This window comes from Blautia sp. 1001283B150304_161114_C9, from assembly GCF_015668165.1.
GTDB lineage: Bacteria > Bacillota > Clostridia > Lachnospirales > Lachnospiraceae > Blautia_A > Blautia_A wexlerae.
This window is the reverse complement of sequence record NZ_JADPGO010000010.1, coordinates 57,672-113,112: the sequence shown is the minus strand read 5'-3', so window position 1 is coordinate 113,112 and position 55,441 is coordinate 57,672. Positions and strand designations below refer to the sequence as shown.

Sequence of the window (55,441 nt, the reverse complement as noted above, 5' to 3'; positions counted from 1 at the left end):
CGTTTTACTGTTTTTGGTTTTTTAAACCGTTCTTAAAAATGTAAAGAATTTTCGAGAATCGTATGTGTTTCACTGTTTAGTTATCAAGGTTGTCCGTCTTCGCCTCTCGGCTGACAGCTCATTTATTATATCACTTGCTTTTTGCTTTGTCAAGAACTTTTTTATTTTATTTTTTAAGTTCTTTTTTTCATCTGCATCAGCAACTCTGATATAATATCATGTCTTCAGTTTCCTGTCAACACTTTTTTTATATTTTTTTCAACTTTATTCAACCAAATCTCTGTTGTCTGTCAAAAAAAATCCGCCTCACTCAGAGGCGGATTTATCATATCATTATTTTCTTTTTGCGTCAAGTATTATTTTACATTTTTTTACATATTTTTTACACTATCTCCGATATCGCTATAATATCCTCATTTTTAACGCCCCAATATCAGAGTAAAGATTCAAAAATCGTTCGCATTTGCGCAGGAAGACATTTGGATCCGATACCTACGGTCCACAGATACCAAACCTTTTTAATAGAAGATACTCATAAATATCCTGATTAGGATATCTCTGTCATATATGAAACTCAGGATGCAATCTTTCTTAATGATCTGAAGGGCCGCCTCACCAACCTTTGTATTGCACACAATGGTGAGAGCCAGAAAGATAATCCATATTACTATAAGGAATTTAACTGCCCCCAGCAACGCTCCTGCTACCTTGTTCATGCCATGCAGCACAGGTAATCTCGTCACAAGATTCAGCATCCATGTGATACTCCTCACCATAATCGTCGACATCAGCAGAGAAATCAGGAAAGAAATTCCATTCACTGCCATTCTCGCCAGATATTGAGCAATATAATCCGAAAATGTAGTTACAGCCAAATACTGGTAACTGTCAGAATTATTATTCTGAACCAGTCCATTCCTCAGCAGTTCCGGGAGATTCATTTCATTTATAAATTCAGTCTGGCTTTCTCCACTGCCTGTCCATGTGCTGTATTCCTCTCCTACAAACTCCCGGCAGCTTTCCTGTACTTTTTCATAAATTGATGTATTTTCCCGAATAAACTCATTTACATAAGGATTTATAAACCACACGATCGCCATCGACAGAAAAACACATACAAGCGAAACCAGTTCTTTTATCAGTCCCCGCCTATAACCTCTGACACATGCAGCCGCCAGAAAAAGTATCGTAATGACTCCGGCCCACGTTAAAGCCATTTTCATCCTCCTAACTAAGTTTTATTATCTCTACACCGCTGTCCAATACCAGAAGATATCTGTTCATTCCGATTTTGAAGAAATCTTTGATCGTTCCATCCACACTGCCAAGATATTTCTGTACTCCCCTGCTGTTCATTACACACATCTGGGAACTGTTGTACATCAGAATATTTCCACCGCTTAATTTAATCGTCGTATATGGAATATTGAAGTTTTCTTTGAATTTCAATTTGCCATCTGTAGTATAAACTTCCATTGTATACTGTTTGTCTTTACTGTCATTCTTAAACACAAGACCAATCATATCATTATCATAAAAAGTACTGACAATTTCTTTATCTACTTTTACTGTTTTTACTTCCTTCGGAATCTGGCTTCCATGATAAATTGTAAATCCATTATCTTTAAGTGCTACAGACCGGTTATTATCAAGATACTGGATCTGCGGAACTACCACGCCTTCATACTTATATCCACTGACAATTCTGTCATCCTCGTTCTGTCCTACATCTCCAAAATTGTAAAATGCCACATAACTGGTCGTATCACTTCCATCTACGAACTGATAGGTTACCATCATGATCACTCCGTCTTCAGATACAGCAATATCAAGGGGATATCCCGGATCATCTATCTTCGTCTGATTTTCAGCAATCAGACTTCCATCTGTACCATAAAAATCAATCCATGTATCATCTCCACCATCCAGGATTGCCGCAACAAGACCGCTTTTGGATACTTTTGCTTTGACAATACTGTAGGAAGTAGTTACACTGCCTGTTTTTCCTGATTTATCATAAATCTCCAAAGTTGTTCCATCTTTATCCGCAATCACCGCATGAGTTCCGTTAACATCTGCCACAGGATTCTGCATCTGATAGGTTTCGCTCCAGAGTGTACTCATCTTATCAGAAACAAGGGAAACCCCGTCCGGACTGTATCGAAGGATATTTCCATCCATTTCAACATAATTTGTAGAAACAATATCCTCCTGCTCACTTGTCTGGACTACTTTATAAGTATGATAGCTTCTCTTCTCTATGTAAAATCCCACAGCCGTTACAGCAGCAGCTATCGCCACCACTGTAATAACTGTCTTTTTCACTACACTTCTTTTGTGGCGGGACAATCTGCGCTCATAATCATCTGCATATTCCTCTTCAGCTCTCTCCCGGGCTTTCGCTTTTCTGTTTCTCTCTGCCTGAAGCTTTTTCTTTTTATGTTTTTTTATTATTTTCTTAAATGTATTTGCCATTTTAGCCTTTACCTTATTTCTCACTTTCATTTTGTTGATTATCAGGTTTCAGTTTTTGCCATTTATTATAGCACAGTTTTCTAAGGTAATACAATTACTTGTCCCGGATAAATGATTTCGTCCGCTGACATCCCATTCAATTTGCAGATCTGACTTATGGCTTCGATACTTCCGTATCTGTCCATACTTATCTGAAAAAGAGTATCGCCGGGCTGAATCACATATGACTCATGGGCTTTTCCCGCTGCTTCGCTGTTTTCCTTCTGCACAGCTTCCCTGACACGTTTCTGTGCTTTACGTTCATCTGCTTCCTGCTGGTAGATTTGTTCGGTTTTATCTGCTTTTTCTGTCTTTACATCCGGAAGCTGTTCTGTTTTGTCCGATTTTTGTTCTGTATCTGTCTGCTCTGCTGATATTTTTTTCTCTGAAGTATTGTTTTTCTTTTCAGAATTTTCTTTTTCACTGGTGCTTTGATTATTCTCTTCATCATTCTCTTCATTATTCTTTTTATTCTTCCCTGCATCATTTTGTATAGTATCTGTCCGGTATTGTTTATGCTGCCTGACAGCTTCATTGTTCGAAGTCCCGACAACAGGAGACGGCGTTATCTCCTCAACGATCACCGAAGAAACCGTCGCGCTCTCCTTTTCGTTCTGTTTTACATTCTGGTAACTTCTGTAAAAATTAACACCCACTGTCAGTACTGCAATTGCCAGACATGCAGTTAATCCATATGAAAAAACAGAAGGAGCTGCCGGCTCCTTCCTGGTTTCCTTTTTATCTGCAATTATTTTGCGAAAATCTTTCACAGCCTGATCTTCATATTTTTCCTGAGGTTCCGGCTGAAGTTCTTCATTTTTGTCGATCATATACGTCTGCATACCGGGATTTTTTTCATAATAAAGATAATACCCTCCCAGACGCACCATTTCATTGTTTTCATAACGGAAAAAAGCATCTTCCCTTTCCTGAGGTTCCATAAGCATCAGGACTTTTTCTCCTCCAAAATGTTTCATGTGTACTTTTGACATCACTTCCGATACTTTCAGGAGAAGCTGAGGCTGTGAAAAGAACCATCCCACAATCTCCTGATCTTCGAAGTACTCCTTCTGGGCTTCCTGTATCTGCTTCCATTGATTTTCCGAAAAATCGATATGATCAGGTGCTGCCTCCATCTCCTCCGCTATAATAGCACCTTTGATAAACAGATAAGCTGTCTGAGAACGCCATTTAAGATTTCCTGTAAGAACTGCCACTCTGGTTTTTGCTTCTCCCAGAGAGTCTTCCGTTCTGGCAAGTCTTACCAGAAATGTGTACACATAGTCCTCCATATAAATCCTGTAATCTTCGGCTGCCAGGCCGATCTGGCGTATATTTCTGGGTAATCCAAACGGTTCCTCACCATTTTGTCCTTCCTGAGATTCGTCCTTATAGATTACTTCTATCATCTCTCATCACCCCTTCGGGTATCAGGATAACACAGATAAATTGCAGATTTTATCACATTGTAAGAGGAATTTACCAGAATTTGGCGACAGATTTTGCACAGTGCATATTTTTATCCCGGTAAGGATATGATGTTATCAGAAGCCTCTTCGAAGCTTGTTGTTATGAAGCAAAGGGACTATAGCAATTAAAAGATATAATCAATAATGTGCTCTCGAAATCTTTTTGTGCAGGTACAATAGAGACTCTGCGAGTACATAAATACGATCAGGGAGGTTTTATGGTATTTTATGTGGACTCACGGAAAAGCAGTTCTGCTGAGGAAATCGCTTTTCTTTTAAATAAATGTATTCTTCAATATCCCGGCAGATGGTCGGAACTGGTTTTTCTGTGTATCGGAAGTGACCGCGTGACAGGAGACTGTCTCGGTCCCTATATCGGACACCAGTTACTTGAACATCTGAATACGGACACTCATGGCGTTTATGTTTACGGTACCCTGAAAAGCCCCGTACATGCTTTAAATCTTTCCAGAATTTCCCGCCAGATCAAAATTCTGCATCCCGAAGGTCTGGTTATTGCAGTGGATGCCTCTCTTGGACAAAAAAAGCACCTGGGGTATGTGACCATCGCAGATGGTGCACTTTACCCAGGTGCTGCAGTTCAGAAAGAACTTCCTCCTGTTGGTGATATCCATATCACAGGGATTGTAAACATTGCAGGTGTACTGGAACAGCTAACCCTTCAGACTACCCGCCTGTCTACGGTAATCTCTCTGGCAGATACCATCACACAGGGAATCGTAAATTATACAAATTCTTTGATCTGTTTGTAGATGCCTTCTGCATCAAGACCATATTTCTCAAGAAGAGCTGTGGCAGGACCGGATTCTCCGAATACATCATTTACACCGATACGTTTTACAGGTACAGGTGCTTTCTCAGACAGGCATTCGCATACTGCTCCGCCAAGTCCGTCGATTACTGAATGCTCTTCTACAGTTACAACCTTGCCTGTTTCTTTGGCTGCTGCAACTACAAGTTCTTCATCCAGAGGCTTAATCGTATGGATATTGATTACTTTTGCATCTACGCCGTCTGCCGCAAGCTTCTCTGCAGCTTCAAGAGCAGGAGCTACGCAGAGACCGTTTGCAATGATCGTAAGGTCTTTTCCTTCACGAAGGACAATACCTTTGCCTAATTCAAATTTATAGTCCGGTCTGTCATTGATAACCGGAACTGCCAGACGTCCAAATCTCATATATACAGGACCAACATGCTCATAAGCTGCTTCTACCATAGCTTTTGCTTCAATATCATCAGAAGGGCAGGCAACAACCATTCCCGGAATTACTCTCATAAGAGCAAAATCCTCACAACACTGATGGGTAGCACCATCTTCACCTACAGAAATTCCGCCATGAGTAGCGCCAATTTTTACATTGATCTTCGGATATGCAATAGAGTTACGAACCTGCTCAAAAGCACGTCCTGCTGCAAACATTGCAAATGTGCTGGCAAATGGAACTTTTCCTGTAGTAGCCAGACCTGCGGCAATGCCCATCATATTACACTCAGCAATACCACAGTCAATATGACGCTCCGGAAATTCTTTTTTGAATACGCCAGTCTGAGTAGCTGCAGCAAGGTCAGCGTCCAGAACGACCAGGTTCTCATGTTTCTTACCTAATTCAACCAGCGCAGCACCGTAGCTTGCTCTTGTTGCGATCTTCTTTACTTCTGACATAATGCTTCACCTGCCTTTTCTAACTCTTCCATTGCCTGTGCATACTGCTCGTCATTCGGAGCTTTTCCATGCCATCCAACCTGATTTTCCATAAAGGAAACGCCTTTTCCTTTTACAGTTTTCATAATGATAGCTGTAGGCATTCCCTTAGTAGCTTTTGCTTCATCAAAAGCAGCTCTTAACTGATCCATATCATTTCCGTCTGCAACGTTAATCACATGGAAGTTAAATGCCTCAAATTTCTTATCAATCGGGTATGGAGAACATACTTCATCAACCTTACCGTCGATCTGAAGTCCATTATTATCCACGATCACTACAAGATTGTCCAGTTTTCTGAAGCCTGCAAACATAGCAGCTTCCCAAACCTGGCCTTCCTGAATTTCGCCGTCACCTAATAAGGTGTATACACGATAGCTTTCATTGCTTAATTTGGCAGAAAGCGCCATACCAACTGCTGCAGAGATTCCCTGTCCCAGAGAACCGCTGGACATATCAACACCCGGGATATGTTTCATATCCGGATGTCCCTGTAAATAGGAACCCAGATGACGAAGAGTCTTCAGATCTTCTTTTGGGAAAAAGCCTCTTTCTGCAAGTGCAGAGTAGTATCCCGGTGCTGTGTGGCCTTTGGAAAGTACGAAACGGTCACGATCAGCCTTCTTAGGATTCTTTGGATCAATATTCATTTCTTCAAAATATAAATAAGTGAATACATCTGCTGCAGACAGAGATCCGCCCGGATGTCCTGCTTTTGCAGAATGTAATGCAGTAACGATGTCTTTACGGACTTCGTTTGCAATTTTCTGAAGTTCTAATTTTTCCATTGTGGTAAATTCTCCTTATTCGCCGAATACTGCTTTATAATCTTTCTGGAATTTCTCAATACCTGCATCTGTCAGAGGATGTTTTGTCATCTGTACGATTACATTGTACGGAACAGTTGCAATGTCAGCACCTGCAAGTGCACAGTCTGTTACATGGATCGGATTTCTTACGCTTGCTGCGATGATTTCTGTCTCGATTCCTGCCACTTCAAAAATCTCAGCGATCTCGCGGATCAGATCAACACCTCTTGTAGAAATGTCATCCAGTCTTCCAAGAAACGGAGATACATAAGTAGCACCTGCTCTTGCAGCCAGAAGTGCCTGGTTAGCAGTGAAGATCAGAGTAACGTTTGTCTTGATTCCTTCTGCATGAAGAACCTTAACTGCTTTCAGACCTTCTACTGTCATAGGAATCTTAACAACCATATTCGGATGAATGGCTGCAATCTCACGTCCCTCTTTGATCATTCCTTCTGCATCTGTTGTAGTAGCTTTTACTTCACCGCTGATCGGTCCGTCTACGATAGATGTGATCTCTTTGATTACTTCCTTGAAATCTCTTCCTTCTTTTGCGATAAGAGACGGATTTGTGGTAACACCACAGATTACACCCATATCATTAGCTGCCTTAATATCTTCTACTTTTGCTGTGTCAATAAAAAATTTCATGTTCTTAACCCTCCTGATTTTTGCTTGTCATAATCGTTCATTGATCTGATGGTTTCATTATAACAGACTTTACATTCAGGTCAAGCGTGGCAAAAGATTATTAATAATTTCTTTATTAATAATCGCATGTCTTATTAATTCTTTATTTTTCAGTCAAAGCATATATTCGTTGTTATCAACATGCAATATACAATATGTTTTATAACCATTTCTTTTCGTAACTGTTCGCTGTCTTTGCTGTTGCAGGAAACCTCCGTCAGAAATCATTTCTGATATCGGATTTCAGCCGCACATCCTGAAATTTTGGTACGTTTCCAGAAAATGCCTGCCGGGTAGATATTCGCAATCTGCCTCACCACACAGCTCTATACCAAATAACTGTTCTGCAGTTTCGATAAATTATTATTAATAGTTTTCATTCGACGTATTTAATTATTTTTTTTGGTTCTGACATACCCCGTAGTGCGTCTCGCTATCAGCTTGGGGGTATATTCAATATTATAGAGACTGGCAGGAGCAGAATCTGTGAGAAAACGGTCCTGCTCATCGATTTTGCGCAGTATAATATCACAGGCATCTCTGCCTTTAAGGGCTACGAAATGATCGATCGTAGTAAGAGAGATCTTCCGTATTCCCGAATAAAAGATATTATCGCACCCAATCACCGATACATCCTTGGGTACATGAATCCTTGCTTCATGGAGAGCATCCAGCGCACCAATAGCCATCATATCATTCTGGCCTGCAATAGCTGTAAATTCCCTGCCTTCATCCAGAAGCTCCATAGTAAGCTCATAACCCATCGAATATTCCGAATCCATCCGTGGGATCTGCATATCGATAGCTTCATCCGCAGCCTTAATGATCACATGATCCTTCAGGCCTTCTTTCTCAAACTCTTTCACAAAACCATTTACACGTTTCGTTCTCTGCCATTGTCTCCTTGTCAGGGGCGGAGTGATAAACGCTACATCTCTGTGCCCCAGATCAAGCAGATGTCTTGCCATCATCCTTCCCACAACTGTATTATCCTGATTAATGGCATCTATAGTTGTAGTTTTCTCTTTATTACTGATGATAACCAGTGGGATTGTCTGCGCCAGTTCCTCTACCTGCTGCTGAAAATCCGGATTTGGATTACAGCAGTAGATAATGCCAAGCGGCTCTATTGTACCCATCATACGCAGATACTTCTCCTCCAGACGGGGATCTCTCTGTGTATTACAGATAAAGACACCATATCCCTGTTTGTTCGCCACTGCCTCAATTCCCTGCAGAAGCAATACATAATACGGGCTTGTAAGCGTAGGGCAAAAAACAACGATCAGCTTCTCTTTCCGGCTTTCTTTTCTGTTCTTTCGTCCGGGAAGATGATAGCCTAATTCTCTGGCTGCCTGCTCTACCTTCTCCACTGTTTCTCTGGAAAAAGAAACATTATATTTCTTATTCAGGACCATGGAAACAGTTGCCTGGGAGACTCCTGCCCTCTTTGCCACGTCAGAAGAAGTTGCTTTCTTTTTAGACAAAGTGATGCCTCCTTTTCCGATGATCTTTTGTCAGAACAGTAACCTTAAAGCTCCACACGCCCCTCAAGAGCACGTAAAAGAGTCACTTCGTCAATATATTCCAGATCTCCTCCTACTGGAACTCCGCTTGCGATCCTGCTGACTTTGATCCCGGTAGGTTTGATCAGCTTACTGATATACATTGCCGTTGTTTCCCCCTCCAGACTGGAGTTGGTAGCAATGATCACTTCCTTTACCTCATCCTTTGCCAGACGCTGCATGAGTTCTTTCAGTTTGATATCATCCGGCCCGATTCCAAGCATTGGAGAGATTGCACCATGAAGAACATGATAAACGCCATCAAACTTGCCTGTTTTTTCATAAGCTGCAAGATCTCTTGTATTCTCTACCACCATGATCACTGAATGATCACGCTTATCATTGCTGCAGATGGGACAGATTTCTCTGTCTGTCAGAGTACAGCAGCACTTGCAATACTGTACATTCTCTCTGGCACCGGTAATGGAAGAGGTAAGCTGCTCTACCTGATCCTTTGGCATATTCATGATGTGAAATGCCAGTCTCTGTGCTGATTTCGCACCGATTCCCGGAAGATGGGAAAGCTGCTCGATCAGCTTATTGATATGACTGCTGTAGTATTCCATCAGAATGGAAGACCTCCGCCAAGTCCGCCCAGACCACCTGTCAGTTTAGACATAACAGCTGTAGATTCTTCTTCCACTTTGCGAAGTGCTTCGTTTGTAGCTGCAACGATGAGATCTTCCAGCATTTCGATGTCATCCGGATCTACAACTTCCTCCTGAAGCTTTACTTTTGTCACCTCTCTCTTACCGGAGATAGTTACCTCTACAGCTCCGCCTCCTGCAGTAGCCGTAAATTCTTTCTCTTCCAGAGCTTTCTGGTTCTCTTCCATCTGGCGCTGCATTTTCTGCGCCTGTTTCATAAGATTATTCATATTTCCCGGCATACCCATTCCCGGGAATCCTCCACGTTTTGCCATTTGTGGTATCCTCCTTGCTATTTATTGCCTTATTGTTTACTGCCTTTTCCTGTCCGGAGAATATTTAGTTATTGTTCACTCCGTTCACAGTAACGTAGCCAAAATTCATTCCAGATTGCCTGCGGCAATGGAATTTTGGCTTGTATGTCTCGGGATTTTGGCATATTCATGCCAAAACACCTCGCGGGATAGTGGTGTGTGAACAGTAACAATATTTATTCTCCTTTTTCCTCATCAGGATCTTCCTCTATCACAACATCCATGTGGATATTATTCTTTATCGCCTGGTCCACTGTGATATTTGCCAGATTTGTATGCTGACGCTTATCTGCCACCAGCATCTGGATCTCTACTGTTTTTCCTGTCTGGGCAGTGATGATGTCCTGAAGCTCTTTCTTCGCTTCCGGATTGTCCACATAGGACTGCCCCAGAAAATCCTGAAATTCCACATAAAGAACAGGTTCTCCTGTCTCACTGTTATACTTCGGAACAGATTTCTGAAGCATCTGTTTAAACATCCCTGTTGTCTGTCCTGTGATCACTCTCCAGCCTGCCACGATCTTCTGCAAATCTTCCGGTGCCGCCTTCGCTGGTGCTTTGTTTCCCGCCGGCTCCTGAACTGCCCCGGTTTCTGCCGGCATTTTCCCTGAACCCTGCTGCACGATCACCTGCTGTACCGGACGTTCATCCATCCGCTGTTCCAGCACACGCAGTCTGTCCAGAACAGAGTCCAGATTAGTCTCCATTGCAGGACGGCACAACTTGATCAGTGCAATCTCCACAAGGACCCTTTTCTGGGTTGCATATCGAATCTGGTTGGACAAATCCGAAAAAATACGGATATACCGCATCAGCGTCTCCACATCCAGCATGGTGCTCTCTTCTTTCAGAAGCTTCATGTTGTCGGATGAGACATCGATCGCTTCCTCCGGATTCTCAGAAGTCTTAACAAGAAGAAGATTTCTCATATACCAGGTAAAATCTCCCACAAACTGGCTCAATTCCCTGCCTCCTACGATCAGTTCCTCCAGGATATGAATGGAACCTGTCACATCTCCCCGGATCACTTTTCGCAAAAGCTTGCTAAACACTTCGGTGTCAACGGCTCCCAGAACCTCCAGAACTTTATCATAGGTAAGTTCCTGTCCAAGATAAAAAGCAATACACTGGTCGAGAAGGCTGAGCGCATCTCGCATGGAACCATCTCCCGCTTTCGCTACATATCGGACTGCCTTTTCCTCAGCTTCTACACCTTCAACTTTGAGCAGTTCATCCAGTCTGGCCGCGATAGTGTCTATGGTGATCCTGTGGAAATCATATCTCTGGCATCTGGATAAAATCGTAATCGGAATCTTGTGCGCCTCTGTAGTTGCCAGGATAAACATAACATAAGACGGTGGTTCCTCCAGTGTTTTCAGCAGGGCATTGAAGGCACCTGTGGAAAGCATATGAACCTCATCAATAATATATACTTTATATTTACCTTCTGTAGGGCGGTAAGAAACCTCTTCTCTGATCTCACGTATATTATCCACACCATTGTTGGATGCAGCATCGATCTCGATCACATTCATTGCAGTTCCTGCCTGGATCGCCTTGCACATGGCACATTCATTACAGGGGCTGCCATTTACGGGATGCTCACAGTTGACTGCCTTCGCCAGAATTTTGGCTACTGTTGTTTTACCGGTTCCTCTGGTGCCGCAGAACAGATACGCATGGCCGATACGATTATGCTTAATCTGATTTGTCAGAGTAGTCACTATGTGATCCTGACCTTTGACATCCGCGAAATTATCCGGTCTGAACTTTCTGTAAAGAGCAGTGTAACTCATGAGTAAACTCCTATCGTAACTATTCAGCACCCCCACTGTCAGCAGCGCACCAAATAGTTATCTCTATCTTATTATCACAGCCGCCGCGGAAAAAATTCCCGCGGCGGTCTTTTTTACATCCATATCTTATATGAAAAAGTATCTGTCAGTCAAGTACTGTTTCACTTAATCAGTCACCAAAGCTGATACCAATCTGTTTGGCAGCAACTACAAGCTGATCTTTCGGTGATACCATCTTAAGCTTACCTGCACACTCTTCAAGAGGTACACGTTTAATTTTGCCGTTTACCACGCCGATCATGATGCCATATTCACCATCCATGATCGCCTGCGCTGCACCTGCACCGATTCTTGTGGAAAGAACGCGGTCATACGGACATGGTTCTCCGCCTCTCTGTGTATGTCCCGGAACTGTAACGCGGACTTCGCTTCCGATCTCTTTGTAGATCTGGTCAGCAATCTCATAGGAAACGGACGGATATTTCTTTGCTCGGGCTTCCAGTTTCTCTTTGTATTTCTTTTTAGGAAGTTCTGCGTCTTCTTTGGAAATCGCACCTTCTGCAACTGCAAGGATTGTGAAACGCTTGCCTGCTTTGGCACGTTTCTGGACCGCTGCGGTAACTTTTTTGATATCATATGGGATCTCAGGAATCAGGATGATATCCGCACCGCCTGCAACACCTGCATGAAGTGTCAGACTTCCTACCTTGTGTCCCATGATCTCTACGATAAATACACGTCCATGTGAGGATGCTGTCGTATGGATACAGTCAATGGCATTTGTGGCAATGTTTACCGCACTCTGGAAACCAAAGGTCATGTCTGTGCCATAGATGTCATTATCAATAGTCTTTGGAAGATGGATAATGTTCAGTCCTTCTTCTCTCAGAAGGTTTGCTGTCTTCTGTGTACCATTTCCGCCAAGGATCACAAGGCAGTCCAGGCAGAGTTTATAATAAGTCTGCTTCATTGCTTCAACCTTGTCCAGGCCATTCTCATCCGGGACACGCATCAGTTTGAATGGCTGTCTGGATGTTCCGAGGATTGTGCCGCCCTGTGTAAGGATTCCGGAAAAATCTTTGGATGTGAGCATACGGTATTTACCATAGATCAGTCCTTTATATCCATCATCAAATCCATAAACTTCCAGTTCATCCAAATTGTTGCTCAGTCCCTTTACTACTCCTCGCATGGTAGCGTTAAGTGCCTGACAATCACCGCCACTGGTAAGCATACCTATTCTTTTAATCATGATAGTATCCTCCATTTCTGTGTTTTAAGAATTATCCATATCCATACATACAAGACATGTTGTGTACTCTGGCATATCCATTTCCAGAATAAAGATAGTTTATTTCTGTTTATTATATAATATTTATCGTTTTCATACAATAGTGTTAGAAAAGTTTTAGTTACTATTCACGCACTACGTTCGTTACTGTTCACTCCGTTCCCAGTAATAAGTTTTACTATAATGATTCACTATTGACAAAACAGCCTCCTGCCTATATAATCAGAAATGCGCAGCCGGGGAGATAGCGGTGCCCTGTACCTGCAATCCGCTACAGCAGGGGTGATGCCAATCCGAGGCTTGTATCCTGTGGAGCTGCCCTCTATAAGTGGCGTTGACGTTTGGGTCTTACGCAACAGGAATCTGTGAACCGTGTCAGGACAGGAATGTAGCAGCACTAAGCAGAAGCTCTTGTGTGCCGTAAGGGTGCCTGGGCTGAGTTAACTGTAGAGGTAACGTCTGTGGGACCATTCCGAAGTGCGGCGCGCAAAAAAGAATATTCATGATGCAGGTCATCATATAAAAAAGCATTCAGAATTTTATCTGTTGATAATTTTCTGAATGCTTTTCTTATTTTTGTGGTTTACAAAAGTCCACATATTAACAGAAGCAGGAAAGAGCCTTATACAATTTCCATCAGATAAAGAATAATTAATCCTCTACTGCCTGTACCTGACTTTTGTTCTTATATTTCTTCATCACATGAAAATAATAAGGAATCAGTGGGATCAGTGCGGCGATCCATGCGGTCGGGTCAGCCATACAGACACCGGCAAAGGAAGTATGTCCCGCAACCAATACGACAATTCCTGTTCTCGCCACCAGTTCAAATACCCCGCCAAGCATTGGTACAAGTCCATATCCCATTCCCTGCAGAGTATTTCGATAGAGGAAAATACTTCCGAGAAACGGATATGCCCAGAATACTGTCCGGAAATAAGTAACAGACACATTTACTACGTCCTGTTCCGATGGATCTACGAAAAGATATGTCAGATATTTTCCGAAGAAAAACATCAGGAACATAACAAAAACGCTCCATCCCAGAACCATCATCTGCGTGTAACGGACTCCCTGTTTCACACGATCCATTTTTCCTGCGCCCCTGTTCTGACCTACATAGGTTGCTATGGTTGCACCGAAGGCTGTAAATACTGTGGCAAAAATATTCTGGATCTTACCGGCAGCAGAGAATCCGGCCATATGTACAGGTCCGTAAATATTGACCGCGCTCTGTACAATAATGGTTCCGATTGCTGTAATCGAAAACTGCAGTCCCATAGGAATTCCAAGCTTCAGAAGTCTGCCGAAACTGTCCCAGCATATCTCAAAATCCTTCCGTTCCAGATGAAGGATCGGAAATCTTTTTACAATATAAATCAGGCAGCACACTGCCGAAATTCCCTGTGCGATCACTGTGGCATATCCGCATCCTTCTACACCCATTCCAAAGACTACAATAAAAACTACATCCAGAATAACATTGATCACAGCCGAAATGATCAGGAAATACAATGGCGACTTGGAGTCACCCAGCGCACGCAGGAAAGCCGCAAGTGCATTATATGCACCTGTGATAATAAGACCTGCATAAATAATTCCCATATATGCAGTTACATCACCAAATACCTCTTCCGGCGAATTCATCAGATGCAGGATTGGTTTGTTCGCAAGACTGAAACCTATTGTCATGACAATGGAAAATGCAGCCATAAGGTAAATGGACATGGCAACATAATGGCGCATCCTGTCAAACTTTTTCGCTCCGAACATCTGGGCTACGATAATCGCAAATCCACTGCTGAGTCCATTCAGCCAGCCAGTCACAAAAAACATCAGTGAACCGGTGCTTCCGATAGCTGCAAGGGCATTTACTCCGATAAATTTTCCGGCAACAATGGAATCTGCAATATTATAAAACTGCTGAAAAAGATTTCCCAGGCACATTGGGATCATAAATTTTATTATCAGGCTCACCGGGCTGCCGACGGTCATGTCGTTTGTTGTATCTTTTTTCATTCTTTTTATTCGCCTCTTTTTATTTCTACCTGTAACATTACTTCTGTTATTTTTATTACTCTTATTGCCTTTAAGATTCTTCCTGTTTTTGTCTGTCTTTTACTTTTATTATTCCGGTTCTCCCTCCGGATTTTCCTGTGCAGCTTTAAGGGCTGCCTTTTCCTGCTTCTTTTTCTCACGAAGTTTTCTGAAAAACTCAGATAACATAGAAGAACATTCCTCTTCCAGAACTCCCTGTGTAATCTTTACCTGATGATTAAATCCATCCACCTGTAAAAGATTCATCACAGAACCTGCGCAGCCCGCTTTGGCATTCATACAACCAATCACTACTTCATCTATTCTGGACTGGACAAGTGCCCCGGAACACATCTGACATGGTTCCAGCGTCACATACATAGTGCATCCCTCCAGTCTCCAGTCACCAAGTTTTTTACTGGCTTTGCGGATTGCATTCAGTTCTGCATGGGAGAGTGTATTTTTATCTGTGTTTCTTCTGTTATATCCACGTGCGATGATCTTACCCTCATGCACGATCACACAGCCGATTGGCACTTCTTCCAGAGCTTCTGCCTTCTTCGCCTGGCGGATAGCTTCTTTCATAAAACGTTCCTGATCTGTCAACTTTTCTTTTCCTTTCTGCTGTTGCATCACTACCAGAATAGCAAAAAGAAAGCCTGAAAACCAATTGGTTTCAGACTTCCTATGCGTAGTCGAAGCGACGGGATTCGAACCCACGACCTCTGCGTCCCGAACGCAGCGCTCTACCAAACTGAGCCACGCTTCGTCAATGCAAGTGCTATTATATTAATAAAATTGCAGTTTGTCAATAGATTTTTTCAAATTTTTTTAATTTTTTCGAATATTTTCTTCTGATGGTCATATACATTATTGAATCTGGTTTTACGGAGGAAGGATTTTGGCTGGATATCGGCGTTTTATCGCATATGTATATGACTATGAAAGCGGAAAGAAAGGCAGCAATTGCGGATTTATTAAAGTTGAAGTAAAAGATCAGCAATGTTCTGTTGAGATTCATCTGCATTGTCCGGGGCTGCCTGAAAATGTAAAATGCAATATTTATGGATTTACACGAAAGGATGGCCTGATCAACGGAATTCTTCTGGATACCTGCGAGACAGAAAAAGAAACTGTAGAATGCCTGATCATAACAGATGCAACAGATATGAATGACTCCGGCGTTGCAATGGGTAAGTTGGGCGGAATGATCATTACTTCAGATACTGGCGGATTCTTTGGTACTGAATGGGACGATCAGCCTATACGTCCGGAGAATTTCCATGAAATAAAAACTATGCCTGACGCAGATATTCCTGAATCTGCGAAAATCACTTCACAGAAACCCGAAGTTCCGGCAGATATGGTATTACAGGAAATGCCCGAAGAACTTGAAGATATTTCAGAAAAACCCGAAGATACCTCGCTTACAAAAGTTCCTGACGATTCTTTATCAATTGAACCGTCTGCCAACATTCCGGCTCAGGGAACATCTGATAACAAGCCAGGAACAGAGTCATCCTATATCTCAGATAATACTGTTGAAGATTCCAATAGTTCTGAAAATGCCGGCAATCCTGTCCCGGAAAGAAATGCAGAAAACAGAAAAACCTCTGCCGAATTTTCCCCCTTCTCCGATGGCGAACTGATTTCTGCATGGAAGATACACCTTGATGACCTGAAGCATTTTCCGCGGCATTACTGTGCACTGCGCAATAACCGTTTTCTCCAGTATGGGCATTATAATTTCGGATATTTGCTTTTAGGACAAAGAAATAACGGACAGTATATCCTCGGCGTTCCCGGCGTTTATAATCAGCAGGAACGCTTTATGGCAAATATGTTTGGCTTTCCTTACTTCAAAGAAAGCAGCTATATAGAGATTCCAAAAATGCGCGGCGGTTACTGGTATCGTTTAATCGATGCCCCGGATTCCCACAGATAAAATCGTCTTTTGAAGAATCTTCTGAAAATTCTGAAGTTCTTCAAAAGTATAGCTTCCATATCCAGGCCTGAGGACTCCATCTGAGTCCTTATAAGCCTGCAGATAATATTCTTTCGCTCCTGCCAGCCACACGGCGATTTCTTCAAAATCCTTCTGCGTATGCAGTTCCCGTACTACTGTTGTTCTGAATTCATAGTCCAGATTCCCATGCAGCAGAAAATCTGCTGTCTCAAAAATACTGTCCATATCAGGCTTTTCTATTCCGGTCAGATTTCCATAGTTATCCGGACAGGCTTTGATATCCATAGCTACTTTATCGATCAGTCCGGCTTCTGCCAGATGTTTTACAATCTTCGGACGTGAGCCATTGGTGTCCAGTTTAACAGCATAGCCCAGCTCTTTGATTTTTCCCAGAAATTCCTCCAGACCATCTGACAGTGTAGGTTCCCCTCCTGAAATGCAGACCCCGTCCAGAATTCCCTTTCTTTTTTTCAAAAAAGTCAAAAGTTCCTCCTGACTGTAATCCGGCTGTTCTCCGGGAGCCACAACCAATATACCATTCTGACAGAACGGACAGCGGAAATTGCATCCACCCAGAAATATAGTACTGGCTACCTTTCCCGGATAGTCCAGCAATGTCGTTTTATTAAAGCCACAGATTCTCATTGTTTATCTCCATTCCAATTATATTTTACCGTATATAAATCTGATATATCATTTTATCATCAGGCATCTGAATCCTCAAGTTAAACCACCTATGTTATAGCAATCCGGGCAAAAATCCGAAAAAAAGAACCCTGTTTTACCAGAGTTCTTAATCACATTATTGTTTTGTTATCAGTTCAACTGATAAACCTCAGCAGACTGAAGTCCGAAGCTTAATGCTTCTGAATGGCTGTCACAATAAATATCAACATGTCCATAAGGTGTTCCCAGATCCTCTACTGTGTATACATTTCCGTTGATCAGAAGCTGTGTTCCAAAGGGTACTCCCGCCATAGCTACAGTACGTCCTGCTGTCGGAACTGTTCCGCTGGCTGTCAGGTTACCTGCTGTACCGCAGCACTGTGCACAGTTGCAATATGCAGTCAGTGTAAAGTTGCCAAGGTATTTTCCCTGACCGGAAGAACTGTCTGAGGATGCCTGGCTGTCAGATGTATCTTCTGATTCATTGCTGTCAGAGTCTCCCTCATAGAAATCTGCATCGTTCTCTTCGTATGTATCTTCATCATCAGAATCCCCTGAATCTTCAGAAGTATCCTCAGATCCTTCAGTCTCCGAAGAATCCTGACTGTCCGAAGAGTCTTCCTCATAGGAATCTGTATCTTCTTCATAATCATCAGAACTCTCTTCTGCATCCTGTTCCTGTGCCGCTGCTGCCTCTGCTTCGGCCTGTGCCTGCGCTGCCTCTCTGGCTGCATTTTCCTCTTCTGCCTGCTGCACAAGCTGAGCAATGCTGTTATCTGCATTGTTGATTTCTGCAGTCAGTGCTGCTGCTTCTTCCTGGCTTGCGCTGATCTGGCTTACATAGGAAGAGATGTTATCACTTGTGCTTGCTGCAAGATTCTGAACCTCCTGCTGTTTGGCCGCTCTCTCTTCAAGAAGCTGATCAATAGCAGCTTTCTCTTCCTCAGCAGTTGTTTCCTGATCTTTGATAGTGTTCTGAAGGTTCTCGCATTTCTCCAGCATAGTCCTGTCATACTGGGAAATCTTCGCAACACTCTCTGCATTGTTGAGGAACTCAGAAAGATCCTTAGATGACAGCAAAGTCTCTAATGCAGATGTACCGCCATTCTCATACATATACTGGATGCGGAGTTTCATATCATCATATTGTTTATTTAATGCCTTCTTGGCTTTCTTTAATTCTGTGTGAAGCTGTTTCAGCTCATTCTCTTTCTCTCCGGCCTGTATGCTGAGTTCAGAAATTGCATTAGTCAGGTCTTCATACTGTGTATTCAAATCAGACAGATAGTTCTCCAGCTCCTGCTTCTTGCTCTGAAGGCTGTCAATATTCGCCTGTGTCTGGGCAAGTCCGGCTTCTGCCTGCTGTTTCTGAGCCTGCATATCAGCGATCGCATCTTCTGTTGCATATGCAGTTGTTCCCATGGAAAAAGTAAGCATTCCGGCCAGCAGTAATGAAAAAACTTTTTTCTTCATAAATTAATCACCTTTCTCGTTAATCTGAAACCCAGTATATCATATTTCGTAAAAAAATCAACACTTTTTATTAATTTATGTAATAATTATGTAACATTTTATCTTCACTAATGCTCAGCAAAAACAGGCACTGCCCCTTTTTCAGAGACAGTGCCTGTGCTTCTTCTTATTTGTTTACAGTTCTTTATTCACCGGTTATTCCGCTTCTGCAGCTTCTTCCGGTTCCGCATCCATAACTTCCTGGAACTTGTCCAGAATGATCGTCTGGATCCTGTCACGTGTTGCAGAATTGATCGGATGTGCAATATCACGATATTCTCCGTCTGTTGCCTTACGGCTTGGCATAGCGATAAATAACCCTTTTTCTCCTTCAATCACCTTGATATCATGTACTACAAATTCATCATCGATTGTTATAGAAACAACCGCTTTCATCTTTCCTTCTTTTGCTACCTTCCTCACACGCACGTCAGTAATATTCATGATACAAATTTACTCCTTTCGATTTACCGAATCTATCCGGCTGTTTTATTTACAGTATATATCTGTCATTTTTCTCCACGACGATCTTCACTTCACCGTCGCCGCAGTAATACGAATTTGCACGAATAGTATCCCGGCTTTCAACAATGCAGTTCTCAATATGAGTATTATCTCCCAGATATACATTGTTTAAAATCACAGAGTTCTTGATTACGCAGTTATTTCCTACAAATACGTCTTTAAAAAGAACGGAATTCTCCACCGTACCATTGATAATACATCCGCTGGCAACCAGGCTGTTCTTCACCTGCGCTCCCAGATTGTATTTTGCAGGAGGCAGATCATCAATCTTTGTCTTAATTGTCGGTTCCTGTTTGAAGAAATAGTTTCTGATCTCCGGTTTCAGGAAATCCATATTTGTCTTATAATATGCTTCCGCTGTGGAGATATTGCTCCAGTATGTGTCAATCTTATATCCATAGATTCTCTTAAGATTCTTGTAGCGGATCAGAATATCCTTTACAAAATCATGTCTGCCTTCCAGTGCAGCTCTCTCGATCAGTTCGATCAGCTGTCTTCTTCGGATAACATAGATACCTGTTGAAATTGTATTATAAGAAGAAACCATTGGCTTCTCTTCAAATTCCTCAATCCTGCAGTCCTCATTCATACGGAGAACGCCAAATCTCTCAATCTCACTGGGATCATCGCAGGTAGTGCATACTACCGTAACATCTGCACGTTTCGCAATATGATATTCAAGAACCTTGTTGTAATCCATCTTGTAAACACAGTCGCCGGATGCGATCACTACATATGGTTCATGACTGCTTTTAAGGAATTCCAGATTCTGATAAATAGCATCTGCTGTTCCCTGATACCACAGACTGTTCTCTTTTGTGATCGTAGGTGTAAATACAAAGAGACCACCCTGTTTTCTTCCGAAATCCCACCATTTGGAAGAGCTTAAATGTTCATTCAGAGAACGGGCATTGTACTGTGTCAGAACAGCAACTCTCTGAATATGAGAACTCGCCATGTTGCTCAGTGCGAAGTCGATACTTCTGTAGCTTCCGGCGATCGGCATTGCTGCGATTGCCCTCTTATTTGATAATTCTCTCATGCGGTTATTATTACCGCCAGCCAAAATAATACCTATCGCTCTCATTATTCGTCACCGTCCTTTGCTGTAATTACCTGTCCGCCGGCCAGCTCACCATCAGGATAATCCTCAGGAACAGTTATACCTGAGATTGCTGTATTCTTTCCGATTCTTACATTATCCGGGATCACGCTGCGTTCACCAACCGTAGCAATTCCAAATGCATAAACTGCAGGTTTCAGCACATTCGGTGCTTCCTCACCACATCCCAGTACAACATTGTTTCCAATAGTAACATCCTCGGCAATAATAGCTTTATCCATCTGTACGCCCTCACCAATGGTAGAATTGCGCATGATAATGGAATCACGGATCACGCTGCCTTTTCCGATCACAACATTTGGTCCGATCACAGAATTATGTATTTCCCCGTAAATTTCTGCACCCTCACCGATCAGACATCTGTCTGTAACCGCATCTGCCGAAATATACTGAGGCGGGATAATATCTCCCTTTGTGTAAATCTTCCAGAATTCTTCATAGAGATTAAATTCCGGAATAATATCGATCAGTTCCATATTGGCCTCCCAATAAGAACCCAGTGTTCCTACATCCTTCCAGTATCCATTGTATTCGTAGGCGAAAAGTCTTTCACCTTTCTCCTTGCAGTATGGAAGAACATGTTTGCCAAAATCACAGCTGTTCTGATCCTTCAGAGACATCAGTGCTTCCTTTAAAGCAGGCCAGCTGAAAATATAAATTCCCATGGACGCCAGATTGCTGCTTGGATGCTCCGGTTTCTCCTCAAACTCCGTAATGCGTCCTATGTCATCTGTTACCATGATACCAAAACGGCTTGCTTCCTCAATAGGTACCGGCATACAGGCAATCGTCACATCCGCTTTATTCGCTTTATGGAAATCAAGCATTACTTCATAATCCATCTTATAGATATGGTCACCGGATAAGATCAGGACATAATCCGGATTATACTGTTCCATGTAATCCATATTCTGGAAGATTGCATTGGCTGTTCCTGTGTACCACTCACTGCTGGTACTCTTCTCGTAAGGCGGCAGTACTGTTACACCACCTTCGTTTCTGTCAAGATCCCATGGAATACCAATTCCGATATGTGTATTAAGTCGCAATGGCTGATACTGTGTCAATACACCTACTGTATCGATGCCTGAATTAATACAGTTACTTAAAGGAAAATCTATGATACGATATTTCCCGCCAAAAGCAACTGCAGGTTTCGCTACTTTTTCTGTCAGTACACCCAGTCTGCTGCCCTGACCGCCGGCCAGAAGCATAGCTATCATTTCTTTCTTAATCATGCAATCACCTCTTGTTGTAGTTATGGTAACTATTCGTCAGTCTGCTGTTTCGCGAGGCACTGAACAGTTACAGGTTATGATTATTTAATTATAACACACTTTTATCTGTTAGTGAACATTATTTACAATTTTTGTTTTTCATTTTTTGTTTTTTTATGATTTTTGCACACGTTTTTTATTGAGTCTGTATTTCCACCGATATATTATTAGGCATTTTTTATATATCCAATGTCGTTTTTTGTGATTTTTTATCAACCCAAAGAAGTCCTTTTCATTTTAAGGCACAGGGAGTATAATAAACAGACAGATAAAACAGTTCCAGTAACTATGCGAATATGTTACAGTTACCGGATTTATAAAGATTTGTAAATAATTAATCAAGGAGAACATACTATGTATCAGATAGATTTTCACAAACCACTTCATATACATTTTATCGGTATCGGCGGCATCAGCATGAGCGGACTGGCCGAGATTCTTCTCGGCGAGGATTTTGTCATTTCCGGTTCCGATTCCAAATCCAGTCCTCTTACCCAGGCACTGGAGAAAAAGGGAGCCACCATCTATTACGGACAGCGTGCCACAAACATTACCGATGACGTAGATGTTGTGGTATATACCGCAGCTATCCATCCTGACAACCCGGAATTTGCCTGTGCAAAGGAAAAAGGACTTCCAATGCTCACACGTGCAGAGCTTCTCGGACAGATCATGAGGAATTATGATACTCCTGTTGCCATTTCCGGAACTCATGGAAAAACAACCACAACATCTATGGTATCTCACATTCTTCTTGCAGGAGACTGTGACCCGACCATCAGTGTGGGAGGTATTCTTCCTGCTATCGGCGGAAACATCCGCGTAGGCAATTCTGAGACTTTTGTCACAGAAGCCTGCGAATACACAAACAGCTTTCTGAGCTTTTTCCCGAAGATCAGTATTATCCTGAATATGGATGCAGACCATCTGGATTTCTTTAAGGATATTGACGATATCCGTCATTCCTTCCGCCGCTTTGCAGAGCTTCTTCCTGCTGACGGTACACTGATCATCAATGCAGATACTCCGAAATATGAAGATATCATCCGGAATCTTCCATGTAATGTGATCACTTATGGTCTGGAACATGATGCAGATTATCAGGCAGCAGATATCACTTATGACAAATATGGACATGCTTCCTTCTCCGTTCTGCGCAATGGCGTTAAGGTTGGCAGCTATTATCTGAAAGTGCCGGGCATCCACAATGTTTCCAATGCACTGGCAGCAATTGCCCTCGGTCATCTTCTTGGTCTTTCCGAAGAAGTGATCATCAAGGGACTTGGAAGTTTCACAGGAACAGACCGCCGTTTCCAGTATAAAGGAGAAGTTGCAGGGGTTACGATCGTAGACGATTATGCACATCATCCTACAGAAATTGAAGCAACTCTTCATGCCGCACACAATTATCCCCATAAGAAATTATGGTGTGTATTCCAGCCACATACATATACCCGTACCAAAGCTCTGCTTCCGGAGTTTGCCAAAGCACTCAGCCTGGCAGATCATGTGGTAGTTGCGGATATTTATGCAGCAAGAGAAACCGATACTCTGGGAATTTCTTCTGAAGATCTGCAGAAGCGTATTCAGGAACTGGGAACTCCCTGCGAGTATTTCCCTACCTTTGATGAGATTGAGAATTATCTGCTCTCCAACTGCCAGGAGGGTGATCTGCTCATCACCATGGGAGCCGGAGATGTTGTAAATATCGGGGAGCATCTGCTGGGTAAATAATGTTTCTGCCTGACATGAATATCAGCAATTTATACAGGACAATTCGGAAAATAATTTTTCAGAATTGTCCTGTTTTTTACAACCGCCCAACTTATAGCACTTATAGCAATAGAAGATACTGAACACTTGTGTCTCTGTCGACAATTTCCATTAAAAAGTTATAAACATTTTATCCCCCTCAGTTCTTCCTTTATTTATAACAGTTCAGATCACTTATCCACATTTTCCACATCGTTATACACATTTTCATCTGCCTGCATATGTGGATGTATATGTGCATAAATCACTTAACATAATTCGACATTATTCGTCCCCGTAATACTCCGTTTTTCCCTGAAATTCAACATTTTTCAGGTTTCCAATAATATATACCATATTTCACCTTTCCACATTATCCACATTATCCACATTCAAATGTGGATGAAATCTTCGACAAAAATCCCCTATTCTCTTTTAAAAAATGTTGTGCTATAATTCATAGATATCAAGTCAGAGGAAAAATATCTTTTTTTACTCTGACATCTTATTATTATGATATCAGGGTCAAAAAGTCGTTCGTGCTTGCACGATAAGACTTTTGAACTTGGGACCCGCCAAACATGAGAAAGTAGCGATTTACGCAGTAAATCAGCGGATTTCGAATGTTTGAGAATTGTGGGAGCTGCTTTGCAGCGGAGCAATTCGTGGATATCAGGTTAGGGGCAAAATACCTTTTGACCCTAACATCTTATTATTATGAAAGAGAGTGGAAATTCATGGCTATGATCACTTTACAGAATTCCCGCAATGCGGAAGTAACTGTATTAACCAACAATTTCATAGACAACTATATGCCTGGGGCCAATGGAGAATTTGTGAAAGTATATATCTATCTTCTGAGGCTTCTTTCTGACACCTCTGTACCCTTCAGTCTGGAGCAGATGGCTGATCATTTCTTCTGTACAGAACGTGACATTATCCGCGCTCTGAAATACTGGGAGAAAGAAAAACTCCTTACTTTAACCTACAGAAATAACGAAGATATAGCAGATATCATATTGAATGTACCACCTGTAAAATCTGCTGCTTCCGACACAACTGTTTCGGCAGCCCCTGTTACAAAAACAGAACCCCAGACTTCTTCTGCGCCGGCACAGCCTGTGAAGCAGACCACCAGATTAGCCACTGCACTGTCTCCTGACCGTGTAAAAGAATTAAAGCAAAATGATGAGATCGTACAGCTCCTCTATATCGCAGAACAGTATCTCGGCAAAACGCTCACTCCTACCGAGATGAAAAAGATCCTGTTTTTCTATGATGAGCTGAAATTCTCGCCTGATCTGATCGAGTACCTGATCGAATACAGTGTCAGCCGCGGGCATAAGAGTATGCGTTACATAGAAACCGTTGCTCTTGCCTGGGCAGATGAGGGAATCACCACTGTCACCATGGCAAAAGAGGCAAATTCCCGTTATGCCAAAGAATACTTTACTATTTTTAAATCAATGGGAATCAGCGGACGAAATCCGGTAGATACAGAGATTTCTCTTATGAACACCTGGCTGAATGATTATGGTTTTACCATGGATATCATCCAGGAAGCCTGCAGCCGTACAGTTCTCTCTACCGGACAGCCAAGTTTCCAGTATGCAGATAAAATCCTTTCCGGATGGAAAGATAAAAATGTCCGTACACTTGCAGATGTCCGGCTCCTCGATGCTCAGCATCAGCGACAGAAGCTGGAAAAGAATACCCAGCGAAAAGCAGCTTCCAAACCGGCTGCATCAAACCGGTTTAACAATTTCCATCAGCGACAGTACGACTTTAACGAATATGAAAAGAAATTGCTGAATCAGTAACGACAGTGACATAATCGTCTGAAAGTCACTGAACAGCTACAAAAAAACAAACGAAAGGGTGTGAAATCATGCCTTTACAGAATTATCAGTATGATACGATCATGCGGGAATACAGCAAGACCCAGTCTCAGAACAGACGTATTCTGGAGGAGCGTACTCAGGAGATTTATAAAAAAATCCCGCGCATCCACGAAATAGATGAAGAGGTTGCCACCTTAAGCGCAAAAAAAGCAAGAGCACTCTTAAGCGGAGAATCATCAGGTCTTGAGGACCTTAAAGCTGCAATCTCTCTTCTGTCCCAGGAGCGCAATGCCCTGCTGGTATGTAACTCATATCCGGAGGATTATCTGGAACTTCCATATAAGTGTCCGGTCTGTCAGGATACCGGTTACGTCGGAAGCCAAAAATGTACCTGTTTTAAGAAAGCAGAGATAGAACTGCTCTATACGCAGTCCAATTTAAAAGAAATTCTCAAAAAAGAAAACTTTGACCACTTTTCTTTTGATTATTATTCTGATACAATGAAGAACGAAGCTACCGGACTGACAGAAAGAGAGACGGCCCGGAGAGCTTATGATATTGCCAGAGGTTTTGTGAGAAATTTTGACAGTTCCTTTGAGAATCTGTTTCTTTACGGTGATACCGGTGTGGGTAAGACTTTTCTTTCTCACTGTATTGCTCATGATCTTCTGGAATCAGCACATTGCGTTATGTACTTTTCCGCATTTGATCTGTTTGAACTGCTGGCAGACTCCAAATTCTCCAGAGATAAAACAGAAGGACAGGAATTTGTATTTGACAGCGATCTGCTGATCATCGACGACCTGGGAACTGAACTTACAAACAGCTTTGTCTCTTCCCAGTTGTTTTTGTGCATAAATGAACGCATCATGCGCAGGAAGTCTACGATCATATCAACAAATCTGAAACTGGAAAATTTCTCGGATACTTATTCCGAACGAACCTTTTCGAGAATCGCCAGCAACTACCGTATGGTGAAGCTGGAAGGAAAGGATATCCGTATACAGAAAATTTTTTTAGGAGGAAAATAAAACATGGCACAGGCAACAACTAAAGATTTAACTACACTTCCGGTGGGCAGACTTGGTCTGATCCCTCTGATCAGCTGTAAGGATCTGGGTGAAAAAGTAAATGAATGGCTGATACAGTGGCGTAAAGAGCGCAGCCACGAAGAGCTTGATTCTTTTGCATTTGAGGGTTATCAGAGAGAGTCCTATCTGATACCGGTCCAGACAGCACGTTTCGGTTCCGGTGAGGCGAAATGTACGATCATGGAATCTGTACGTGGTGACGATATCTATCTGATGGTTGATGTATGTAACTACAGTCTTACCTACAGCATCGGACCATACGAGAATCTTATGTCTCCTGATGACCATTTTCAGGATCTGAAACGTGTGATCGGCGCAATCGGCGGCAAAGCCCGCAGAGTAAACGTGATCATGCCTTATCTGTACGAAAGCCGCCAGAATATCCGCAGTGGCAGAGAATCCCTGGACTGTGCAACAGCACTTCAGGAGCTTGTAAGTATGGGTGTGGAAAACATCATCACTTTTGACGCACATGACGCGCGCGTGCAGAATGCAACACCTCTGCATGGATTTGAGACTGTACAGCCATCCTATCAGTTTATCAAAGCTCTTCTCAACCATGAGAAAGGACTTCACATCGACAACGATCATTTCATGATCATCAGCCCTGATGAGGGAAGCATGAACCGCGCAATCTATCTTGCCAATATCCTTGGTGTTGATATGGGTATGTATTACAAACGTCTGGATTACTCCAAGAGAATCAACGGACGTCACCCGATCGCAGCTTACGAATTCCTCGGTCCAAACCTTAAGGGCAAAGATATGATCCTGATCGATGATATGATTTCTTCCGGTGATACAGTTCTTAAGATTTCTTCTCTCCTCAAGGAAAGAGGAGCAGGCAGAATTTATATCTGCTCTACTTTCGGACTGTTTACAAACGGACTCGAGAAATTTGATGAGGCTCATAAGGCAGGAGTGTTTGACAAACTGCTCACTACAAACCTGATCTATCAGTCTCCTGAGCTTCTTGCAAAAGATTACTACATCTCCTGTGATATGAGTAAATATATCGCCCTGATCATTGATACTCTTAATCATGATCAGTCTGTAAGCTATCTGCTCAACCCGGTTGACAGGATCAACCGCTGCGTAAGCAATTATATGGCTCAGTATGATGAGAAATAAATAACTTCTGTAAAATTTATAAAAAGAGATTTCATGTTCTGTTCCGGCTGTTTCATCCGAAATTCCTGCAGTACATGAAATCTCTCTTTTTGTTATATATAATGCAATCCACTCTTCTATGCGGCCCTACACTGAATAACTGCTTCGCAGTCTGGTTAAAATTCAGGAAATAATTTGCTTCCCATAAGGGATCCCCTCCCTGTCCAGAAGTTCCATCTCGCGTTTACTGCAGGTACTGATGATAACCTGCTTTTTCTCCTTATACATCCATTCAAGAACTGCCTCAAGATCTTCTTCCTCATACATCCCAAAGATATCATCCAGTATCACCGGCAGACTTTCTTCCTGACACAGAAGCTCTCCTGCAGCCATGCGCATGGCAAAATAAATCAGCTCCAGAGTGCCGCGGCTGAGACATTCCAGTGCTTCCACTCCGTTCCCGGTAGTTACTGTCATGTGGGATGCCGCATCCATCTGTACGTCCTGATATTCACCATCTGTAATCTCACTCAAAATCTGAGAAGTACGTATCTGCAGCTTTCGTCCCACCTGAAGATGAATATTTCCTGACATTCTCTCTATGGTTTCCATCGCCATATTCAGAGCCTGTACCTCCCGCTCTTCCGATGTAAGCAGAAAAGAATTTTCTTCGTATTCCCGGTATTCTTCCTTAAGGTTACAAAGTTCTGTTTCTTTCTCATCATAGTCCTGTCTGAGATTTTCTTTACTGCATCTGAGTTTCTCCTGCCTGGATACCCAGCGTTTCTTCATCCGTATTCTCTTCTGAAATTCCCTTGCATACTTCAGCTGCTGTTTTCCACAAAATCCCACCAACGCAGCTGCAATAACCGCTACGATCAGACTTACCGAAACACTGTCCGCTATAATCGCAGTCAGAATCAATCCAAAGATGCCGGCAGCGGCCGATATCAGCATTCCCATTGCAAAGCTGTTTCTTTTTGCCTTTGCCTGTGCCATTCTCTCATCCAGAATAACCGCACCATTTTCATCTCCGGGATGCATCCGTAACGACTCCTCTTTCTCATTAATCTGATCCAGCTTTCCATTCAGATCATTCAGATCACTTATGATATCATCCATCCTGGTCAGAAGTTTCTGCCTCTCCTGTTCTGTCTCTTTCTGTTTTCTGTCTGCCTGGACCAGATAACCCTTTCTGGACATCTTGAGCATCTGCATGGCCCGTCCCAGATCCATGGAGCTGTCTGCAGTTCCCTGATAGCCGGTCATAAATTTTTGCAGCTCCCGAGCCAGATCCTGTTCTGTCGGACTCTTTAACTTCGCAGCAAAAACTGCATTATCGTAGATTGCTTCACTGATATCTCCGAGAAACATATTTTTAATATACGTATGTACTATCGCTCTTTCGCTTTCATTCTCTCCATACAGAACGTTAATTCCCGGAGAAAACTCTAAAGTTTTATCATGGATTTCTCCAGAGTTTTTAATATTTAACTGTCTGATAATCATATTCTGTCTGTCACCTGCTTGTTTCCAGTAAAGCCTGAAGACCATAATATAATGCCTTCTCCTCCACTGCATTTCTGTCTTTTTCAAGAAAATAACTGATATAGTCACCGATCAGTGTTCCACTATATTTTTTTTGAAGTGCTTCCAGATCATAGGAAGGCTTTGATTCATCCAGAACCTCTGTTACGTAGCCAAAAGACTTCAGTCTCTCGGGAAGCAGCAGAAGCTCCGGTGCCCTGGTTCCCTGGATCACGATCCTGTAGATATTCATGCGTCCTTTATTCGCCAGATCCGCCTTCAGCATATCTTCCAGAGATGCCTGTGTAGAATCTTCACGCAGCATCAGAAGAATCTGCTCATAGGAACGGCAGGCAAAAGGAACAAAATTTGTCTTAAGCCTTCCGTTTTCCAGATGTCCTTCTATGTATCCATGATCACCCAGATCATTTCTGTCAACAGGCTCCAACGCACCTGCATAAGCTGCATTATCCCGGATCAAAATCTGGGGTTTATGAATATGTCCTAATGCAATATAATCAAATCCTGACGCAGCAATTGATTTGATATTCATGGGGATATGCTTCGCATCTCCACCATGAGCCAGTAAAATGTGAACCCCCTCTCCCTCTGCAGGATGTATGGAATCATACAGAGGATTCTCTATTTCCTGATGTTCATAGCTCAGTCCATATACATAAACATCCAGTTTCTCATCTTTCACACAGGTAAGCTGTTCATTCTTAAAAAATGTCACATTCTTTTCCCACTGAAAATCCCGGTAAAAAGAATCAGCCTTAATATAGTCATGATTTCCTGCCATCAGATAAACCCGGGTATCCGGGATGGTGGAAAACAGGTTATTTACTTCTTTCAGTTCCCGTAGAAGAGGCTGGCGGTGGAACAAATCTCCTGCTATAAATAACAAATCCACCGGATTCTCGCGGATACCCGCAATAACCCGGCGGAAAGTTTCCCAGATTTCTTCCTCCCGCCTGCTGCTCCATGGACAGCCCCTGTCAGGAACTGCACCAAGGTGTACATCTGCAAGATGAATAAATCTCATGCCAATCTCTCTTTCTATAACATTTTTGATATCTGCGGATTGCTCTGCAGCTTCAATGCTCCCACAATACTGATATCAGTCAAATTATAAATCACAGTTTTTAACAGTTCTTGGGAATGGAATTACGTCGCGGATGTTGCCCATGCCGGTAAGGTACATTACGCAACGTTCAAATCCAAGACCAAATCCTGAATGGCGTGTGGAACCATATTTACGAAGATCAAGATAGAAGTCATAATCCTCTTTCTTAAGTCCCAGCTCGTCCATACGTTTCTCAAGTTTCTCAATGTCATCCTCTCTCTGGCTTCCACCGATGATCTCACCGATTCCAGGCACCAGACAGTCCATAGCTGCAACAGTCTTGTTATCCTCATTCATCTTCATGTAGAAAGCTTTGATCTCTTTCGGATAATCTGTTACAAATACAGGTTTCTTAAAGATTTCTTCTGTAAGATAACGTTCATGCTCTGTCTGCAGATCGCATCCCCAGAATACTTTGTAGTCAAATTTATCGTTGTTCTTCTCCAGAAGCTCTACTGCTTCTGTGTAAGTAACATGACCAAACTCAGAATTGATCACATGGTTCAGTCTGTCCAGAAGTCCCTTATCAACAAAAGAATTGAAGAAATTCATCTCTTCCGGTGCATTCTCCAGTACATAACGGATCACATATTTCAGCATTGCCTCTGCAAGATCCATGTTGTCATTTAAATCTGCAAATGCGCATTCCGGCTCGATCATCCAGAACTCTGCCGCATGGCGGGTTGTGTTGGAATTCTCAGCGCGGAAGGTTGGTCCGAAAGTATAAACATTGCGGAATGCCTGTGCAAAAGTCTCGCAGTTTAACTGTCCGCTTACTGTCAGATTAGTTTCTTTTCCGAAGAAATCCTGAGAGTAATCTACAGCACCCTTGTCATCTGTCGGAACGTTGTTCATATCCAGAGTAGTTACCTGGAACATCTCACCTGCACCTTCACAGTCGCTTCCTGTGATCAGCGGAGTATGCACATAAACAAATCCCTGCTCCTGGAAGAAACGGTGAATCGCATAGGCACACAGAGAACGTACACGAAATACTGCCTGGAATGTGTTTGTTCTCGGACGGAGATGTGTGATGGTTCTTAAGTATTCAAGACTGTGGCGTTTCTTCTGAAGCGGATAATCAGGTGCAGAATTACCCTCTACTGTAACTTCTGCTGCCTGGATCTCAAATGGCTGTTTTGCCTGTGGAGTTGCTACCAGTGTACCTTTGACAATGATCGCTGCACCTACGTTTAATTTACTGATCTCAGCAAAGTTCTCCATTGTATCGTGATAAACTACCTGAAGAGTCTCAAAGAAGCTTCCGTCGTGAAGCACGATAAATCCAAATGTCTTGGAATCACGTACGCTTCGTACCCATCCACCTACTGTAACCTCTTTATCCAGGTATTTTTCTCTCTCTTTGTAAATCTCTTTTACTGTTGTTAACTTCATATCTATGTTTCCTCTTTCTCCTCATCGTTCTGGTCTTACACAAAAAGACGAAACGCTGTTTCAGATAACAGCCGTCTCGCCTTTTAGTATAGACTATTCCCTGTTTTCACGCAAGGAGTAATCTGGTATTTAACTATGTTTTTTCTTTTGTCAGGTGTAGCAAAATCATGCTCTCTGCCATTTCGTCAGGCAGGCACTCTCAATGAATCCATACATTTTGCAAAAATACGCTTATATGTCCTTGTAGTATAGTGAAGCCCGTCATCTACCGTACCGGTTCCGTAATGATCACTGGCAAAGCTGTATCCTGTTGATTTCAGATAAGAATACATATCAATATAAGTATAAGCAGAAGACAGATTTGCTTTCATATACTGATTGAATGATCTGACTGCCGCCTCACTTCTGTCCGCTCTTCCCGCATTGGAAAGCATCAGACGATTCACCGGATTTACAGACATGAAGTACAGTTCACATCCTTTGCTTTTAAGCTGTGGTGCAATCCAGTTATAATACTCCGCATAATCTGCAGATTTTGACAAGTCGTTTACTCCAAAATTAAAGATCACTGCGGTTTTCTTTGAAAGAATACTGTTGGAATCGTGCTGTACTATGGAATAAAGCTGAGCCCATCCTGTAGTGGTAAACCAGTCCAGTCCCTTTCCTGCCGAGCAGACAAACTTCACATTTTTAGTCGCAGATTCTCCCATTCCTGTCAGAACATTTTCCATAAATTCCGTACGGGAATCACCTACAAAAATCACCTGTTTATATTTATAGATATCTACCTGCGGAAGCTGATCCTCTGTAAGGTCTGTTTCCGTTGTTCTGTTAAATACCACTGCATAGAGATCCACATTTCCATTTACCGTGATTTTTTCTTCTGCCTCATACTGCGGAGAAACACTCTGCATCGGTTTTGTGGACCACCCCATAAAAGTATAACCTTCTGCATCCCTTACGCCCGGAAGAGAATAAGAACTTCCTTTTGCCAGAGTCGTTTTCTGCCAGGTGCTACCGTCACATCTGTGAAAAGTCAGCTGTACTGCCTTCTTCTGTACCGCATAAAGAGTGATATTTTTGTTGACTGTACATTTCGCCTTTGCTGTTGCTTTCTCAGAATTTTTCTTACTTGACCATCCCTGGTTAACATAACCGGTTCTTGCCGGTACTTTTGCAAAGGTAACAACCGTTCCCTCTTCTACTGTCTGAGTAAGTTTTTGATAAGCCGCATTAGTGCTTCCATTTCCCAGATAGTAGCTGACCGTATAATAATTACTCTTTCTGCGCACTGCATAGAACCGAGTTGCCTTTGTAATCTTTACTGTATCACCGGCTGAATATTCCGGTTCTGTTTCTCCCTTTTCAGTTGTCCAGCCCAGATTTGTATAGCCCTTTACTTTCGGCACATCAGGCAGTGTCACTTTCTGATTTTTTGACGCATACATGGTGAGCGAAGTATAAATTTTGCTGGTACTTGTTCCATTATTGTTATTGAAAGTAACTGTGTAAGGCAATTTCTTATATACAGCATAGAGAGTCAGTGTTTTTGATATAGTCACATTCTGGCCTGCTTTATAGTCAGCTTTGGAGGCTTTTTTACTCTTTGACCATCCCAGAGACTGATATCCTGTCTTGACAGGCACCTGCGGCATTGTAACTGTAAGTCCTTTTCCGACTTTCTGATTCAGTCTGGTAAATTTACTGTTGCTTGCCCCTGTATTGGTCTTAAAATTCACCTGAAGTGCTGTACGGCGCACAATGTAAAAATCTGTGTCACCGGTCACTGTAAATTCTGAATTCAGTTCATATTTTACAGCAGAACTTCCCTTTGTATCTGTCCATCCATAATTAATGTATTTAGATGATGGCATATCCGGAAGTATGACGTTTTTTGTCTCATATGCCTGCAGAATTCCATTGGAAAACACACTGGTTCCTGAATTATTATAAAGGGAAACCGTACATTTCTTTGGCATATAGAAGTTCAGGATGCCTTTTTCGAGAAACAGATTCCAGCTCTCGCCTTTCTTCAGAGTAAGAATATCTCCACCCTTCAGAGTGATCGCATCTCCAAGTTTTTCATTTTTTTCCAGTTTCCACATATCCGGTGCACCTGTATCCGGTACATTGGGAAGGATCAAAGATTCACCCCAGGACATCACTGTTCGCAGCTGTTCACATTCATTTCCTTCTCCGTCTATAAACCGGAGCATTACCTCTTTCTCCGGATTAATCGTCGGCGTGGGAGATGGTGATGGTGTGACTGAAGGAGTCGGTGTTGAAGACGGCATCGGTGTGACCGAAGGAGTCGGTGTTTCTGTCAGTGCAGGTGTACCCTCCGGTGTCGAAGTCACTGTTGGTGTTGGTGACAGTTCCGATGCCATTACTTTCTCCGAATCAGAAGCTGCCGGCAAAGTATTTTCTGTATCAGTTATGCACGAATCTTCTTCCCCTGAACTGAAAATCTCTTCAAAACTGTCCGGAGTGCCGAACTCTGCTGCCTGTACGGGAACTGTTGCAGTGATCAGTGCCACAGTCAGAAACACACTTGCCAGACGCTTTCCTCTTTTGTGTCTTTTTCTGTACATATTTACCTCCATTTTGCAAAAACGTCCCAACATAAAATATGCGGGACGTTCTCTATGCATTCCCAATCATTCAAAAACATCTTCAGACTGCCCGGCTTTTGATCAGAACCGCCACAACCTGCTCATATGTAAATAATACCAGATTTGTCATCCTGCTATGTAAACACTGTTTTCTTATGGTTGAAAATATTCCTTATAATTTATTGATAAACCTCATAAATGCTTCTCTGCCTTCAGCAGTGCATTTATATACGCCGGCATCCTCAAGTACATGAACGAATACATTACCGACTTCTTTTCTGAGAACATCCTGAATGTTGTCTTTATCAAGGTTGTCATATTTCGGAAGGAATTCTGCAACCCACGCTGCATGTTTCTCAATCTTCTCATTGGAAGAAATGTCTTTTCCCTCCAGAATATATTCTGCCAGAAGTTCCAATTCTTCTTTTAATCTTGCCGGAAGTACGGCAAGTCCCATTACTTCGATCAGACCAATATTCTCTTTCTTGATATGGTGATACTCTGCATGCGGATGGTATACACCAAGAGGATGCTCATCAGTAGTAATGTTATTTCTAAGTGTGAGATCCAGTTCAAACATATCTCCGGATCTGCGGGCGATCGGTGTGATCGTATTGTGCGGTTCTCCATCAGTTTCAGCAAAGATAAACGCACTTTCGTCTGTATAACCTCTCCACGCTTCCAGAACATGTGTAGCAAGCTCTATCAGTCTCTTCTCATCCTTATGACGGATCCTTAAAACTGAAAGAGGCCATTTAACAATACCTGCTTCTACATCCTCATATCCCGGAATAGTCACATGTTTCTCGATCGGTGCTTTTGCCATTGCGAAAGTATAATGTCCGCCCTGGAAATGATCGTGACTTAAAATAGAACCGCCTACGATAGGCAGGTCTGCATTGGATCCCAGGAAGTAATGCGGGAAAAGTTTTACAAAATCAAAAAGTTTGATAAATGTATTCTTCTCAATCTTCATCGGAACATGCTGACTGTTAAAGACGATGCAATGCTCATTGTAATACACATATGGGGAATACTGAAATCCCCAGGGACTGTCATTTACAGTGATAGGAATGATTCTGTGATTCTCTCTGGCAGGATGATTAACTCTTCCTGCATATCCTTCGTTCTCCGGGCAAAGAAGACATTTCGGATAACTGCTGGATTTTACAAGCTTGGCAGCAGCGATTGCCTTCGGATCTTTTTCCGGTTTGGAAAGATTGATGGTGATATCGATTTTACCATATTCACTGTCTACTGTCCATTTCTGATCTTTCTTTACACGATAACGACGAATATAATCGCTGTCCTGACTGAGTTTATAGAAGTAATCGGTTGCTTCCTGTGGATCTTTCTCATATCTGCTCCAGAACTCATTCTGTACCTGCGCCGGACGCGGCATCAGACAGTTCATAAGTCTGGTATCAAAAAGGTCTCTGTACACAACACTGTCTTCTATGAGATTTCTCTTCACAGCCTCATCCAGAAGTGCATTTAATACCTCTTCAAGATCGATATCCCTGTACTCTTCCTCAGGTTCCACATATTCGTCTTCTTTAAAGACATCCAGAAGAAGATTTATTGTATAATTCTTCTCGCAGGCCGGTGTAAGTCCTGTTTCTACTCCGTACTGTACTAATTTTTTAATGTTCTCATATAACATCTGTACGTTCCTCCGTTTCGCTGTTACTGTTTCACTCTTACAGTAACGTGTTTAAACAATAAATTTCTCTGCCACTGTTTGTCCTTTTTAGAATACTCAAATATCAGTGAAATGTAAAGAAGCATTTTTACAATTTTTTGGATGAATAACCGGCAGGTTGCTGTCGCATTACTGTTCGCTCCGTTCTCAGCTGCCTGCCGGTTATGTTTTTCATCAGTAATTTACTGTTTCTATATAGGTGATAAACACATTTCCGGCTTTCTGGAAAAGATCCGTACTGTCATTCATTCCATACGGATAGGTCTCTTTTTTAACCGGATCATACAGCCAGGTATTATATTCATCATATCCTACGATCACCACGCTTGTATCTGCTCCCGTTTTGGCAATTACCGGACGCTGTGCACTTATCTCGTACAGCACACTGTCCAGACTGCAGCCGGAAAGATCGATCACAGTTCCGGTCTTTTTGAGGCTCTTTTTCAGGGTTTTAATATCATAGGTTCCCTGAAGCACAATCTCCGGAATCTCTTCTGTATCTATCTGCATTTTTGTCTTTTTATTTCCACGTTCCCATACATACTGCTGTGTACGGTTCAGCACTACACCTCCCAGCGTATCTGCACGCAATACAGCCTTCGCCGGATCTATATAGATACCGTCCAGTCCGCCCTGTCCGTAAACATAATATGCTATTTCCTGAGGAATCTGAGTGTCCAGAACAATGTCTTTCCGGTCGGAACTGCTTACCTTTGCATACATAGTCAGCGGAGAATCTGTCTGTTTGGTTGTGTTAAATACCAGTTTCACACGAACACCTGTCCTGGATGCAGAAATAAGTTCGATTTTTACTGTATTTGCCGCTGCCTTTTTATTATTCATGATCGTATCTTTCTTCTGGGCAACATAAGAGATTTCTCCGGATTTTGCAGAAAGTTCAAACTCGATCAGAGTATTTCCTACTGAAATATCAGTGATATAAAGTCCGTCTTTCCGGTATTCTTTTTTTACATTTCCTTCAAAATCTTCAATACGCAGAATGCGGATCCCAACAGATTTATGTCCCTCCTCATCTGTAAGAATATCTTCTTTATTCAGCATTCCATAAATCAGATCTTCATTCATAAATCCAACTGTACGAAGTCTCTGGCCTTTCTGCGGTGCGATCAGTCGGGTTTTACAGGTATCAAAATCGATTTCTTTGATATTTCCCTTTTCATCCCCCTCTGAAACCAGCCAGGCTGCATGGTCATTATTATCGGAAGATACAAAATTCGCATTTTTTATTCCTTTTTCAAGAATTTCACTGGAGTTCTCTTCGATATTGATCCTGTAAAGATTCTTCGCCAGAATCAGAAACAGCTCATTCTTTTCATTGACATAGGACAGTTTTTCAAGATCTTTTTTCAGAAATTCAAATGATTCCGAAACAGGGATAAAGGCTCTTTCTTCTGCCACGTTTTTATCACGATTGTAATGGTAAACTGCAATTCCTTCATATCCTTCATGGCTTCCTCTGTTCATATATCCATAAAGTACGAAATCAATATCTCCTTCATCAGTTACTCTGACGATCTTGATGTCATGCTGAGTTCTGGAATCGCGGAAATCTCCGTCCTTCAATTTTCTGAAACTGAAAACCTGATTTACCTTTTCATTGCCCGGTGAATAGGACCACAGATCTCCCTCCTGCACAAAAGCTATCACAGTAGCAGCATCATTCATCATATATTCTACATTCTTATCGCGCACTCCAAGGATAATCCCATCATCCTCATAAACAGGCAGTGTACCATCAAAGACCTGATTTGCAGAACGTTGGAAATCCAGCAGATAAATCCTGGTATCCTGATATTTCATTCTGTAAAATTCTTTTACGTCATATAATTCCGTTTCCTCATCCTCATTCTGCGAAGTCAGCTGATATTCCAGCACAACGCTGGCAGTTGTCTCATTGATCTCTTTGATCACAGGAATTCCCTCCTGACACAGCTGCGGAGCAAGATTCCCCCAACTGATCTCACTCAGGGAAGAATTAATATTAATTCCTGAGTAATTCGTTGCTGCTCCTGTTGTCTGTGGTTCCAGATAACTTCCCAGTGCATCTGCTGACTCTTTGTCAAGACACGCTTCATAAAAATATTTTACAAAAGCTGCATAATCTGATGCATGTACCTGTGACCTGGAAACAACTCTCGTATAATAATATGCTGTACCCTCATCCAGTTCCAGGGCAATCTGCATGGAATATTCCTGATTCATACGCAGATCACTGCCAATCTCCACGTCTACGGACAAATACTGATCTTCTTTTACAAGATTCTTAATCTTCTTATTTTCAAGGACTTTACTTCCATCAGATGTACGGATCTCATAAGAAAAACTCTTTACTTCCGAATCATAGGGATTCACTTTAAATGTCAGTTTTTTTGATGTATCCAGAGGAGTCACACTGTCTCTGCTAAAATCCGCCTGCATAGGCTGCGCATATCCATACATCCGGTTTATCAGCGTATCATTCATATCCACCATGACTTCCGGAAACACTGCGTCATTAAAATCAGAACGGTTATCTGTGGATTCACTGTTAAGAAGCAATGCAGTACCTGCTGTACCAAGCAGAAATACCAGAAGAAGAATACCTGCTTTTTTCAGTATCCTTTTCATCGCACACTCCCTTCCTGTTCTTTTTCATTCAGAAGCCTGTCCAGTGTAGGATGGATATTCAGGGCTGCAAGCATTTTCTCCACCTTACCCTGGTCTGATCTTTTCCCTGTTCTGACTGCTCTGATCAGGAGATTCTTAGGTGTATGTTCCATATCAATAAACTCCAGGATCTGGGTATCATAACCTTTGCTCTCCAGAAGATCTGCACGCACAGCATCTGTGATCAGCGCAGACATCCTTTCTTTCAGGATTCCATAGCGCAGAACCGGCTCCAGCATTTCATTTTTGATCTGTTTATTAACTTCATGCTGACAGCAGGGTACGGAAAGAATGACTTCAGCTCCCCATTCCACTGCCTTGGCAAGTGCATAATCGGTAGCTGTGTCACAGGCATGAAGCGTTACCACCATATCCACACAGGATACACCTTCATAATCTGCAATATCACCATGATAGAAATGCAGCTTCTCATATCCGTATCTGAGTGCCAGAGAATTACATTTCTCAATTACATCTGTTTTCAGGTCAAGACCTATGATATTTACATCATATCCTTTTAGTTCTCTTAAATAATAATACATGGCAAAAGTAAGATAACTCTTTCCACAGCCAAAATCCAGAATCGTTATTTCTCTGTCTCTGGAAAGTCTGGGAAGTATATCTTCAATAAATTCAAGGAAACGATTGATCTGTCTGAATTTGTCATATCTGGCATGGATAATCTTTCCCTGTTCATTCATAACTCCCAGATCGATCAAAAACGGAACCGGAACACCTTCTTTAAGAATATATTGTTTCACCCGGTTATGTGCTTGGATCTGAACTTTTTCTTTCTGTTCATGGTGTTTCTGTTTAATAGTCATTTTCCCCTTTTTACTGACAAGAACAACCCCGTCTGTTACTGCCCCCTGTGCCTGAAACTGTCTGAAATTCTCTGCAAGTTCTTTTTCCACATATTCAATCAGTTCCGTACGCCCGTAGTTTTTATGCAGAACTTTCTGTCCTTCTGTGGCAGATGCCTGATAACAGATCTGTCCTTTCAGCCGGATCGGACGAATCTTTATTTTTGATATGCCATCTTTATTTCTGCCGGCACTCAGAACAGCCTGTATCAGATTTTCATTTATCTGTTCTTCTAAATATTCTCTTAAATTTTTCATTGCTCTTTCTGTCTGTTAATGTTATATAATCTGTTGTAACTGTCCGGTGTACCGGCAAACCGATTTCCCGAGCAATTACAATCTGTTTTAAAAGTATCTCCTGCAGCGATATCTGCGGCATCTTCTTCTGGATATTTCCTGACAAAGCATTACCTGTATCAGTTCATCCAGAAAATCCTCCCTGATAGCCTGAGTGCTTATTTCCGGTTCCATACTCTCCCTGATCTTGCAGCTTAAATGATAAATCATATATTTATCCGGATATTCATCATAAAGGCGGCTTCCCTCATAATCCATGAGATCACATTCCTCTTCTATTTTCTCCTGAATATGCTGTACAGTCCCCGGATAATAGGATTTCATCAGGTTAAATTCTTTATCCTGCATCCGTTCTCCTTCATACAGAAGAGGATTTGCATATGTGGTATAAAACGGAAAATATTCTTTCAGATACATCGTACGATCCTGCATTCTTTTCGATTGTCTATTTCAGTATATGCAAAGTTCTGCAGACTGTGCCGAAATACAGTTCACGTGCCGCTTTATTTCATCTACTTCTTGCAGATTACAATTCCTGGATCATTCTTACAGTTAATTTGACACTGTGTTCAATTGCCGCCATCTCAAACTCAGCGTAATCCATGTGAGCACTTCCGTCTGCCTTATCAGAGATTGCTCTTACTACAAGGAATGGAATATGGTTCAGATAAGCAGCCTGACCGATAGCAGCACCTTCCATCTCTACTGCAAATCCACCAAATTCTGAAATGATGGCATCTTTAACGCTCTTATCTGAGATAAACTGATCTCCGGAACAGATTCTTCCTTCAAATACACTGATCTCAGGATTTACTTCTTTACATACTTTTGCAGCCAGTTTACGAAGTTTTTCATCAGCAGGGAAGGAAAATTCATCCATCTGCGGAATCTGACCTTTCTTATATCCGAAGCCGATCGCATCCATATCATGATGCAAAACATCTGTAGAAAGAACAATATCCCCAATATTTACATCATTATTCAGACTTCCTGCAATTCCTGTATTGATCACCGCTTCCACACCAAATACATCTGCAAGGATCTGTGTGCACATACCTGCGTTTACTTTTCCGATTCCTGAGCGTACAACAACTACTTTCTTTCCTTCCAGAGTTCCCTCATAGAAATCCATACGGGCTCTGGATGTAATTGTGACATCCTGCATTTTTTCCTTGATTTTTGCAACTTCCTGTTCCATTGCTCCGATAATTCCGATACATTTCATTATTAAAACACCTCTTCTTTGTATATTGTAATTTTTCATTTTCATGGTATCAGGTTCAGATGTGTAAACAGTGACAAATGTTCCTGACATCTCTTTATTATAGCAAAACTTTATTTATATGGAAACTTTTTTTATCCTCTGTTATAATACAATTGCTATTTTATGTTACTGTTCACATATCACTATTCCGCGAGGTGTTTTGGCATGAATATGCCAAAATCCCGAGACATACAAGCCCAAATTCCATTGCCGCAGGCAATCTGGAATGAATTTTGGCTACGTTACTATGAACGGAATGAACAGTCACGTAGTGGCATATGAACAGCAGCATTTATATTTACATTTTTTCACACAGGAGGAAACATATCATGACGTATAAAACAAAAGGTGTCTGCGCCAGCCATATTGAATTTGAAGTAGATGACAATAAGAAAGTCCACAATGTCCGTTTCATCGGCGGATGCAGCGGAAATACCCAAGGTGTAGCCAGTCTTGTAGAGGGAATGGATGCAGAGGAAGTGATCAGCAGATTAAAAGGAATCAAATGCGGATTTAAGAATACCTCATGTCCGGATCAGCTTTCCACTGCACTGGAGGAAGTTCTGAACAAATAAACAACTGTGGAAATACTGAACAGTTACGCAGGTGACCGTATAAAATATCCCACGAAAACTATAGCAAGCCTCTTAAATAATGTAAATTGAATCAATATATTATTTACAAAGATTGCTATAGATAAAGTTTCGTGGGATATTTTTTTAATTTACATATCTGTCCTGTCCCATTTATCACACAGGGACTGAACATCTCTTGAAAATCTTTCCAGATCTTTATTCGGCGTTCCTTCATTTTTCCTGATAACCGTAATAAGCCTGTAACCAAGTGCCAGAAGTTTCTCGAAGGCTCTGGCTGCTCTTGTTGCCTTCGGTGATGCAGATGCTTTCTGGATTTTCACACCCTTTGCCTCATACAGACATACATCGTCTGCCAGATCATAAACCGTACCGCTGAACGGAGCCATTGTATCATACCCCAGTTCATCTGTCAGACGTTTTGCAAAAATCTCTGTAACTGTATCATCTCCATGAGTAACAAAGACTTTCTGCGGTTTCTCCTCAAATGCCTTCGCCCAGTCTAAAAGGCCATTCACATCCGCATGACCGCTGATTCCCGGCATCTGGCAGATATGCGCTGCCACATGAACAGGTTCACCAAACAGTTTCACATCTGCAGCCCCCTCGATCAGTGCTCTTCCAAGAGTACCGACCGCCTGATATCCTACAAAAAGAATCGTATTCTTCTCATTCCACAGATTATGTTTCAGATGGTGCTTGATACGGCCTGCATCACACATACCACTGGCTGAAATGATTACCTTGGGCTCCTCATCATAATTGATCGACTTCGAATCATCACTGGTGACGGAAATCTTCAATCCAGGGAAACTGATTGGATTAATTCCCTTTTTGATCAGTTCCATCGCTTCTTCATCAAAACAGTCATACTGATGCTCCGAGAAAATCGTGGTAGCTTCATTTGCAAGAGGACTGTCCACATATACTTTAAATCCGTCATGTCCATACACCAGTCCGTCTGCCTTGATCTGTCTGATAAAGTACAGCATTTCCTGCGTACGTCCCACTGCAAAAGAAGGAATCACAAGATTTCCTCCTCTGTCAAAGGTTTCCTGGATGATTTCCGACAACAATTTCACATAATCAGGCTTTTCTCCATGACTGCGGTCACCGTAAGTGGATTCCATAACTATATAATCTGCATGGTGCAGATACTCAGGATCCTTGATCAAGGGCTGGCAGGTATTTCCAATATCTCCGGAGAATACAATCTTTTTCTCTGTATCCTCCTCCCTGATCGTCAGCTCAATACTTGCAGAGCCCAGCAAATGGCCTGCATCAATAAACCGGGCTGAGATTCCCTCTGCAGGAGTAATCATCTTATTGTACGGGCATCCCACAAAGTTTCTGATCACTCCCATGGCATCTTCCATTGTATAAGCCGGAACAAATTCCGGTTTGCCCTGTCGTCTGCCTTTACGGTTTCTCCATTCTGCTTCAAACATCTGAATGTGCGCACTATCTCTGAGCATAATATCGCATAAATGGCTGGTGGCATCTGTGGCATATACCGGTCCCCTGAACCCCTTTGCATAAATAGCCGGAAGATTACCTGAGTGATCTATATGTGCATGTGTCAGAAGAACAAATTCTATCTCTCCCAAAGCCACTGGTATTTCTGCATTTTCATAATAATCCGGTCCCTGCTCCATTCCGCAGTCTACAAGAAACTTGTGACCTGCTGCCTCCAGATAATAACAGGATCCCGTAACCTCATGAGTTGCCCCGATAAATGTAATCTTCATATAAAAACCTCCCTTCAGATTTTGATGTACTCTCGGAATCTTTTTGTACTTGATTTTATGAGAAGATTTTTTGTCAGATGTGCCCGAAGTTTTGAGGCGTACGCGGTGCGTACGTTGATAAAATTCGGGTGCATCTGGCGAAAAATCAGCCATAAAAGCAAGTGCAATAAAGACTCCGAGAGTACATTTTTGATATCCCCAATTGTTTTGCTGCATTTTGCCTGTTTAACCCGGCAGCTTTTTACTACTTTTATGATCCTTCTATATTGTATTAATTATACACTACAATGAAACAAATTAACAATATCTTTTCTGAAAACAAAAAGCAGAAACAGTTTTTTTTCGACTGTTCCTGCCTTTCTTTGCATCTGCCACGTAAGAATTTTAAAAATTTGCCGATATTTTAATGATTCTCTGTCGGTCAGTGCATAAATATATAACGTTTTGTTCCGAGCCTTTGATCCGCACACTTATACGAAGAATAAAATGCCGGATTTCTGCTTCGCAAACTTTCATTACATATACTATGCGAATCAAATCGGCAAATATCACACAAAAAATAAAATTTTTTTATTTTTTTTCAAAAACGGATGTTTTCTGATATGTCTGCGTATTTTTATCCGGATATCGACAGTCAGCTATAGCAGTCATTCCCACCAGCGCAGTCAACATAACTACTGCCACTGCGGCAGCTGCAGATTTCAGGATTCTGTGAGTCCTGTTCCAGTCATACTCAAGAATTTCAAGTTTTTCCTTTGCTGCCCTGGTGCTTCCTGTCTTTTCAGCCCTGGCTGCTTCATTGAAATCCCCTGTTTCTCTCAGTCGGGTGATCAGCCGATCATACCCCGCCCGGATCTTCTCCTCGGATTCTTCCGGAAATTCATCCCATGAGGTTTTGCCTGCTACGTTCAGCAATGCGGATTCAAGTATTTTGGTTTCAGCATCATACTGCTCTTGAAGTATTTTGTCTATCTGCTGATTTTTTGTCTGTATATCTGTTTTGTTCTTCATAATATTTAACTTTCCTTGACAATTTCTCCCCTTGGGTTCATATTAAATAGTAACGTATAGCAATTCCATAAAATAATGAATCCGGACATTTTCGCAGGATTTCACATATTCCCTGCAGTCTTTTATAGAATTGTTGTAACTATTCAGAATAAAACAGGAGGAATCTCTATGAAACATATTGTGCTCACCGGCGGCGGCACAGCCGGACATGTGACTCCGAATATTGCTCTGATCCCACGCCTTAAGGAGCTTGGATACGAAATTTCCTATATCGGATCCTACGATGGAATCGAAAAAAAACTTATTGAAGAAATGAATATTCCTTATTACGGAATCTCATCCGGAAAGCTGAGACGTTATTTTGATCTGAAAAACTTCACAGATCCATTTCGTGTACTGAAAGGATTCGGTGAGGCCAAAAAATTATTGAAACAATTAAAACCAGATGTGGTTTTCTCCAAGGGTGGCTTCGTGACTGTCCCGGTTGTAATCGCTGCCGGTCGACGTAAAATTCCTACCATCATTCATGAATCAGATATGACTCCCGGACTTGCAAATAAGATCTGCATTCCATCTGCAACAAAAGTATGCTGTAACTTCCCTGAGACTGTAAAAAGTCTTCCTGCTGACAAAGCAGTACTTACAGGTACTCCTATCCGTCAGGAATTATTAAACGGAAGTAAAGAGGCAGCCCGCGAATTCTGTGGTTTCACAGATGACAAACCGGTTCTTATGGTGATCGGCGGAAGTCTTGGTGCTGCATCTGTCAATGAAAATATCCGCAAAATCCTTCCGGAACTTTTAAAAGAGTTTCAGGTTATCCACCTGTGTGGTAAGGGAAAAATGGATGAAAGTCTCAAAGACACAAAAGGATATGTACAGTATGAATATATTAAACAGGAGCTTGCCGATCTGTTTGCTCTGTCTGATATCGTTATCTCCCGCGCAGGTGCCAATGCAATCTGTGAACTGAATGCTTTAAAAAAACCCAATCTTCTGATCCCGCTTTCTGCAAATGCCAGCCGCGGTGACCAGATCCTCAATGCACGTTCATTTGAACGTCAGGGATTCAGCATGGTACTTGAGGAAGAAGAGATTACAGAAAGCACACTTTTAAACGCAATCCGCGAACTGTACCAGAACAGAGAGTCCTATGTTCATGCCATGTCAGAAAGCAGTCATATGAATTCTATTGAAAAAATCACCGGACTGATCGAAGACTGCGTAAATAAACAGTAATCACCGGGTTATTTTCTTATATTCCCTGGCAAGCCAGCGTCTCGTCCTCATGACTCTGTTATTCACATTATTTTCTGTGATATGATAATGTCTGGCAACGAGACGCGTTGGTATGTCATATAACGTTACACTGACATAGATTTCATAATTTGTCCTGTTCTTTTCTCTCAGTTTTTCAAATATCGACTGCAGGTATCCTGCTGCCTCCAGATTCAGAACAATCTCATCTACACGATTACCTTTTCTTACCCGCATATCTGTCATTTCCAGAATCGCATCTGAGTTCGCATATTCATATTTCCTGAAGGCCTTTTTGCGATGATCGGATGCCTTATGGTAGCTGATTCTGACAATCAGATTCTCCAGTTTCTTTTCATCTGAAAAATCCACACTCCGGCCCATATGAAACAAAGTCTCAAATACATCCTGACAGACATCTTCTGCTTCGTCTTCATCGCCAAGGATAAATTTTCCAATATTGAACGCCCGAGAGCGGTATTTCCTGTAGATACTTACAAAATCTATATTCTCCATCTTTTGCAATGTGCTGTATCAGAATATCAGGACAGCTGCTCCTTTACTTTTAACAGGATTTCTTCTTTATCTGCATCACTGAGTTCACCCGGGTGCCATGTGATTCCCACCTGATCTCCTTTATATCTCGGAATCAGATGCATATGAAAATGAAATACTGTCTGCCCTGCACACTCGCCATTATTCTGTACAATATTAAATCCGTCACATTTCAGTGCTGCTGTCATTGCTGTCGCCATTTTCTTTGCAAGAATCATTGCCTTTGCAGCCATTTCATCCGATAATTCATAAATATTGGCAGCATGCGATTTCGGAAGGATCAGCGCATGTCCCTTACTCGCCGGGCCCAGGTCAAGAATTACCCTGAAATTCTCATCCTCATAAAGTGTTGCAGCAGGAATCTCTCCATTAGCGATTTTACAAAAAATACAATTTTCCATCTTTAAATCCTTCTTTCTTAAAATTCAAGATTTTGATTTGCAATAATCAGTAATACTTGTCGTTTTATTGCGAATTTTTCAGGACGAAATCAGTTGCGGCTGAAAGTTCACAATGATACACTTTTCCTGAGGTGATAATATGCAGATTGAAATAACAAAACAATCAGAAAAAGATTTTCGTTTTCTTTTATCCAGACTTTCACATGAAATCCGTAATCCGGTCACGCTGATCAACAGTGAGCTTCAGTTGATGGCTTCCTCTCACCCGGAACTGTGCAGTTACAGACAATGGGACAGTCTTATGGATAACCTTGAATATGTAAAAGAACTGCTGAAAGAACTCTCTGACTTCAGCCATGCGCAGACAGTTACTCTTGTTCCCGTAAATCCCGCGGAATTTCTGACCACTGTTTTATCCTGTCAGAAAAACACTCTGGACTATCTGGGAATCCGGCTGGAAATACATGTGGAACATACTTCTTCACCTGTTTTTCTTGACCGGATAAAAATGCGTCAGGTCATATTTAACCTGATCAAAAATTCCTGTGAAGCCATCGATCAGCCAGGCGGAAAGATTATTGTAAATCTCACCCCTGCAGATTCCGGCATCTGCATCTGTATTAAAGATAACGGATGTGGTATGACGCATAAGCAGACTGAGAACATCTTTCATCCCTTCATTACATATAAACCGGAAGGAACCGGTCTCGGGCTTGCAGTAACAGCAGAAATCATCTCTGCACACCATGGTCAGATCAGGGTTTCCAGCACTCCCGGTCAGGGTTCTGCCTTTTATATTTATCTGCCGGCATCCCCTGAATAAAGGTCGGTTATCCTGCACGCTGCGAAGGGTGATAAAGCAGAACTGCAAGCAGGAATCCACAGATAAGACCGCCTACATGTGCCGCATTGTCCACTCCTTCGCTTGTAAAACCAAAATAAAGCGAAAAAGCAGCCATGATCACTACCTGTCTGGCAGAAAGATCTTCAATATGACCTCTGCCCCTGATCACAGCATAGATCATTGCACCCATCACAGCAAACACTGCACCGGATGCACCTGCCGAAACTGCAAAATCCGCACTGTCCAATTCCAGGAACAGACACAGCAGATTTCCACCCATTCCTCCCAGAAGATAGATCAGCAGATATTTCAGTTTTCCAACTGTACGCTCCAGTCTGCCTCCAAGCACAAACAGTACCAGCATGTTATTTCCAAGATGCTGCGGTCCAAAATGAAGGAACATACTTGTAAAGATCCTATAGTATTCTCCCTGCATAATGGCGGGAGTATATGCCGCTCCGCACTGAAGCATATGCATGGTATCCTCTGATCCTCCGGTAAATTCCACTGCAGTAAAAACAAGAATATTCGCCAGAATGAGAAGCACTGTAACCGGTGCCTTTTTCAGTTCTTCCAAGTTTTACCTCTTTTCTGTTTCTTTATCTCAAAAACAATGTACCATTACTAATTGTAGCAGACCTCCTGTATTTTGTAAAAACATTTATTCCAGAAATATATATCTTGCCTGTGCAAAATCCACTTCATCTTCCGGTTCAAGCTGATATTCCTCATCCGGACGAAGTAATCTTCCATTTACAGACGTTCCGTTTCTGGAATTCATATCACTAAGGAAATAGTTTTCTTCTTTTTTTCGTATTTTTGCATGGATACGGCTTACGGTAGGCAGGCTGATCACCGCATCACAGGCAGTTTCCAACTTTCCGATCACAGTCAGATCTTCATTGAGATAAATGGTCGCCAGTTCTCCCGGTTCTTTGCTCACCAGACTTGCAGGTCCGCTTACTGTTCCGGCAGATAGTACTACTGTTTCACCATAGTCCATATGTATCCGGGATGATTCGGAAGTTTTTTGTCCACAGTCTGACATTTTCTGCCCATTCACCGGCTGACTCTGATTTGTTTGCTGATTTCTCTCCACTGTCTGGGACAGGTTTTCATATAATCTGTCCTCCCATTTCTGCTCTGACACTTTTCCTTCTGCTTCTTTCCATCCTGATCTTTTCCCTGATGTTTTCTTTTCTGTTTTATTCCATGATGGCATATTTCTTATTTTTTCTATGTGTCTCACTGTTTTTCCTGATGCATACGTCTGTTCCGGGAGATGCAAAACTTTTTTTGTCTTTATAATACGCAGGCCCAGCATGATACCCGCTATAGCTATAACAATTACACCAAGTATGGTTTCCATTTCCACATGTGGCAGATATCCCTTCAGGATAGCAGCTGCCAGTCCACAGATCAGAACAGCAGCCGGCACAATAACACCGACCGGGTTCAGTCGGCCGGGTTCTTTTGAATCTTCTCCTTCTCTTACAAATTCATTCCGGTTTTCATTATCTTCCGGGAAAGTCTCTTCTTCTGCAAACTCCATCTCCTGCTCTGTCTTTTTTGCATTTATTTTTTCTTTCTTCTCCCCATTTACATCTGAACTCTGAGTTTTATATAATTCTTCTTTAATATGCTCCAGATGAAAACTGTCTTCCATTGCTCTTTTATATACTCCATATCCAAGGATTACCGCATCCTGATCCTGATGGTCTATTTTCGGCAGAATATATTCTGTCAGAAGCTGAAACTGTTCTTTAATATCCTTCTCATATCCGGGCATCATGCAGAAATAAATCTGTCTTTTTTCAATATCTGTATAAATATATTCCGGCAACATTATAAACTGTCCGGGATTGATCAGATATTCCGCCGCATCTTCCATAGCCTTTACAAAACCACCGAAAATAAGCCTGAGATCTTCAACTCCCATCTTCTTTTCTTCATACAGCACATTCACCGCCTGTTTTGAAGTAATATCAAAATAGATAAAAAATCTGCCATCCATCCCCTGTATCCTGCACTTTAGAAGAGAGGGAATCACATTTCCCGCAAGCATCCTTACCTGATAGGAATCTGTATTGATCTCATTCTCACCATAGACAATGAGATAATTATGATTCATATCCCTCTTATATTCTGTCCGCATACTATTCTATTCCCCCATTTCTCTCAGTACCGCCTGCGCCGCCCGCAGTCTGCGAATATGTTTCACCGGATTTATCACTGCGGATTTCCCTTCTGTCCTCAAATGCCAGCTCAGATTGCCATACGACGAGATCGTGTCCAGGTCATAGGTTACCTGCACTTCTTTTCCCACATTTGTCTGAGTGCCTAAATTCTCCGCCCCGAAAAAGCCAATACTCCCCAGCTCCTCACTGCGCATCCTTGCAGTATCATATATTTCTCCGTTTTTCTTAATCCCTTCCATGCTCCCGCTTACTGCCGATTCATAAGCTGCCGCTGTCAGCCATGCCCTGTTATGTACAAAAAAGCTCAGATAGATAAGTCCCATCAACACCAGCAGGATCAACGGCATGACACAGGCAGTCTCGATTGTAAAACTTCCCTTACGAATTATACTGTATTCATTTGTTATACGAAAATTATCTTTCATATCAAAAATCCTCCCAGATATCCTGCCAGCAGAAATGGCACAAACGGTATCTCCGTACTTCCCTTTCTGCAAAATCCCATCATCATGATGCCTGACCATACTGCACTGCAGATCATTCCCATAAAAAGTGTTGAAAAAAATTCTTCCGGGTACAGCACTGTCCCCAGTGCCATAAGCAGCCAGCCATCGCCCATTCCCACAGCACCTTCTGTAAGTATGCTGATCAGCACAAAGAGAAAACCTGTCCCCACGCACATAAGAACCTCCGGAACATTTCTTCTGCTATATATTGTCCACACAGTTCCGCAGACTGCAAATATTATGATCAGTAGAAGAGAAACCTGCTTTTTTCTGATATCTATCCATGAATTTATTCCCAGAAATCCAAGTACACATATTTCTTTTACACCATTCATCTCCATATACATCTCTCCGGCAAAATTCAGCCACACCTGCTACATGCTCCCATTTCCGAAACAGAGGAAGCTTTTACCAGTCTTACCGAACGTTTCAGCCCACTGCAGGACTCCAGATTATGGTATCTGTTTCCCTGTTCCGTAACATATACCACTCCTGCCGGATTCTGATTCCTGCTGCAGATTTCACAGGCTGAATAATGCTCCCCGTACTTATTGGATGCAGATTTTGCGGAACTTCCGGGAATTTGTTTTAATGAAACATTCAGATAGCTGCAGCCCGGATTTTTATGGTACACACTGCCCGAGGCAGTTACATAAACCATCGGTTCTGTTTCTCCCTGCTCTCCTCCATTGTCAGGAAATTCGGTTCCTGTCCATGCATGGACTTTCACATGGTTATAAACTCCAACATCCGGAAGAGGTATCAGTCCACCAAAGGGTTTATACGTGTAGATATCCGGCAGCGTAATATCATCAACACTGTCCCCACCCGGAAGATACGCATACATTCCCGCCTGTTTTGCCTTCGTACACAATGCAGTCAGATGTTCCGTCTGCAGTTTATATATATCCATAAACGAAATCAGCGTAACCATTCCCAGGAAGAACAGCGGCAGTACAAGTGCTGTTTCTACTGCCAGACTTCCCTTCTTAATCTTTCCCCGAAAAGAGGTGCAGAAAGATACTTTTACAGAAGAAACTTCTCCAATATGTTCTTTTGCATTTGTCCGAAAATATTTCCGACTCTTTTGGGGGAATAAAAGATCGTAAATATTGCTTAGAGAGACTTTTCTCCTTTCATAAATTTTTTTATCTTTTTTTCCGATTTCTTCAATGCTTTGTTTTTCTTTCTGTAAAAGCATCTTTTCACACCTCTTTTCAGCAATTCATTCATAACAATACTGACGTATCACCTGAAATTCCTTTTTCCTGTTTGCTTTTACCTCCGCAAATGCCTCCAGAGCTACAACACAGGAATCCATATAAAAATTTGCCCTGCCTTTCTTTCTTATCGCATCTTCGATCATATCCATAGCTCTCATCACTTTCTTTTCCTTTGAAACAGGCAATATCAGAACCTGAAGGTAATCCTCATAGGACAATCCATGTTCATTGTTTTTCCGCATGGAATCCAGTCCTTCCATCAGACTTGAAAGATTAGACAGCGAAATCTGCCAGTCTGCGGAAGTTTTTACAAGGGGAATCTTCCCTCCTGCAAAAAGTTCTCTCACATCCAGTACGCTCTCCGCAAATGCCCAGCATAAAAGCAATGCAGACTCTATCACTACCGCTGCCGGAGGAACCAGAAATCCCGACGCAATGGCTGCAGCGAGTGCCTGTGCCTCTGTTCTTTTTACATTATCTGCCATCAAACATGCAAAGTTTACGCCTTCTCTGATGAACAAGAGCTTTGATGCCACAGATTTAAGGTTATCTATATCATTGTCTCTTCCTCCAAAAACATATTCCATCTGATATGCAAGACTTTCTTTTGACGGATCTGTGTAATTTCCCAGATGATTCATCAGATACTGCTGAAACAAAACCCCGGAAGTATAACTGCTATCTGCTGTCACTCCGTCCGGCATCTCCATTCCCTGTTGCAGCTGTCTTCCCGAAACCATTGTGTCTTTGCTGACTGTCCGGGTGGAAATTTCCCGTCCGGGTGGCAAAACCAGCTCCAGTATTCCCATTTTCATAATTCTTTTTATAATACTGATGGGATTGTCAGCCTGTGGCTGCGTCGGTGCTGGCTGGGTTGATATTTGTCCTTCCTGTTGCTGCCTGTTTTCAGCTTCCTGTGCTGCCTGCCGGCTTTTCTGAGAAGCCTGATTCATTTCTGAATCATATCTGTCGATGGAGCCTCCTGTCTCCGCCTGTTTCGCTTTCAGATCCGCCTCTTCTGTTTTTCTCTCTCGATCAGACATTTTGTTGAGAAGGAGCTGTACCCCCTGACTTCCAAGAGTTTCCTGCATATACTGCACAATCTGCTGATAAAAAACCTCTCCGCACTCATCTGTCAGAAGCCGGTAACCGGTAAGTCCGCTCTGATGCAGTTCAAGTTTCTGACTGTTCTGCTTTAACACCGGTTTCATATAGGATTCCAGATTATCGCAGATCTTTGCGAGATTAAGCTGCCCGCCTCCCATGGAACCATCCAGCGCAAACAGATCATATTCCTCAAGAAGTTTCCTGTCATACTGTCCAAATACAGAATAAAGTCCGATATCCATACTGTTGAGTATTTGGGTTCTGGCCGATGCCATACATACAGATTCTATACTTGTACATACAAGAGACAAAAGCAGACTGAGTATTAATGCAAGAAATAATGTAATGCTTCCTCTTTCCTTTCCGCAATATTTCATACAGGAAGTACACCTCCTTCTCTTTTCATCTTAAATAGAATTACTCTGTTTGGCGATCTTTGAAAGAATGCTCTGCACCAGTTCGGTCAGCTGCTCTTTGAAAATAATGACAAGCCCGATCAGGACTACAAGAATCAGAATGATCTCCACAACACCTACAGCGTCTTCTTCCTCTGCGAATCTTCGTATCAGTCCGTTTTTCTTTTTTATCTGTCTTATCAATTGTCCCATTTTTTCCCTCCATATCCAAAAGCACCCTTTACGCTGCACAGAATTTACTGCAGCACCTTATCATGTTTCTCCGTAGAAAGACATAAAAGCAGGAATCATGACAATTGCCATAACGACAATAAGCATCATGATCATCGGCACCAAAAGTTTTGTGGCTGCAGCCTCTCCAAGAACACGTGCTTTTCTCTTTCGTTCTTCCCATGCTTCGGTTGATTCTCTTTCAAGCATATCAGCCATCTGTCTGCTGCCCTTCTGGAGATTCTGGATAAGAAGCGTGGCAAATGTTTTATACTTTGCCTGACCACATCTTTCTCCAAATCTTCTGTATGCTTCACTTTCAGAAACTCCGCTTTCCATCTCATAGCAGACAATCCGTATCTCTTCATACGCAGGTCTTGGATTCCGCTTTCTCTTTCTTCCATAATCCAGAGAAATTTTCTGGAATGCCTTTCTTACAGTCATCCCGGCCTGAACCAGAAGTGTAAATTTCATGATCAGTCCCGGATAATCCATAAGAAGTTCTTCATACCGTTTCTGAAGCTGAACCTGTTCTTCTCTCCCTTTCATCACAAGAATTGCCATTGCCGCAATAAGAAACAGTCCTGTCAGAAGCATTCCGGAAGTGTCTGCCGGACTTTCCCATTTTACCTTTTTTCCATTCAGCTTATCCGGAAGATAATAATAATCCGGATCACTGCGCTGCTCGTTATACCGGGATACTGCCTCTGCAATACTTTTTTGTGCCTGTTCTTTTCTGGTCAGCTTCTTATTCTGTTTCGGTTCTTCCTCCTGCTCTTCCAGTTCCTTCTCCGGTACCTGAATGTACATGGAGACCGGTTCTTCTCCGTCAACGGATACCATAAATTCCTTCTCATATGATCCTGTATCCTCCTTTTCCAGACGGTATCCCTGAGGATACACCTGTCCACCGTTTTGCAAAGTAAGGATCATGCCCAGCAGATTTCCGGCTATCGCTACTACCGCAAAAAGTCTGATACCATCCTTCCCTCCGATTCCGGAAGATGGAATCCATCCTTTTTTCCAGCCGGTCAGTGCACACAGGATCATAACAAAAATGACAACATGTACCCACATTTGTACTGTCACACCTCAATATCTACAATCCTTCTGCCAAGCCAGTATGCCGCAGCATAAATGACAAGACAGATACTCATTGCTGCAATTCCAAAGGGATTTCCATAAAGAACACTTAAGAAGCCCGGTGAAGTCATCTGCAAGTACAGGATAATTCCCACAGGCATAAGACTCATGATCATCTGTTCTGACTTCTTTGCTGCCAGTGTAGCCTCTATCTCTTTTTTAACGTCAATCTTATCTCCAAGCATACGAGACACCTTCTGAATTACCCGGTTCATATCACCACCTGTACGCTTGGCTGTATAAAATACAGAGGCAAAATTTTCGATATCTTCTATCTGACTTCTTTCTCCAAGATCCAGAAACAGCTCTTCCAGCGGAACACTGATATGCTGCTGGCTTTCAATATAGCGAAATTCCTCCACAATATCCGTTCCCTTTCCGTAGAGTCTCTCCAAATCTCTGACACAGGTTTTTACCGCGCTTTCCACCGAATATCCGGCCTGAACCGCAACACTCAGCGAAGTAAGTGCATCCTTAAACTGATAATTCAGATTCTTCCGTCTTTCCCTGATCATACGATTTTTCTGCCATTTCAGATAAAACACAGGAACAGGAAGCATAAGAAGCAACACCCATTTACTTTTGTAAAAAAGATAATCTGCCATTATGCACAACGCCAGTGCCTGTCCCATATATTTCAGAAGTTCTTTCATAGAAAAACGATAATGATCATAATTACGTTTCTGATAAAGCTGTTCTTTTTCTTTCCCTTTCATAGTTCAATCCCCGCTCTTTCCAGTTTTTCCACATGAAGGAGGGATGCTGTCTTTACAAGACCTTTCCCTTCCTGCCATTGATACAGCGGCCGGATACGGATTTCTCCATTTTCAAAGCCGCACACCTCAGTTACTTCCAGCAATTTCCTTGATTTATCCCTCATTCTTCCCAGATGTACCAGAATATCCACTCCGGAAGCAATCTGTCTTCTGATTGCTTCCAATGGAAGATCAACACCCATCAGAACCATTGTTTCCAGACGTGAAAGCATATCTCTGGCAGAATTGGCGTGAGCAGTAGACAGCGACCCTTCATGCCCCGTATTCAATGCCTGAAGCATATCC

The 55,441-nt window shown here is 42.2% G+C and carries 50 protein-coding genes, 1 tRNA gene and 1 other RNA gene (1 of these 52 running past the window's edge); 10 read left to right on the top strand and 42 right to left on the bottom strand.

Going from position 1 to position 55,441, the window contains the following annotated elements:
• Positions 1–518: 518 nt before the first annotated feature.
• From I4V44_RS07430 to I4V44_RS07420, 3 genes are all read right to left on the bottom strand, one after another.
• Entirely contained in the window at positions 519–1,217 is a 699-nt protein-coding gene (locus tag I4V44_RS07430) for a CvpA family protein (RefSeq protein WP_020993249.1), read from the bottom strand.
• Between the two features lie 10 nt (positions 1,218–1,227).
• A complete protein-coding gene (locus I4V44_RS07425; RefSeq protein ID WP_062807063.1) occupies positions 1,228–2,475 on the bottom strand; it encodes a DUF5711 family protein in 1,248 nt (415 codons plus the stop codon).
• Positions 2,476–2,555: 80 nt separating this feature from the next.
• Complete coding sequence (locus I4V44_RS07420; protein ID WP_022380099.1) at positions 2,556–3,923, bottom strand: LysM peptidoglycan-binding domain-containing protein; 1,368 nt, start codon at positions 3,921–3,923, stop codon at positions 2,556–2,558.
• A gap of 278 nt (positions 3,924–4,201) precedes the next feature.
• On the opposite strand from I4V44_RS07420, the gene yyaC reads away from it, so the two are divergent.
• Complete coding sequence (gene yyaC / locus I4V44_RS07415) at positions 4,202–4,756, top strand: spore protease YyaC (protein WP_196002541.1); 555 nt, start codon at positions 4,202–4,204, stop codon at positions 4,754–4,756.
• Here yyaC and I4V44_RS07410 read toward each other — a convergent pair.
• The 8 genes from I4V44_RS07410 to I4V44_RS07375 all read right to left on the bottom strand — a co-directional run bounded on the left by I4V44_RS07410 (position 4,729) and on the right by I4V44_RS07375 (position 12,776).
• Complete coding sequence (locus I4V44_RS07410) at positions 4,729–5,667, bottom strand: transketolase family protein (protein ID WP_196002540.1); 939 nt, start codon at positions 5,665–5,667, stop codon at positions 4,729–4,731. The genes yyaC and I4V44_RS07410 overlap by 28 nt on opposite strands.
• Positions 5,655–6,494: a transketolase gene (locus I4V44_RS07405; RefSeq protein ID WP_196002539.1), complete on the bottom strand. Its 840-nt coding sequence runs from the start codon at positions 6,492–6,494 to the stop codon at positions 5,655–5,657. Before I4V44_RS07405 ends, I4V44_RS07410 begins: the two co-directional genes overlap by 13 nt.
• A 15-nt stretch (positions 6,495–6,509) precedes the next feature.
• Complete coding sequence (fsa, locus tag I4V44_RS07400) at positions 6,510–7,163, bottom strand: fructose-6-phosphate aldolase (protein ID WP_008706917.1); 654 nt, start codon at positions 7,161–7,163, stop codon at positions 6,510–6,512.
• 428 nt (positions 7,164–7,591) lie between these two features.
• The gene (locus I4V44_RS07395) at positions 7,592–8,689 is read right to left on the bottom strand and encodes a LacI family DNA-binding transcriptional regulator (protein WP_062807065.1); all 1,098 of its coding nucleotides are present in this window, start codon (positions 8,687–8,689) and stop codon (positions 7,592–7,594) included.
• Between the two features lie 44 nt (positions 8,690–8,733).
• Complete coding sequence (recR, locus tag I4V44_RS07390) at positions 8,734–9,333, bottom strand: recombination mediator RecR (protein ID WP_008706922.1); 600 nt, start codon at positions 9,331–9,333, stop codon at positions 8,734–8,736.
• Complete coding sequence (locus I4V44_RS07385) at positions 9,333–9,689, bottom strand: YbaB/EbfC family nucleoid-associated protein (protein ID WP_008706923.1); 357 nt, start codon at positions 9,687–9,689, stop codon at positions 9,333–9,335. Before I4V44_RS07385 ends, recR begins: the two co-directional genes overlap by 1 nt.
• Before the next feature lie 215 nt (positions 9,690–9,904).
• On the bottom strand, positions 9,905–11,524 hold the full coding sequence (dnaX, locus tag I4V44_RS07380; protein WP_025578599.1) for a DNA polymerase III subunit gamma/tau: 1,620 nt from the start codon (positions 11,522–11,524) through the stop codon (positions 9,905–9,907).
• Positions 11,525–11,693: 169 nt separating this feature from the next.
• A complete protein-coding gene (locus I4V44_RS07375) occupies positions 11,694–12,776 on the bottom strand; it encodes a 6-phosphofructokinase (protein ID WP_196002538.1) in 1,083 nt (360 codons plus the stop codon).
• Between the two features lie 267 nt (positions 12,777–13,043).
• Here I4V44_RS07375 and ffs point away from each other — a divergent pair.
• An RNA gene (gene ffs / locus I4V44_RS07370) (signal recognition particle sRNA large type) lies at positions 13,044–13,305 on the top strand.
• Positions 13,306–13,466: 161 nt separating this feature from the next.
• Here the strand turns inward: ffs and I4V44_RS07365 are convergent.
• From I4V44_RS07365 to I4V44_RS07355, 3 genes are all read right to left on the bottom strand, one after another.
• Positions 13,467–14,834, bottom strand: a complete 1,368-nt coding sequence (locus I4V44_RS07365) for an MATE family efflux transporter (protein ID WP_196002537.1) — start codon at positions 14,832–14,834, stop codon at positions 13,467–13,469.
• Positions 14,835–14,942: 108 nt separating this feature from the next.
• A complete protein-coding gene (tadA, locus tag I4V44_RS07360; protein ID WP_025578592.1) occupies positions 14,943–15,458 on the bottom strand; it encodes a tRNA adenosine(34) deaminase TadA in 516 nt (171 codons plus the stop codon).
• 89 nt (positions 15,459–15,547) lie between these two features.
• Positions 15,548–15,621 (bottom strand) — tRNA-Pro (locus tag I4V44_RS07355).
• Positions 15,622–15,753: 132 nt separating this feature from the next.
• Here I4V44_RS07355 and I4V44_RS07350 point away from each other — a divergent pair.
• Positions 15,754–16,797, top strand: a complete 1,044-nt coding sequence (locus I4V44_RS07350) for a DUF6128 domain-containing protein (RefSeq protein WP_196002536.1) — start codon at positions 15,754–15,756, stop codon at positions 16,795–16,797.
• On the opposite strand, the gene I4V44_RS07345 is transcribed toward I4V44_RS07350, so the two are convergent.
• The 5 genes from I4V44_RS07345 to I4V44_RS07325 form a co-directional block, all read right to left on the bottom strand.
• Positions 16,768–17,463: an anaerobic ribonucleoside-triphosphate reductase activating protein gene (locus I4V44_RS07345; protein ID WP_062807068.1), complete on the bottom strand. Its 696-nt coding sequence runs from the start codon at positions 17,461–17,463 to the stop codon at positions 16,768–16,770. The two genes, I4V44_RS07350 and I4V44_RS07345, sit on opposite strands and share 30 nt — an antisense overlap.
• Before the next feature lie 171 nt (positions 17,464–17,634).
• Positions 17,635–18,957, bottom strand: coding sequence for a PcsB-like coiled-coil domain-containing protein (locus tag I4V44_RS07340; RefSeq protein WP_196002535.1), 1,323 nt, complete (start codon positions 18,955–18,957; stop codon positions 17,635–17,637).
• Positions 18,958–19,152: 195 nt separating this feature from the next.
• A complete protein-coding gene (spoVG, locus tag I4V44_RS07335) occupies positions 19,153–19,440 on the bottom strand; it encodes a septation regulator SpoVG (RefSeq protein WP_055053372.1) in 288 nt (95 codons plus the stop codon).
• A gap of 49 nt (positions 19,441–19,489) precedes the next feature.
• Positions 19,490–20,608: a glucose-1-phosphate adenylyltransferase subunit GlgD gene (glgD, locus tag I4V44_RS07330; protein ID WP_196002534.1), complete on the bottom strand. Its 1,119-nt coding sequence runs from the start codon at positions 20,606–20,608 to the stop codon at positions 19,490–19,492.
• Positions 20,608–21,882: a glucose-1-phosphate adenylyltransferase gene (locus tag I4V44_RS07325; protein ID WP_008706943.1), complete on the bottom strand. Its 1,275-nt coding sequence runs from the start codon at positions 21,880–21,882 to the stop codon at positions 20,608–20,610. The genes glgD and I4V44_RS07325 overlap by 1 nt, the downstream gene beginning before the upstream one ends.
• 393 nt (positions 21,883–22,275) lie before the next feature.
• Between I4V44_RS07325 and murC the strand changes: the two genes are divergently transcribed.
• The 4 genes from murC (at position 22,276) to I4V44_RS07305 (ending at position 27,736) form a co-directional block, all read left to right on the top strand.
• Positions 22,276–23,655 carry a UDP-N-acetylmuramate--L-alanine ligase gene (gene murC / locus I4V44_RS07320; RefSeq protein WP_118341760.1) on the top strand — a complete coding sequence of 460 codons (1,380 nt, stop codon included), beginning with the start codon at positions 22,276–22,278 and terminating at the stop codon, positions 23,653–23,655.
• A gap of 755 nt (positions 23,656–24,410) precedes the next feature.
• A complete protein-coding gene (locus I4V44_RS07315; RefSeq protein ID WP_196002533.1) occupies positions 24,411–25,493 on the top strand; it encodes a DnaD domain protein in 1,083 nt (360 codons plus the stop codon).
• A 68-nt stretch (positions 25,494–25,561) separates the two neighbouring features.
• The gene (locus I4V44_RS07310; protein WP_008706949.1) at positions 25,562–26,545 is read left to right on the top strand and encodes an ATP-binding protein; all 984 of its coding nucleotides are present in this window, start codon (positions 25,562–25,564) and stop codon (positions 26,543–26,545) included.
• 3 nt (positions 26,546–26,548) lie between these two features.
• Positions 26,549–27,736, top strand: a complete 1,188-nt coding sequence (locus I4V44_RS07305; RefSeq protein ID WP_025578585.1) for a ribose-phosphate pyrophosphokinase — start codon at positions 26,549–26,551, stop codon at positions 27,734–27,736.
• Positions 27,737–27,898: 162 nt separating this feature from the next.
• On the opposite strand, the gene I4V44_RS07300 is transcribed toward I4V44_RS07305, so the two are convergent.
• The 9 genes from I4V44_RS07300 to I4V44_RS07260 all read right to left on the bottom strand — a co-directional run bounded on the left by I4V44_RS07300 (position 27,899) and on the right by I4V44_RS07260 (position 41,129).
• Entirely contained in the window at positions 27,899–29,224 is a 1,326-nt protein-coding gene (locus I4V44_RS07300) for a hypothetical protein (protein ID WP_196002532.1), read from the bottom strand.
• Between the two features lie 10 nt (positions 29,225–29,234).
• Positions 29,235–30,287 carry a metallophosphoesterase family protein gene (locus I4V44_RS07295; RefSeq protein WP_022380048.1) on the bottom strand — a complete coding sequence of 351 codons (1,053 nt, stop codon included), beginning with the start codon at positions 30,285–30,287 and terminating at the stop codon, positions 29,235–29,237.
• 84 nt (positions 30,288–30,371) lie between these two features.
• Positions 30,372–31,763: an asparagine--tRNA ligase gene (gene asnS / locus I4V44_RS07290; protein ID WP_008706954.1), complete on the bottom strand. Its 1,392-nt coding sequence runs from the start codon at positions 31,761–31,763 to the stop codon at positions 30,372–30,374.
• 185 nt (positions 31,764–31,948) lie between these two features.
• Positions 31,949–34,354: an InlB B-repeat-containing protein gene (locus I4V44_RS07285; RefSeq protein WP_118338991.1), complete on the bottom strand. Its 2,406-nt coding sequence runs from the start codon at positions 34,352–34,354 to the stop codon at positions 31,949–31,951.
• Between the two features lie 193 nt (positions 34,355–34,547).
• Complete coding sequence (galT, locus tag I4V44_RS07280; protein ID WP_008706957.1) at positions 34,548–36,038, bottom strand: UDP-glucose--hexose-1-phosphate uridylyltransferase; 1,491 nt, start codon at positions 36,036–36,038, stop codon at positions 34,548–34,550.
• Between the two features lie 213 nt (positions 36,039–36,251).
• Positions 36,252–38,705: a hypothetical protein gene (locus tag I4V44_RS07275; protein ID WP_196002531.1), complete on the bottom strand. Its 2,454-nt coding sequence runs from the start codon at positions 38,703–38,705 to the stop codon at positions 36,252–36,254.
• Positions 38,702–39,865, bottom strand: coding sequence for a class I SAM-dependent methyltransferase (locus I4V44_RS07270; RefSeq protein WP_008706963.1), 1,164 nt, complete (start codon positions 39,863–39,865; stop codon positions 38,702–38,704). Before I4V44_RS07270 ends, I4V44_RS07275 begins: the two co-directional genes overlap by 4 nt.
• Before the next feature lie 87 nt (positions 39,866–39,952).
• Complete coding sequence (locus I4V44_RS07265; protein ID WP_022379846.1) at positions 39,953–40,321, bottom strand: hypothetical protein; 369 nt, start codon at positions 40,319–40,321, stop codon at positions 39,953–39,955.
• A 109-nt stretch (positions 40,322–40,430) separates the two neighbouring features.
• Entirely contained in the window at positions 40,431–41,129 is a 699-nt protein-coding gene (locus tag I4V44_RS07260) for a 5'-methylthioadenosine/adenosylhomocysteine nucleosidase (RefSeq protein ID WP_008706966.1), read from the bottom strand.
• 368 nt (positions 41,130–41,497) lie between these two features.
• On the opposite strand from I4V44_RS07260, the gene I4V44_RS07255 reads away from it, so the two are divergent.
• Positions 41,498–41,743: a TIGR03905 family TSCPD domain-containing protein gene (locus tag I4V44_RS07255; RefSeq protein ID WP_008706968.1), complete on the top strand. Its 246-nt coding sequence runs from the start codon at positions 41,498–41,500 to the stop codon at positions 41,741–41,743.
• A 149-nt stretch (positions 41,744–41,892) separates the two neighbouring features.
• Here I4V44_RS07255 and I4V44_RS07250 read toward each other — a convergent pair whose 3' ends face one another.
• Positions 41,893–43,509, bottom strand: a complete 1,617-nt coding sequence (locus I4V44_RS07250; protein ID WP_055057657.1) for an MBL fold metallo-hydrolase RNA specificity domain-containing protein — start codon at positions 43,507–43,509, stop codon at positions 41,893–41,895.
• A gap of 570 nt (positions 43,510–44,079) precedes the next feature.
• Positions 44,080–44,520 (bottom strand): hypothetical protein, encoded by a 441-nt coding sequence (locus I4V44_RS07245; protein ID WP_055053367.1) that lies wholly within the window; start codon positions 44,518–44,520, stop codon positions 44,080–44,082.
• Between the two features lie 168 nt (positions 44,521–44,688).
• Between I4V44_RS07245 and I4V44_RS07240 the strand changes: the two genes are divergently transcribed.
• A complete protein-coding gene (locus I4V44_RS07240) occupies positions 44,689–45,759 on the top strand; it encodes an undecaprenyldiphospho-muramoylpentapeptide beta-N-acetylglucosaminyltransferase (RefSeq protein ID WP_008706972.1) in 1,071 nt (356 codons plus the stop codon).
• On the opposite strand, the gene I4V44_RS07235 is transcribed toward I4V44_RS07240, so the two are convergent.
• Both I4V44_RS07235 and I4V44_RS07230 read right to left on the bottom strand, forming a co-directional pair.
• Complete coding sequence (locus tag I4V44_RS07235; RefSeq protein ID WP_008706973.1) at positions 45,760–46,293, bottom strand: RNA polymerase sigma factor; 534 nt, start codon at positions 46,291–46,293, stop codon at positions 45,760–45,762. It abuts the gene before it with no gap.
• Positions 46,294–46,319: 26 nt separating this feature from the next.
• Positions 46,320–46,733 carry an HIT family protein gene (locus I4V44_RS07230; RefSeq protein ID WP_025578568.1) on the bottom strand — a complete coding sequence of 138 codons (414 nt, stop codon included), beginning with the start codon at positions 46,731–46,733 and terminating at the stop codon, positions 46,320–46,322.
• A gap of 139 nt (positions 46,734–46,872) precedes the next feature.
• Here I4V44_RS07230 and I4V44_RS07225 point away from each other — a divergent pair, with 139 nt between their 5' ends.
• Positions 46,873–47,556 carry a sensor histidine kinase gene (locus I4V44_RS07225; protein ID WP_008706975.1) on the top strand — a complete coding sequence of 228 codons (684 nt, stop codon included), beginning with the start codon at positions 46,873–46,875 and terminating at the stop codon, positions 47,554–47,556.
• Between the two features lie 7 nt (positions 47,557–47,563).
• Here I4V44_RS07225 and I4V44_RS07220 read toward each other — a convergent pair whose 3' ends face one another.
• From I4V44_RS07220 to I4V44_RS07175, 10 genes are all read right to left on the bottom strand, one after another.
• The gene (locus tag I4V44_RS07220; RefSeq protein WP_020993258.1) at positions 47,564–48,154 is read right to left on the bottom strand and encodes a rhomboid family intramembrane serine protease; all 591 of its coding nucleotides are present in this window, start codon (positions 48,152–48,154) and stop codon (positions 47,564–47,566) included.
• A gap of 84 nt (positions 48,155–48,238) precedes the next feature.
• Positions 48,239–49,708 (bottom strand): DUF6382 domain-containing protein, encoded by a 1,470-nt coding sequence (locus I4V44_RS07215; RefSeq protein ID WP_207744236.1) that lies wholly within the window; start codon positions 49,706–49,708, stop codon positions 48,239–48,241.
• Between the two features lie 30 nt (positions 49,709–49,738).
• Positions 49,739–50,200, bottom strand: coding sequence for a TadE family protein (locus I4V44_RS07210; protein ID WP_196002529.1), 462 nt, complete (start codon positions 50,198–50,200; stop codon positions 49,739–49,741).
• Positions 50,197–50,652, bottom strand: a complete 456-nt coding sequence (locus I4V44_RS07205; protein WP_082809048.1) for a prepilin peptidase — start codon at positions 50,650–50,652, stop codon at positions 50,197–50,199. Before I4V44_RS07205 ends, I4V44_RS07210 begins: the two co-directional genes overlap by 4 nt.
• Positions 50,643–51,482, bottom strand: coding sequence for a TadE family protein (locus I4V44_RS07200; protein ID WP_025578561.1), 840 nt, complete (start codon positions 51,480–51,482; stop codon positions 50,643–50,645). The genes I4V44_RS07205 and I4V44_RS07200 overlap by 10 nt, the downstream gene beginning before the upstream one ends.
• A 24-nt stretch (positions 51,483–51,506) precedes the next feature.
• Positions 51,507–52,988: a DUF5702 domain-containing protein gene (locus I4V44_RS07195; protein WP_055199837.1), complete on the bottom strand. Its 1,482-nt coding sequence runs from the start codon at positions 52,986–52,988 to the stop codon at positions 51,507–51,509.
• A gap of 30 nt (positions 52,989–53,018) precedes the next feature.
• On the bottom strand, positions 53,019–53,219 hold the full coding sequence (locus tag I4V44_RS07190; protein ID WP_020993262.1) for a Flp1 family type IVb pilin: 201 nt from the start codon (positions 53,217–53,219) through the stop codon (positions 53,019–53,021).
• A 60-nt stretch (positions 53,220–53,279) separates the two neighbouring features.
• Positions 53,280–54,314 carry a type II secretion system F family protein gene (locus tag I4V44_RS07185; RefSeq protein WP_020993263.1) on the bottom strand — a complete coding sequence of 345 codons (1,035 nt, stop codon included), beginning with the start codon at positions 54,312–54,314 and terminating at the stop codon, positions 53,280–53,282.
• Between the two features lie 8 nt (positions 54,315–54,322).
• On the bottom strand, positions 54,323–55,096 hold the full coding sequence (locus I4V44_RS07180; RefSeq protein WP_008706986.1) for a type II secretion system F family protein: 774 nt from the start codon (positions 55,094–55,096) through the stop codon (positions 54,323–54,325).
• A protein-coding gene (locus I4V44_RS07175) for a CpaF family protein (RefSeq protein WP_008706987.1) crosses the window boundary here: on the bottom strand, positions 55,093–55,441 show its 3' portion. Its footprint extends 842 nt past the window's final position; only the last 349 of its 1,191 coding nucleotides appear in the window; its start codon lies beyond the right edge, outside the window — the gene reads right to left on this strand; its stop codon occupies positions 55,093–55,095. Before I4V44_RS07175 ends, I4V44_RS07180 begins: the two co-directional genes overlap by 4 nt.

Excerpts from the sequence above, each read along its gene's own strand:
- galT (WP_008706957.1), bottom strand. The coding sequence starts at position 36,038 with ATGTTATATGAGAACATTAAAAAATTAGTACAGTACGGAGTAGAAACA.
- glgD (WP_196002534.1), bottom strand. The coding sequence starts at position 20,608 with ATGAGAGCGATAGGTATTATTTTGGCTGGCGGTAATAATAACCGCATG.
- dnaX (WP_025578599.1), bottom strand. The coding sequence starts at position 11,524 with ATGAGTTACACTGCTCTTTACAGAAAGTTCAGACCGGATAATTTCGCG.
- I4V44_RS07270 (WP_008706963.1), bottom strand. The coding sequence starts at position 39,865 with ATGAAAAATTTAAGAGAATATTTAGAAGAACAGATAAATGAAAATCTG.
- I4V44_RS07185 (WP_020993263.1), bottom strand. The coding sequence starts at position 54,314 with ATGTGGGTACATGTTGTCATTTTTGTTATGATCCTGTGTGCACTGACC.
- I4V44_RS07420 (WP_022380099.1), bottom strand. The coding sequence starts at position 3,923 with ATGATAGAAGTAATCTATAAGGACGAATCTCAGGAAGGACAAAATGGT.
- I4V44_RS07425 (WP_062807063.1), bottom strand. The coding sequence starts at position 2,475 with ATGGCAAATACATTTAAGAAAATAATAAAAAAACATAAAAAGAAAAAG.
- I4V44_RS07260 (WP_008706966.1), bottom strand. The coding sequence starts at position 41,129 with ATGAAATGTATCGGAATTATCGGAGCAATGGAACAGGAAGTTGCAAAA.
- I4V44_RS07275 (WP_196002531.1), bottom strand. The coding sequence starts at position 38,705 with ATGAAAAGGATACTGAAAAAAGCAGGTATTCTTCTTCTGGTATTTCTG.
- I4V44_RS07365 (WP_196002537.1), bottom strand. The coding sequence starts at position 14,834 with ATGAAAAAAGATACAACAAACGACATGACCGTCGGCAGCCCGGTGAGC.
- I4V44_RS07210 (WP_196002529.1), bottom strand. The coding sequence starts at position 50,200 with ATGAAAGATAATTTTCGTATAACAAATGAATACAGTATAATTCGTAAG.
- I4V44_RS07405 (WP_196002539.1), bottom strand. The coding sequence starts at position 6,494 with ATGGAAAAATTAGAACTTCAGAAAATTGCAAACGAAGTCCGTAAAGAC.
- murC (WP_118341760.1), top strand. The coding sequence starts at position 22,276 with ATGTATCAGATAGATTTTCACAAACCACTTCATATACATTTTATCGGT.
- I4V44_RS07315 (WP_196002533.1), top strand. The coding sequence starts at position 24,411 with ATGGCTATGATCACTTTACAGAATTCCCGCAATGCGGAAGTAACTGTA.
- I4V44_RS07305 (WP_025578585.1), top strand. The coding sequence starts at position 26,549 with ATGGCACAGGCAACAACTAAAGATTTAACTACACTTCCGGTGGGCAGA.
- I4V44_RS07265 (WP_022379846.1), bottom strand. The coding sequence starts at position 40,321 with ATGTATCTGAAAGAATATTTTCCGTTTTATACCACATATGCAAATCCT.
- I4V44_RS07310 (WP_008706949.1), top strand. The coding sequence starts at position 25,562 with ATGCCTTTACAGAATTATCAGTATGATACGATCATGCGGGAATACAGC.
- I4V44_RS07340 (WP_196002535.1), bottom strand. The coding sequence starts at position 18,957 with ATGAAGAAAAAAGTTTTTTCATTACTGCTGGCCGGAATGCTTACTTTT.
- I4V44_RS07190 (WP_020993262.1), bottom strand. The coding sequence starts at position 53,219 with ATGGGACAATTGATAAGACAGATAAAAAAGAAAAACGGACTGATACGA.
- I4V44_RS07240 (WP_008706972.1), top strand. The coding sequence starts at position 44,689 with ATGAAACATATTGTGCTCACCGGCGGCGGCACAGCCGGACATGTGACT.
- I4V44_RS07225 (WP_008706975.1), top strand. The coding sequence starts at position 46,873 with ATGCAGATTGAAATAACAAAACAATCAGAAAAAGATTTTCGTTTTCTT.
- I4V44_RS07235 (WP_008706973.1), bottom strand. The coding sequence starts at position 46,293 with ATGGAGAATATAGATTTTGTAAGTATCTACAGGAAATACCGCTCTCGG.
- fsa (WP_008706917.1), bottom strand. The coding sequence starts at position 7,163 with ATGAAATTTTTTATTGACACAGCAAAAGTAGAAGATATTAAGGCAGCT.
- I4V44_RS07375 (WP_196002538.1), bottom strand. The coding sequence starts at position 12,776 with ATGATTAAAAGAATAGGTATGCTTACCAGTGGCGGTGATTGTCAGGCA.
- I4V44_RS07255 (WP_008706968.1), top strand. The coding sequence starts at position 41,498 with ATGACGTATAAAACAAAAGGTGTCTGCGCCAGCCATATTGAATTTGAA.
- I4V44_RS07300 (WP_196002532.1), bottom strand. The coding sequence starts at position 29,224 with ATGATTATCAGACAGTTAAATATTAAAAACTCTGGAGAAATCCATGAT.
- I4V44_RS07345 (WP_062807068.1), bottom strand. The coding sequence starts at position 17,463 with ATGAGAATCTGTGGCTTTAATAAAACGACATTGCTGGACTATCCGGGA.
- I4V44_RS07230 (WP_025578568.1), bottom strand. The coding sequence starts at position 46,733 with ATGGAAAATTGTATTTTTTGTAAAATCGCTAATGGAGAGATTCCTGCT.
- yyaC (WP_196002541.1), top strand. The coding sequence starts at position 4,202 with ATGGTATTTTATGTGGACTCACGGAAAAGCAGTTCTGCTGAGGAAATC.
- I4V44_RS07200 (WP_025578561.1), bottom strand. The coding sequence starts at position 51,482 with ATGCTTTTACAGAAAGAAAAACAAAGCATTGAAGAAATCGGAAAAAAA.
- I4V44_RS07410 (WP_196002540.1), bottom strand. The coding sequence starts at position 5,667 with ATGTCAGAAGTAAAGAAGATCGCAACAAGAGCAAGCTACGGTGCTGCG.
- I4V44_RS07195 (WP_055199837.1), bottom strand. The coding sequence starts at position 52,988 with ATGAAATATTGCGGAAAGGAAAGAGGAAGCATTACATTATTTCTTGCA.
- I4V44_RS07250 (WP_055057657.1), bottom strand. The coding sequence starts at position 43,509 with ATGAAGATTACATTTATCGGGGCAACTCATGAGGTTACGGGATCCTGT.
- I4V44_RS07295 (WP_022380048.1), bottom strand. The coding sequence starts at position 30,287 with ATGAGATTTATTCATCTTGCAGATGTACACCTTGGTGCAGTTCCTGAC.
- I4V44_RS07285 (WP_118338991.1), bottom strand. The coding sequence starts at position 34,354 with ATGTACAGAAAAAGACACAAAAGAGGAAAGCGTCTGGCAAGTGTGTTT.
- I4V44_RS07215 (WP_207744236.1), bottom strand. The coding sequence starts at position 49,708 with ATGAATCATAATTATCTCATTGTCTATGGTGAGAATGAGATCAATACA.
- I4V44_RS07385 (WP_008706923.1), bottom strand. The coding sequence starts at position 9,689 with ATGGCAAAACGTGGAGGATTCCCGGGAATGGGTATGCCGGGAAATATG.
- spoVG (WP_055053372.1), bottom strand. The coding sequence starts at position 19,440 with ATGAATATTACTGACGTGCGTGTGAGGAAGGTAGCAAAAGAAGGAAAG.
- I4V44_RS07430 (WP_020993249.1), bottom strand. The coding sequence starts at position 1,217 with ATGGCTTTAACGTGGGCCGGAGTCATTACGATACTTTTTCTGGCGGCT.
- asnS (WP_008706954.1), bottom strand. The coding sequence starts at position 31,763 with ATGAAGTTAACAACAGTAAAAGAGATTTACAAAGAGAGAGAAAAATAC.
- I4V44_RS07245 (WP_055053367.1), bottom strand. The coding sequence starts at position 44,520 with ATGAAGAACAAAACAGATATACAGACAAAAAATCAGCAGATAGACAAA.
- recR (WP_008706922.1), bottom strand. The coding sequence starts at position 9,333 with ATGGAATACTACAGCAGTCATATCAATAAGCTGATCGAGCAGCTTTCC.
- I4V44_RS07325 (WP_008706943.1), bottom strand. The coding sequence starts at position 21,882 with ATGATTAAGAAAGAAATGATAGCTATGCTTCTGGCCGGCGGTCAGGGC.
- I4V44_RS07180 (WP_008706986.1), bottom strand. The coding sequence starts at position 55,096 with ATGAAAGGGAAAGAAAAAGAACAGCTTTATCAGAAACGTAATTATGAT.